Origin of the sequence: Streptomyces sp. NPDC001137 (assembly GCF_040298885.1) — a bacterium.
GTDB lineage: Bacteria > Actinomycetota > Actinomycetes > Streptomycetales > Streptomycetaceae > Streptomyces.
In genome coordinates, this window is record NZ_JBEPBA010000011.1 from 172,149 (window position 1) to 228,449 (window position 56,301).

Below are 56,301 nucleotides of genomic sequence, written 5' to 3' on the forward strand. Positions count from 1 at the left end.
CCGTGTCCAGGGACATGTGCGAGAAGGGGCCGTCGTCGCCGGGCTGGTGCCCGTGGTGGCCGATGATCTTCAGGCGATCGCCCTCCACGCCGAACACCGCCAGCCCGTCCGGGGTGAACCCCGGCATCGACAGGCCCGCCGCGACCCGCAGCACCTCCTCCGTGGACCGCGCCTCGGCCAGCGCCCGGCCCGCGTCCAGCAGGAACGCCTCCCGGGAGCGCCGCCAGTCACCGGTGACGGCACTGCGTCCGGCCGGCGTGCCAGGGGTCGGTTCGGTGACCTCCTGAAGGGTGCCGATCAGCTGGAAGGACTTCTTCTCGGGGTCGAAGGACGGCTTGGAGCGGGAGCGGACCACACGGATCACCCGGCCGTGCTCGTCCATGATCCGGATCCGCACCTCGGCCAGCGTGCCCTCGGTGACGGCGAGCCCGACCACGGCGATGATCTCGTTCCAGTCGACCGGATGGAGCCGGGCCCGGGCCTTGGCCTCCGTCAGGGTGGTCTGCTCGGCGGGCAGCCCCAGCAGCCGAGCCGCCTCGGCGTCGACCGTGACGAGTTCGGTGGCGGTGTCCCAGTGCCACAGACCGGTCGCGAGGGCGGCGAGAACCTCCCCCACGGCGGGCAGAGGCTCACCAGTGCGCATTGCCCCACTTTATGGAGAGGTGATCGAGGAGTGCCACCGATTGGCCACTCTTAATGGTGGGGAGCCGATCTTGGGGTGCCCGGTACCCTGGGGGTTGTTTCACGTGAAACACCCTGAAACACAGCCCCCCGATCCGCGAAGACTGGATGAACGACGATGCATCGGTACAGGTCCCACACCTGCGGCGAGCTCCGCTCCTCTGACGTCGGCACCGACGTCCGGCTGAGTGGCTGGCTGCACAATCGGCGCGACCTGGGCGGCATCCTCTTCATCGATCTGCGCGACCACTACGGCATCACGCAGCTCGTCGCCCGTCCGGGCACCCCGGCCTACGAGGCCCTCGACAAGCTGACCAAGGAGTCGACGGTCCGCGTCGACGGCAAGGTCGTCTCCCGGGGCACCGAGAACGTCAACCCCGACCTGCCGACGGGTGAGGTCGAGGTCGAGGTCGGCGAGGTCGAGCTGCTCGGCGCGGCCGCGCCGCTCCCGTTCACGATCAACACCGAGGACGGGGTCAACGAGGAGCGGCGCCTGGAGTACCGCTTCCTGGACCTGCGCCGCGAGCGCATGCACAAGAACATCATGCTGCGCACGGCCGTGATCTCGGCCATCCGGCACAAGATGACGGCGCTCGGCTTCAACGAGATGGCGACCCCGATCCTGTCGGCGACCTCCCCCGAGGGCGCCCGCGACTTCGTGGTCCCCTCCCGCCTCAACCCGGGCAAGTTCTACGCCCTGCCGCAGGCCCCGCAGCAGTTCAAGCAGCTGCTGATGATCTCCGGCTTCGACCGCTACTTCCAGATCGCGCCCTGCTTCCGTGACGAGGACGCGCGTGCGGACCGTTCGCCGGGCGAGTTCTACCAGCTCGACGTCGAGATGAGCTTCGTCGAGCAGGAGGACGTCTTCCGCCCGATCGAGCAGCTGATGACGGAGCTGTTCGAGGAGTTCGGCGGCGGCCGCCACGTCACCTCGCCCTTCCCGCGGATCCCGTTCCGCGAGGCGATGCTGAAGTACGGCTCCGACAAGCCGGACCTGCGGGCCCAGCTGGAGCTCGTCGACATCACCGACATCTTCGAGGGCTCGGAGTTCAAGGCCTTCGCCGGCAAGCACGTGCGTGCCCTGCCGGTGCCGGACGTCTCCGCGCAGCCGCGGAAGTTCTTCGACCAGCTCGGTGACTTCGCGGTCTCCCAGGGCGCGAAGGGCCTGGCCTGGGTGCGGGTGGCCGAGGACGGTTCGCTGTCCGGCCCGATCGCGAAGTTCCTCACCGAGGAGAACGTCGCCGAGCTGACCAAGCGCCTCTCGCTGGCCGCCGGTCACGCGGTGTTCTTCGGCGCGGGCGAGTTCGACGAGGTCTCCAAGATCATGGGCGCCGTCCGCGTCGAGGCCGCCAAGCGCGCCGGGCACTTCGAGGAGGGCGTCTTCCGGTTCTGCTGGATCGTGGACTTCCCGATGTACGAGAAGGACGAGGAGACCGGCGCGATCGACTTCTCGCACAACCCCTTCTCCATGCCGCAGGGCGGTCTGGAGGCCCTTCAGACCCAGGACCCGCTGGACATCCTCGGCTGGCAGTACGACATCGTCTGCAACGGCGTCGAGCTGTCCTCCGGCGCGATCCGGAACCACGAGCCGGAGATCATGCTCAAGGCCTTCGAGATCGCGGGCTACGACCGCGACACCGTCGAGGAGAAGTTCGCCGGCATGCTGCGCGCCTTCCGCTTCGGCGCCCCGCCGCACGGCGGCATCGCCCCCGGTGTCGACCGCATCGTCATGCTCCTCGCGGACGAGCCCAACATCCGCGAGACCATCGCCTTCCCGCTCAACGGCAACGCCCAGGACCTGATGATGGGCGCGCCGACGGAGCTGGAGGAGGCGCGGCTGAAGGAGCTGCACCTGTCGGTGCGCAAGCCGCAGCCGAAGTAGTAGGCCACAGGCGGATACGAAGGGCTCGAAACCGGCGTCGGTTTCGAGCCCTTTCGCTTGAGCACCGTCAAGCCGTCGGCGAAGAACCTGCTGACGGAACTGGCGACGACGACGGGTGCCGGAGTGCTCTCCTGGCGCCTGGGTGTCGTACGAGCCGTCAGGTGTCGTACGAACCGTCCCAGGGCGAGGAGAAGAACAGGCGGTCCGGGTAGAGCTCGGCCCAGCTGCCCTCCTCGTCCTGACCGGTCACCAGGCCGAACAGCACACCGTCCACGGTGAGTTGGAACGGCCTTATCGCGATGTCCGTGTAGGAGCGCCGGGGCAGGCTGCGCAGCAGTTTCGCCAGGTGTATACGGGCGCGGGTGAGCACCGAGTCGTCGCCGTGCGGGTTGCGCTGCTGCTCGGCCCAGGTGCCGACACACCAGATCTCCGAGTCGCGGTACTCGCCCTCGGCGTCGAAGGTGTGGAGCACCGTGTAGAGACGTTTGTGCTCTTCCCAGCCGTCGTCGGGCCGGAACCCCTGCGGGAAGGCATAGGTGATCGATGCCAGGAACTGCCCCTGTGCATACCGGCCGATGGACTCGGTCCGGTGCTTGGGCACGTAGGCGATCGGAACGATTTCGGGCACTGCCATGGCCGAACAATACGGGGCCCGGAAAGCCGAACGGCTTTCCGAGCCCTGTCTCTCACGGTTCCTACTCGGCCTCGCCCCCGAAGCGCTCCTTGTACGTCTCCAGGTCCTCGTCCGTCAGCTTGGCGAACAGGACCGGCGGGACCGTGAAAGGAGTGCCCGCGGGGACGGCGGTGAGGGACTTCGCCTCGGTCGCCGAGACCCACGTCGCGGTGTCCTGCGGGAGGGAGAAGGCCTGGCGCATGGCGGCCGACGTCGTCGGGATGAACGGCTCCGAGACCACCGCGTAGAGGTGGATCAGGTTCATCGCCGTGCGCAGGGTCAGGGCCGCGCCGTCCTTGTTGGTCTTGATCTCCAGCCAGGGGGCCTTCTCCTCCAGGTAGGAGTTGCCCGCGGACCACAGGGCGCGCAGGGCCGCGGCCGCCTTGCGGAACTGGAGGGAGTCCAGCTGGGACTCGTACTCGGCGAGGAGCTCCGCGATCTGCTCGCCCAGCTTCCGCTCCGCCTCCCCCGGCTCGCCGCCCGCCGGGACCTCCTCGCCGAAGCGCTTCTTGGAGAACGACAGCACGCGGTTGACGAAGTTGCCGAGGGTGTCGGCGAGGTCCTTGTTGACCGTCGCCGTGAAGTGCTCCCAGGTGAAGGACGAGTCGTCCGACTCGGGGGCGTTGGCGATCAGGAAGTAGCGCCAGTAGTCCGCCGGCAGGATGTCCAGGGCCTGGTCGGTGAAGACGCCCCGCTTCTGGGACGTGGAGAACTTGCCGCCGTAGTACGTCAGCCAGTTGAAGGCCTTGACGTAGTCGACCTTCTTCCACGGCTCACGGACGCCGAGCTCGGTGGCCGGGAACATCACCGTGTGGAACGGGACGTTGTCCTTCGCCATGAACTGCGTGTAGCGGACGTCGGTGTCGACGTCGTACCACCAGGACTTCCAGTCGCGGTTCTCCGGGTCCTTGTCGGACCACTCCTTCGTCGAGCCGATGTATTCGATCGGGGCGTCGAACCAGACGTAGAAGACCTTGCCCTCCGCCGCCAGCTCCGGCCAGGTGTCGGCCGGGACCGGGACGCCCCAGTCCAGGTCGCGGGTGATCGCGCGGTCGTGCAGGCCCTCGGTCAGCCACTTGTGGGCGATGGAGGAGGCCAGCTGCGGCCAGTCCTTGTCGTGGCGGGCCACCCACTCGCGGACCTCGCCCTCCAGCTTGGACTGGAGGAGGAAGAGGTGCTTGGTCTCACGGACCTCCAGGTCCGTGGAGCCGGAGATCGCCGAGCGCGGGTTGATCAGGTCGGTCGGGTCGAGGACGCGGGTGCAGTTCTCGCACTGGTCGCCGCGGGCCTTGTCGTAGCCGCAGTGCGGGCACGTGCCCTCGACGTAGCGGTCCGGGAGGAAGCGGCCGTCGGCGGGGCTGTAGACCTGGCGGATCGCCCGCTCCTCGATGAAGCCGTTCTCGTGGAGGCGGCGGGCGAAGTGCTGGGTGATCTCGACGTTCTGCGGGGAGGAGCTGCGGCCGAAGTAGTCGAAGGCGAGCGCGAAGCCGTCGTAGACCGCCTTCTGGGCGTCGTGCGCCTGGGCGCAGAACTCGTCGACCGGGAGGCCCTGCTCCTTGGCCGCCAGCTCGGCGGGGGTGCCGTGCTCGTCCGTCGCGCAGATGTACAGGACGTCGTGGCCGCGCTGGCGGAGGTACCGGGAGTACACGTCCGCCGGGAGCATGGACCCCACCATGTTGCCCAGGTGCTTGATTCCGTTGATGTACGGAAGGGCGCTGGTGATGAGGTGTCGAGCCATCGGGGGCTGCTCCCAGGTCGGATTTCGGGGTTCTTGGTTCTTTGCGAACCTTGAAATCGTAGCCGACATGGGTGGGCCGCCCGCCTCCCGTTTTACGGGGTGGGAAGGGGCGGCCCGGGCGATCTCTCGTTCTTTCGGCGGGGTCTACGGGGCTACGGGCGCCAGTCGATCAGTACGCCGTCGTAGAGCTCGGCGTCCGTGAGCTCCAGGGGCGTGGGGCCCGCGTGGAAGAAGGCCGTGTTGTCGGTCTTCAGTTTGCGGAGGTAGTCGAAGGCCTTGTTGTCGTGGTCGCCGAACGCGACGAAGGAGAAGAAAACCTGGGGGTGGGTCTTCGCGGCCTCGGTGAGGGCCTGGGTGGCGGGGGTCTTCGCGTCCGGGGCGCCGTCCGTCTGGAAGATCACCAGGGCGGGGGTCTTCGCGTCGGGGGTGTTGGCGTCGTAGTGGGCGAGGACCGCTTCCACGGCCGCGTGGTAGCTGGTACGGCCCATGCGGCCGAGGCCGGCGTGGGCGTCGTCGATGGCGGTCTCGGGGGAGGCCGGGGTGAGGTCGGTGGTGCCGTCGACCTCCGTGGAGAAGAAGACGACGTGGACGGAGGCCTTCTCGCTGCCGGCGGGGTCCAGGTGCTCGGCGAGGGCGAGGGTCTGGTCGGCCAGGGCCTGGGCGGAGCCGTCCTTGTAGTACGGGCGCATGCTCGCGGAGCGGTCGAGGACCAGGTAGACCTTGGCGCGGGCGGTGGTGAAGCCGGCCTTTGCGAGGGCGGTGGCGGCTACGGATGCGGCTGCCGCCGCCGGCTCGGGCTCCGCCTCGGCTTCGCCTTCGGCGGAGTGGTTCCCACCCGCACCACCCGTGCTGCTTTCGTCGTCGGCTGCGGGTGGCCCCTGTGGGGTGTCCTCGCCGTCGGCGGCCGCGGGCTCGTCCGCCTCGGTCGCGGCGGGCACGGGCTCGGGGGCCTGCTCCGGCTCCTCGGCCTCCGCGACCGGCTCGGGCTCCGGCTCCGGCTCGGGGGCGGCCTCCGAGGTCTCCTTCGGTGCCGCGATCTGCTCCGGCTCCGCGGCTTCCACAACCGGCGTGGGCTCGGGCCCCGGCTCGGGAGCGGCTTCCACAACCGGCGTGGGCTCGGGCTCCGGCTCGGGAGCGGCTTCCACAACCGGCGTGGGCTCCGGCTCGGGAGCGACCTCCGCGAGCGGCACGGGCTCTGCGACAGGCTCGGGAGCGACCTCCGGCTCGGGCTCCGCCACCGGCTCGGCCTCCGCCACCGCAACCGGCTCGGCCTCCGCCACCGGCTCAGCGGTCTGCTCCGGCTCCTCAGCCTCGACCTCGGCGGCCGGGGCCGGCTCCGTGGCCGGTTCCGGCTGCTCCTCCGGCTCGGGCTGCGTCTTCGCCGTCGGCTCGGACGGCTCGTCGACCGTCGGCTCCGGGGTCACCCGGTCCACCGGCTCCGACGGCTTCGGTACCGTCACGTTGTCGAAGGCCGCCGAGACCAGTTCGTGTTCGTCCTGGTCCTCCTGGGACGACGAGCGCGGCTCCGGGACCTGCGCGGACGGTGTCGGCTGCGGCTCGGGGGAGGGGGCCGGGACCGTTGGTTCCGGAGTGTGCGAAGGGGTGAGGTCCGCACCCTCTGCTTCGGAGGCACGCCCCTTGCGTGACCTGCCGAACGCGTTCCGCAGGAGAGTGAGAATGCCCATTTGCGCAACCCTTCGCGTGAGTTGATACCCGTCAATCCCTGGCCAGGACGGACACGTAAGGTTAGCGGCCCCAGATGGCGATCTTGGGGAGGGTGGGTATGTCTGAGCTCTTCCCGTCCTTACACGCTTCCTGTGATCTCTGCGGGTTGTGAGTCGCGCACACAGGCAGCTGATCGTCCGCGACCCAATGCATGGGCCTCGTACGGCACTTGAGCCGCACCGGGTCGTGCTGGGGGGGGCAGGCGTAAAGGCTCACGTGGGGGCCGCTCACCGGAAGCTCAGGTCGAGATCTTTTCACGTCAGTCTGACGAGATGACCCACGGTACCGCGACACGCGCCCTGCGAAGTGCTCGACCGAGCTTCTCGGTCGAGCACTTCGCTGCTGGGCCCCTGCTGGTGAGAGAGGGGATTCCTCAGCAATTGCGCGCTAGTTGCGCATGACTCACATTGATTCCGGGTGGGTTTTCTCTGCGCGCACCCGGACTCCCTTATACGCCGCTTCCTGCGATCGCAGTCTTTCCGGTCCCGTAGACCTTCACCTTGGCCCAGGGGTGCAGAGTCGCGTAACAGCCGTACTTCGCAACGCAGAGTTCCGCCTTGCGCTTCATCATCGAAGAGCCGGACGACGCAGGAACGCGCGACTTGGTGTCGACTTCCCGCTTGGAGTCCACGTTCACGCTGACGACCGGGTCATAGTCCGAAAAGTCATCGTAGCGCTCACCCCACTCGCGGACCTTCCCACCGCCATAGCGGAACTCGGCGTAGGTGTGGTACCTGAAGATTATGGCGCCCGTGAGGCTCCGGTGGGTGTGAGTGATGTGGGTCATTCTCCACTTGTCGCCGGTGGCGGCCACGGCCGAAGCCGAAGCCGATCCGCTGCCGTCCGCTTCGGTTTCTTCGGGCGTCCAGACCGGTGCCGTGCTCGGCAGGGCGCCGGCCGGAGGCATCACGTCGAGCATGTCTTTGGAGCTGAGCGAGCTGCCATTGATGGCGGACACTCCGCCCTTGACGCCGGGCGTGACGACGGCTTCCTTGATGGTGACCTCTTCCGGCTTGGTGGGGTCCACCACCCTGGCGGCCAGTCCCGGAACGGATTTGATCAGATTGAGGTCGGCTTGGGTGTATGTGCCGTCTCCGACATGTCGCAGCGCCGCGGATATCGCCTCGTCGGACGGCTGGGTTGCGGCACTGGCCGACGCCCCGTTCAACGTGACGAGGAGTGCCGCCGACGCCACCGTTGCACTAATTACTGAAGCAGCTCTACGGCGGGTAACTCCGGTACGCATTACTTTCCCCTCTATGGTTTTTGGCGAGCCCTGAAGGGAGCTGGTCTTTGATGCCCCCGGCTCGTGCGTCAGCGAGCTTATGCATGTGGATCGCCGCAGGTCAACGACTGTTGAGGTTTCCTTGAGGGAGTTGCGGGCGCGACAAATCAGCCCTCAAGGAAGGCTCTTAGATATTCCTCAAATCTGGAACCTGGAATGCGTAAAGTGCATCAGGGGTGCATGGTCGGTGGGCAGGCGGGATGCATGTTTGACCTACAAGGTCGACCAGTTGTGGGCGAACGGGTGCGCGGCCGCCCTCCTGCACAGGGCGGCCGCACCCACCTGCGTTCCGGCCTCAGTGCGGTGACGCGATCGCCCGGGCCGCCGCCACCTCCTGCCGCAGTGGCTCCAGCACGCTGCCCGCCGGCCCGGTGAGGTCCGTACGGACGGGGTAGAGGACCTCGGTGTCCCGCAGGCCCTCCGCCAACTCGGCGAGCTGCATGGTCACTTGGCGGACCTCGGCGGCGGACGGCGTGGCCGCTCCGTGCCGTACCCGCACGGCCGCGGCCGTGGTGGCGTCCACGATCCGCTCCACCGCGACGACCATCGGCCACCAGGCGGATGCGCGGCGGCCGGTGGGCGGCGGTTCGGTCAGGGCGCGCTGGAACTCCGTGCGGATGAGGGACAGATCGCGGTAGAGGCGGCGTCGCATCCGGGCGCGGGCGGCCGGTTCGGTGCCGTCGCCGAAGGCCGACTCGACGTACTCCGCGGTGTTCGCGACGGCGTCCGCGAGCCGGTCGCCGACCCGGGTGTGCCAGCTCTCCGGCCACAGCAGATAGCCGGCGACGAGCGCGATGCCGCAGCCGATGAGGGAGTCGACCAGGCGGGGCAGGAGCAGGGCGGTGCCCTGGTGGTTCAGGATGTCGGAGAGCAGGAGGATCACGGGGGTGATGGCTGCCGTCTGGTAGCCGTAGCCGCGGGGCGTCAGCGCCGGGATCAGTGGGGCGAGGACCAGCATCGCCACCACGTCCCACCAGCCGCGCGGCACCGCCGCCAGCACCGCCGCCGCGATCACCAGTCCCGCGACCGTGCCGAGGGCCCGCAGCAGCGCCCGGGAGAAGACCGAGCCGAAGTCGGGCTTCAGGACGAAGGTGATGGTGAGGGCGACCCAGTACGAGCGCGGCACGGGGACGATCGACACCAGGGCCTGCGCGATGCCGATGCAGAGTGCGAGGCGCAGTCCGTAGCGCCAGGAGTTGGCGGAGAGGGTGACATTGCGGGCGGCACGGGCGGCGCGGATCGACAGGGCCGCCGGGCGGCCGAGGCGGTCGTCGATGCCCCTCGGGTCCACATCGGGCGCGGTGACGACCTCGGCGGCGTGCCGCAGGGCGTGGTCGACGGCGCGGGCGGTCTCCGACGTCGGCACGGGCAGTGTCAGCCCTATCGGTCCGGTGTAGCCGGTCTCCACGGCCTGCGCGAGGTGGCGTACGGCCTCCGGGACCTCCGGCGGGAGGGCGGTGCCGCTCAGCCGGACGGCCGGTGCGGCCTCCACGACCGGGGTGATGGCGTTCAACTGGGCGAGCAGGCGGGTGAGTTCGGGGCTGCGGCCGTGGTGGCGGGCGCGGCGGGCGAGGACGAGGTCGTACGACTGGTTCAGGGACTGGGTGACGGCGTGGCGCGCGGCGTCGTACTCCTGGGTGCCGCAGGCGGACATCAGCGTGGCCACCGTGCGGTAGGTGTCCGCGACCGCAGCCCGCTCCGGCACCCCGGACCGCAGGGGCCAGGCGAGCAGCGCGAGAAGGAGGACCAGCAGCCCGCCGCCGGACATCAGCACGGGCGCGAGCCACCAGTCACCCGGCATCGGCAGTCCCGCGCCGACCACGGAGTTGAGGAGGAGCAGCAGCCCCGACACGGAGGCGACCGCCCCGATCGTCGAGATCATCCCGGAGACCAGCGCGACACCGGTGACCGCGGCGACGGCGACCCAGCCGTGTCCGAACACCAGCGAACCCAGGGTCACCCCGATCGCGCCGAACAGCTGCGGGATCGCGATGTTGAGGATCCGCATGCGGTACGCGTCCGCGGTGTCCCCGATGACACCGGAGAGGGCCCCCATGGAGGCCAGCGCACCGTAGGCGGGCCGGCCGGCCGCGAGACCGATCGCCAGCGGGAGCGCCATCGCGATCGCCGCACGGGCCATGGCAGCCCAGTTCACCGGGGCCTGCTGGGGCCGGAGGTTCCTTACCAGCCAGTCGGGAGGGGTGAGGCCGGCGGGGAACTCTCGGGCCATGCGCCCATTATGAGCACCCCGCTCCGGCTCATCCGCGCTGGTGAAGCGTGATGTCCGCGAGCAGGGCGCGGTGGTCGGTGCCGGGCAGGTTCAGGAAGTGGGCGGTGTTCGCCGAGAAGTCCCGGGAGAGGAGTACGTGGTCGATCTGGGCGCCGAAGGCCGGGGTCGTGCGGGCGGGCCAGCTGGGTGTGCGGGCGTGGCCCGCGAGCCGGGCGGCGTCCTGCATACCGGTGTCGAGGATGCGGCGGAAGGCGGCGTGGTCCTGGGAGGCGTTGAAGTCGCCGGCCAGGACCATGGGCGTACGGGTGGCGGCGGCGGTGTCCCGCAGCCGCCCGAGCTCCCGTTGCCAGAGGCCGACCTGGCCGGGCAGCGGCGGCATGGGGTGGGCCAGCTGGAGCCGTACGGCATGTCCGCGGACATCGGCGACGGCGCCGGGCATGCCCATGGTCCCGGTCACGCCCGCCGTGCCCTTGAGCGGAAAGCGGCTGAGGATGATCGAGCCGTGGCTGCCGCCGGCCGCCACGGCCCGCCGGTACGGGTAGTCGGCGCCGAAGTCCTGCTTCAGCCGGGCCTGACAGGTGTACTCGCACTCCTCCACGAACACGAGGTCCGGCTTGTGGCGCCGGATCTCGGGGACGAGGGAGCCCGTCCCGCGCCCGAACTCGACGTTCGAGGTCAGCACCCTGAACTCGGCGACGGCGGCGCCGCCGGGCTCGTCCGTCTTCCCGTACGGCTCGATGAACCACGCCAGCAGCCCGAGGACGACGAGCGCCCACGCCATCCCGAGGCGCCAGCGGCCGAGCAGCGCGAGGAGCAGGGCCAGTCCGGCGGGGGCGAGCAGCCAGGGCAGGAAGGCGAGGACCTGGGGGACCGGGGTGAAGCCGTCGCTGTCGGCGGCCCGGCAGCCGACGACCACGCTCACCGCGGCCAGCAGCAGCCCCGCGCACCAGGCCGCGAAGCGCCGCCCGGCCCGCCGTACCGGCTCGTCCTCGCTCGCAGCGGTCCACTCGGCAGCCGCAGTGTCCAAGGTCCGGGCCCTCCGCTCAGGAGTGGGATGCCCGAATCATCCCCCGGCGGAGTCGATGCGCGCCAGGAAACTCTCCAGCGCCTCGTTGAACTCCTTCGGTCGCTCCAGGTTCGGCATGTGGGCCGTGCCCTCGATGACGTGGAGCGTCGAGTCGGGGAGCGCCGCGTGCATGGCCTCGGCGTCGGCGACCGGGGTGTAGGTGTCGTCGGCGCCCACGACCACCAGGGCGGGGACCGTGACGGTGGTGAGCAGCTGGCGGTAGTCGGGGCGGGCGGCGCGGGCGCGCAGGGCCGCCGCGGCGGACTCGGGACGGGTCGCCGTCATCATGCGGTGGACATGCGCCTTGACCTCGGCGGAGGCGTACGGCGCGACCATCTTCTCCAGGACTTCGTCGGCGTACCCGCGCATGCCCTCCCGCAGCAGGCGGTCCGCCATGGCGTGCCGCACCTCGACGCCCTCGGGTGTCTCCGGGGCCGGGAAGGTGTCGGCGAGGACCAGGCCGCGGACGCGGCCGGGGAACTGCCGGTGGAAGTCCATGACGATCTGGCCGCCCATGGAGAGACCGGCGAGCACGCACGACTCCACTCCCAGCCCGTCCAGCAGCGCCGCGAGGTCCTGCGCGAACCGCTCGAAGCGCGTGACCTCCGGAGCCGAAGGGGAGGCGCCGTAGCCGCGCAGGTCGGGGGCGATCACCCGGCGGGTGCCGGAGAACGCCTCCAGCTGCGGGTTCCACATCGTGTGGTCGAAGGGGTGGCCATGGACGAGGACCAGCGGGATCGGCATGACTTCGACCCTAGAGCGGCCCAATTACTCAGTGCAATAAAATCTTTGCTCTCGGTGCAATGCCGGCGACGGCAGCAAACAGGGGGGCCTCGTGGACGCGTACCGGCGGATAGCCGACCGCATAGCCGATGACATCGCCGCCGGAAGGCTCCGGCCGGGGGAACGGCTGCCTCCGCAGCGGAAGTTCGCCCGTCGGCACGGCATCGCGGCCTCCACGGCGGAGCGGGCGTACGGCGAGCTGGTGCGGCGGGGGCTGGTCGTCGGCGAGGTCGGCCGGGGCACCTTCGTACGGGCCGCCCGGAGCGGACCCGCCGGGCGCGCACTCGTCGAACCGGCGACCGAGGCCCCGGTGAACATGGAGCTCAACTACCCTTCCGCGCCCGGCCAGTCGGAGCTGCTCGCCCCCGCCCTCGCGCCGATGCTGCGCCCCGACGTCCTCACCGAGGCCCTGCGCCCCGCCCCCGCCGCCGGGACCGCGCAGGCCCGCGAGGCGGTGGCGGCCCTGCTCGCCACCCCCGGCTGGCGCCCGTCCCCGGACCGGCTGCTGTTCACCGGCAACGCCCGCCAGGCCATCGCCGCCGCCCTCGCCTCCCTCGTCCGGCCGGGTGGCCGGGTGGGGGTCGAGGAGCTGACGTATCCGCTGGTCAAGGAGATCGCGGGCCGGCTCGGCATCCGGCTGGTCCCGCTGGCCACGGACGAGGGCGGGCTGCGTCCGGAGGCGGTCGCGGCCGCCCACCGGGCCGCTCCCCTGGCGGCGCTGTACGTCCAGCCGACCCTGCACAACCCCACATCCGTGACGACGGGTGAGGCACGACGGCGCCAACTGGCCGAAGTCGTCGCAGACTTGGACATCCCCGTCGTGGAGGACCGCATCTGGTCCTTCCTCGCCGACCCGGCCGAGGCCGCCGACCCCCTCGCCGCGTACGCCCCCCACCTCACCCATGTCGTCGACGGTCTCTCCAAGCGGGTCGCGCCCGGGCTCACGGCCGGCTTTCTCGTCGTACCCGCGCATCGGGTTCAGGCGGTGGCGGCGGCCGTGCGGTCCGGGGGGTGGAGTGCCGGGCGGTTCGCGCTGGAGGCGGGGGTGCGGTGGATCGGGGACGGGACGGTGGAGCGGCTGGTGGCGGCGAAACGGGAGGACGCGGCACGCAGGCAGCGGCTGGTTGCCGAGCGCCTGGGCGGGTTTCGGGTGCGGTGTGATCCGCTGGGCTATTTTGCCTGGTGGGAGCTGCCTGCGGCGTGGCGGGCGGACACGTTTGCCGCGGCGGCGGCCGCGCACGGGGTCGCCGTCACGCCGGGGACTGCCTTCGTGGTGGACCCCAAGCGGACCCCGGATGCCGTCAGGCTTGGTCTTGCTTCAGCTGCTTTGCCTGATGTGGAGCGGGCTCTGGGGGTGCTTGCCAGTCTGGCGCTGAGGGCTCCGTCGTAGGTGTTGAGATGCGTCTGCGGGTGCTTCGTGGCTGGTCGCGCCGCGCGGCGGAGCCGCTGATCGACCCCGCCCCGCGCCGCCCCTTCGGAGCACTGATCCAAGCGATCAGGGCGACCGTCAGGCCCAGGACGATCAGGAGCCAGCACGCCTCGCGGAGGGTTGCCGTCAGGGCGTCGTAGACGGCGGCCGCGGCCGGCTGCTGGGTCTCGTCGGGGAGGCCAGCGAGGGTGAAGTGGCGGCCGATGGTGACGGCGAGGGCGAGCAGCGCGCCGCCGAGTGCCGTGCCGAGGGCGGTCGCGGTGACCGCGCGGCGGCGGCAGGCGGCGACGGCGATCCCGGTCACGGCGAAGACGACGGCCGCCACCGGCAGCCAGAAACCGGCGACTTCCAGCACGTGGAATCCCTTCCGGAGGCGGTCCAGTTCCTGGGCCGGGAGTACCGAGACCTCGGTGTGCTCGACCGGGATGCGGTTCGCGAACGGGACGTGGTCCACGGCGAGCTGTCGCTTGACCTGGGCGGTGACGGGGGCGAGGTCGACGGTGACGTCGCGGTCGCTCTCGTCGTGCAGGGCGCGCAGCACCGCGTCGTGGACCGCCCGGTTCCCGGAGTCCCAGGCCAGCCGGAAGGCCTCGGTACCGGTGAAGGAGTGCACCGCGTCGTGCACGAAGGGGCGCACGGTGCCCCGCAACGGCCGTACGTCCCCCCGGTCGTCGACCTGCTCCATGATCCCGGCGCCGACGGTGTCCGCGACCGCGTCCCGCACGGCGGGGTCCCCGGCCAGCGGTGCCATCGTCGTGACGTAGCGGCTCGTGTCGGTCAGGTCGTACGCCGCCCAGGCCGCGAGCGTGCCGCACGGCGCGAGCAGACACGCGAGGGCGATCAGTGCCGCCGACAGGGCGTGCCGCACGCGCTCAGGTCGCTTGGGGGCCACCTCTCCAGGCAACGGTCCGGGGGCGGGGTCCGCGAGCGGGGCGCCTCCATACGGGTTCCGTCCGGGTGCGCCGCACCCGGGGGCCGGTCAGCGGATGCGGTTGCCGACGGCGTCCTCCCGTGTGTAGTAGCGGTAGAAGAACACCAGGAAGATGCCCGCCGTGACCACCACGCCCAGGGCCACGGAGCGGTAGACCGACTCTCCGGTCTGGCTGTAGAGGAAGCCGACCGCGGCGCCCGCGAAGCCGGACTTCACCAGTGAGTGCAGTTCACGCTTGAGCAGCGGTGCGAACGTCGCGACGGCGATGCACAGCACGATGAACACGGCCGCCGTGACGAAGCCGAACAGGATGTTCCAGCCGGTGATCTCGCCGCCGCCGCGCCGGTTGGCCGCGGCCCAGAAGCCGTAGACGAGCCCGAGGACGACGGGGATCGCGTACCGCCCGACGGTGTGGACCCGCTCGTCGAACAGGTCGGGTGTGCGAGTGGGCCGGGCCGCGCGGTTCAGCCTGACCTTGCCCATCATTCCGCCGGACGTGGGTGCCGCTTGAGCCATGAGAGCACTCCTCTCTCTCCTCGCCCCTGCCTACCAGAGCACACCTGGAGGCAGGGCCTGGCAAGTCGGTGGGGGGCGGCAGTTGCTCCGTGCTTTCCCGGCCCGGCTGGATCCGCTGGCGCCGGAGCGGGTTCCGCGCCGCGATCGACCGCCGCGTCCGCCTCGTGCGCCGCGGCGCGGGACGCAGGACCGGAGCTTTCGAGGCCTGCGGGTGCTGCTGCTTGCCTTCTACTGGTTTGCCGCGGCGGGTGCTGTGCTGATGGCCCCGGTGGAGGCCCTGGCCGACAAGCTGCTGGAGTGGATGTGGCGCGGCTTCGGCATCCGGCGGCTGGTGCGCGGCCGGGTGTGGCAGGGCGGCTGGCAGAGCGACGCGGGCCGCTTCGTGATCGCCGTGCGGGCGGCCGGCGGACGCGGGCTCTACGAGAACGACAGCTTCCTGCTGACGTTCACCGACCGCCGGGTGCTGCTGCTCAGCTCGCCCCGCTCGCCGGAACGCGAGACCCCGGAGCTCCTCGCGGAGTATCCGCGGCAGGTGCTCGCCCTGCGCAGCGAGCCGCACCCGGCCCGCCACCGCAACCGCCTGGACGTCGCCTTCCCGGACGGCTCCTGGGTCGCGCTCGCGGTCGGCAGCCGGGACCAGGTCGGCGAGGTACGGCAGTCCCTCGCGGCGGGCCGCCCGGCGCCCGGTTTTCGGTCCTGACACCCACCTTTGCACCCGCAGCGGTTACGGTGCTGCCGTAAGTGATCGACGGGGGAAGGGGAGGGAACGATGCCCGGAACCGTGCTGTTGCTCGCCGCGTCCCCGGCGGGCAAGGGGTGCCTGGTGGACGCGGCGTCCGTGCTTCCCGTCCTCGCGGCCGTCCCGCCCGCCGTACTGTCCGGCACGGACACGGCGAACGTCGTCGAGCTCGCCGACCCGCTGGAACCGCAGGCCGTGCTCACCCGGTTGCGGGCCGCCGCGGGGGCCCCGGGCCCGCTCACCGTGTTCGTGACCGGTCAGCTCCAGCTCGACCGGCGACAGCGGCTGCCGCACCTGGCGCTGGCCCGTACGACACCCGCGACGGTGCGCTACACCGGGCTGCCCTGGCACTGGATCCGGGAGGAACTGCGGTTGCGGGCGGTCGGTTCCACCACGCTGTTCCTGGATCTGCATGCGGATGCCGAGGCCTGGGAGTGGCTTCGGGCGAACCCGCTCGACTCGGGGCGCAACAACGCCGTTTACGGCCGTGTGGCACCTCCGCCGTCGCGGCGGGCGGTGGCGGTGCCCGCGTACATGAAGGCCGTGGCGACGATTCTGCGCAGTGGCCGGCGGCCGGCACCGGCGGAGCTCCATCAGCTGGCGCTGGGCCGTGTCGGCGTCGAGGGGCATGCCGACCTCGTGCTGGCGGCGACCGGGGTCGGGGGTGCCGTCCCTGGGGGCTTCGCCCCCAGACCCCCTTATCGGCCTGAACGGCCTCGTCCTCAAACTCCCCCACTCTCGGCTTCGCTCGAGCGGGGGCACCCCCATGACGGGCTGAAAGATGCCGGCCGGCAGCGCAGCAGTGACGTTGATCCCCACTCCGCCATCTCCGCCGCCGTCCAGTCCGGTCGTCACTCCGACGCCGACGCCCTCGCCGCCCGCCACGAGCAGGCCGCCGTGCACGCGCACGGGCCCGGGTCCGAGGAGGCCTTGCACTGGGCCGAAGTGCGGGCGGATCTGGCGATGTTCGCCGGGGATCCCGTACGCAGCTGCCGGACCTGGCTGGGGGTGGCGGCCGCGCGGCTGGCGGCGGGGCAGGCGGCGGACGCGCCGGCCGTGGAGGCGGCCGTGGACCGGGCGCACCACCAGTGGGGACAGGTCCGGGATGCGGCGGCGGCGCGGGAACTCGGGGCGGAGCTCGCCGGGTTGCGCTCGCGGGTGCCGGGGCGCAGACAGGGTGCGCTGGACCATGTGCGGCGCCAGCTGCGGCAGTTGCAGACCCAGGGCTGACCGGGCCCTACACCTCGGCGGTGGCGAACAGCTCCAGGTGCCCGCACTTGGGGCAGCGGTACGCCTCGATCTGCCGCCGGGGCCGGCCCATCCGCCTGGCACCCCCGAAGGGCCCCCGCTCCAAGGCGCCCTCGATCCAGCGCGCGTAACCGTGCGTGCCCTGGCCCTCGTCCTCGATGAAGCCGTCCATCAGGCCGATGGTGCCGCAGTAGGTGCACTTGTAGTTGTTCACGCGGTGAGTGTAGGAGCGCGATCACCACAGGAGACGGGCGAGCTATGTGAGATACGCGAGCGCGCCCGACACGAGTGTCCGTACGCCCGGCGTGATCGTCGACGGATCGGGCGCGAAGTGCGGGCTGTGGTTGCTCGGGACCGCCAGGAACTTCTCCATCAGGTCGGTGCCGGGTGCCGCGTCCCACACGTCGGCCGGGGTGGTCGTGACGAACCAGTAGGAGTACGGGATCGAGCCCTGCGCCAGGTGCGGGAAGTCCTCGCTGCCCATCACCGGGCCGAAGTCCAGCACGGTCCCGGCCCCGAGCACCTCCTCGTGCACGGCGGCGATCCGCCGGTCGGTGACGGCGTCGTTCGTGGTCACCGGGAAGGTCGCGCCGACCGTGACCTCCGGCTCCCGCGGGCAGCCTGCGGCCAGGGCCTCGCCCGCCGCGATGCGCCGGATCGCCGCGATCATCCGCTCGCGCACCTCGTCGGACTGGGTGCGCAGGTTCAGGGCGATGCGCGCCTCGGACGGGATGATGTTGTGCCGGGTGCCCGCCTCGATCCGGCCGACGGTCAGCACGGCGGACTCGCGGGCGGCGATCTCCCGGGCGACGACCGTCTGGAGACGGGTGACGAGGTAGGCGGCGGTGACGACGGGGTCGACGGTCGTCTCGGGGCGGGAGCCGTGGCCGCCGCGGCCGTGCAGGACGATGTCGATGTCCGTCGACGCCGACATGATCAGGCCGGGTGAGTGGGCGTAGAAGCCGACGGGTCCGGGCGCCGCGTGCTGGCCGAGCAGGACGTCCGGGCGCGGGAAGCGCTCGTACAGTCCGTCCGCGATCATCCCCTGCGCGCCCTCGCCGGTCTCCTCGGCGGGCTGGCCCACCACCAGCAGGGTGCCGGACCAGGTGTCGCGCCCGGCGGCCAGCGCGGCGGCCGCGCCCGCCAGCCAGGTCACGTGCAGGTCGTGCCCGCAGGCGTGCATCACGCCGGGCGTGGCGGAGGCGTACGGCAGGCCCGTCTCCTCCTGCACCGGCAGCGCGTCCATGTCGGCGCGCAGGAGGACCGTCGGGCCCTCGCCGTTGCGCAGGACGCCCGCGACCCCGGTGCCGCCGACGCCCTCGGCGGTCTCGTAACCCGCCTTGGTGAGCCGCTCGGCCAGCTTGGCGGCCGTGCGGTGCTCCTGGAGCGACAGCTCGGGGTGGCGGTGCAGGTCCCGGTAGAAGTCCTCCAGGTCGGAGACCGGGAGACCGGCGGTGAGGTCCAGCGCGGTGCGGGCGGCGGCAGACGGCATGGGGGCAGCGTAGGCGGCGCCGGGCTCCGGGAGAACGGAATGCCCCACATGGCGAGGGCCCCGCGAAGGCAGTGCGGCCGCCGACGCGAAGGGGGGGGGGTGCGTCGGCGGCCGCGGTTGGGGGGTTCCCGGTGAAGAGCCTGGCAGGCGGGGAGTTGATAGGCACCCCGGTCCATGGGGGTAATCAATTCCGCGGGCCCGTGGTCTGTGGGACAGGGGCCGGTCAGGCGTACGGGTCGAAGGGGATGCCGCTCGGCTTGGCCTTGTTCAGGTGGTCGGCGAACTTGGAGTCCTGGAGCGGGAAGTTCGCGCTGCCCCAGTCGGAGGCGTTCAGCTTGTCGCGCAGGCCGGACGCCAGGTTGGACCAGCTCAGCAGGTTCTCCTGGTGCCAGGCACCGGTGTCGTTCTCGGGCGTCTCGCCCCACTTGGCGAAGCGGAAGGCATGGGTGGAGGCGCCGTCCTTGTGGTAGACGGCCTCGACGCGCTGCCCGCTCATCGGGACGTCGGCAATGGGGTGGGTGCTGAACCCGCCGTGCGCGGAGGCGGACAGATAGGCCGGGGTGGACGCGCCGTCCTGGACCCAGACGACCATGCACTCCCAGTCGTGGCGGTGCCCTATGCCGGGGGAGGCCTCGTCCTTCTCGAAGTAGCTGGCGTAGATGATCCCGCACCAGCCGTTGTTGCACTTGGACCGCGAGTAGGTGTTGGCGTGGCCGAGGTGGCCGGAGCGGCATTCGCCGGTGATCGGGCCGGTCGGCTTCAGACCGCCGTTGAGGTTGCCGTCCGGGTCGATCGCGGCGGCCTGGTAGCAGCTGTCCGTGTCATAGTCGTAGACCGGCTCGAAGTTCTTCTCGAACGAGGTCGCGTTCTCGGGCAGGTTCTGCAGCACGCCGGCGAAGGCGCTGCCCGGCAGGGCGAGGGCGAGCACGGCGGCGCTGCCGGCGACGGCGGCGGCTCTGGCGAGGCGGTGGTGCCTGGCGCTGCTGGCTGCTGGGGACATGGGGGCTCCAGTCGACGGTCCGTTCGTTGCGGACATGACATCCGGGTGCGGGACGAAGACTGGTGCAGTCGAGAGTTCGATGGAAGGGCTTTCCATCAAACTCGAGGTGGCTTTCCCCCGAACTGAGTGCTGAGCGCTAGCCCCGGTGGTGGACCTGCTGCACCTGGTCGGCCGGCCTCGTGTCGGCCGCCTTGGCGGGGCCCGCGTTGGCTGCCAGGACCAGGGCGGCCACTGCGACGATGGCTGCGCCGAACCCTCGCGCATAACGCTCGGAGATGTGTCGGAGCACGGCAACCTCTCAACAGCGTCTCAACAGTGTTGTATTAAACGTGCTTAAGACGCCGTTTAACGTAGGGGTCGGCGGGGGCCAACGGCAAGAGGTTCAGGGGGAGTTGTCGTGTCGGACCGTGACGATCCGGTGACCATCGGTCGCAGAGTCCAGCAATTGCGGTCCGAACGCGGGCTCACACAACGGCAGTTGGCGGAGCCCGCCTACACCCCCGCGTACATCTCCACCCTGGAGGCCGGCCGGGTCCGCCCCTCCGACGAGGCGCTCAGGCACATCGCCGAACGCCTCGGGATCGCCTACGAGGAGCTGGTCACCGGGCGTCCGGCCCGTCTCGCCACCGATCTGCGCCTGAGACTGACCGAGGCGCAGCGCACGCTCGCGGGCGGCGGGGCCGAGCAGGCGACGGAGCAGTACGCCGCGCTGCTCGCCGAGGCCGAGCGCCACGAACTCCTCGACGTCCAGGCGGTGGCGCTGCTCGGGCTCGGCGAGTGCGCCCTGGACACCGGAGAGCTGGAGGCCGCCCGGCAGTACTTCGAACGCTCCGAGCGCGCACTCGCCGACGTACCGCTGCCCGCCCGGGTGCCCGCCCTGCGCGGTCGTGCCGTCTCCCACTACCTGGCCGGTGAACTCCGTTACGCCGTCTATCTGCTGGAGTCCGCCCTCGACGAGCTCAACCGCGGCGGACTGCACGACCCGGATGCGCTGCTCCTCCTCTACGCCAGTGTCATCGGCCCCTACATGGACATGGGCGCCCAGGCCCGCGCCGCACAGGCCGCCGAGTTCGCGCTCGCTCTCGCCCCGCAGTCCGCGGACCCCGCGCTCGTCGCCCGTATGCACCGCTCGGTGGCCCGCACCCTGCTCGCCGAGGGCCGCATCGCCGAGGCGGACGCCTCCCTCGCCAAGGCCGCCGAGCTGTACCGCACCCTCCAGATCCGCACCGAACTGGCCAACTGCCACTGGATGCGCGGCTACGTGTACGCCCAGAACGGCGAACTCGACCGCGCGGAGAGCGAGTTGAGGAAGGCGCTCGACATGCTGTCCGCGGGGCGCGCCGCCCTCTACAGCAGCCAGGTCGCCGTCGAGCTCGCCGACGTACTGCACCGGCGCGGCAAGTCCGACGAGGCCGCGGCCCTCCTGCACGACGTGCTCTCCGACGATCTCGGCCCCGAGCGCGGGGCCCTGCACTCCGCCGCGGCCCACCGGCTGCTCGGCATCATCGCCGAGGACGCCGGCGACACGGAGGCCGCCGAGGAGCACTACGTCCGTGCCCTGAGCATGCTGGAGCGGGCGGGCGCGGCCGGCGACCTGGCCGACCTGTGCCGGCTGCTCGGCGATCTGCTGCGCCGCACCGGCCGGGTGGAGGCGGCCCTGGACGTGTACCGCACGGGCCTCGGCCACCGTACGGCCCCCGGCACCACCACCCTCGGCCCCGCACCCGCACAGCCACCTCTGTGATCCGTCCGAGGGGCGTCACGCGGACGGCGTTTCGCCCCTCGGGCCAGGGGTAGTCGGGCAGCGCCCCCAGATGCAGGCCCCCACTGCGATCGGAGGAGGCGATGGCCGTGGACGCAGTAAGGGCCATCGACGTGATCGCCGAGGTGGTGCGTGATGCCCGGCCCGGGGAGACACCTGCACGGCTGTGCGCGGTGGCGGAGAAGCTGCTGCCGATCGTCGGTGCGAGCGTGTCGCTGCGCAGCAGCGGAATGCCCATCCGGCTCGCCGCGAGCAACTCCCTGGCCTCCTATCTCGCGGGGGTCCAGACCACCCTCGGTGACGGCCCGTGGCTGCACGCCTACCGGACCGGCGCCCCGGTGCTCGCCTGCGACCTGGCCGGCGGCCGGGACATGCGCCGCTGGCCGCTGTTCGCCCGGCAGGCGACGGCCGTCGGCGTCCGGGCCGTGTACTCGATGCCGCTGGGCAGCGACGACGGCCTGACCGTGGGCACGCTCGACCTCTACCGCGACGGCCCGGGCGACCTGACCGAGGACGAGCTGCGCCGTGCCCAGCTGTTGGCCGCCGTCATGACGCTGGCCCTGACGACCCTGCCGCGGGAGGAGAGCGGCGGCGGCGAGGAGGCCTGGCTGGGCGGTCTGGCCGCCGAGCACGACGAGGTCTACCAGGCCATCGGCATGGTCATGGCGCAGCTCGGCGTGGCCGCCGACGAGGCCTCGGCCCGGCTGCGCGCCCGTGCCTTCGCGCAGGGCCGCGCCGTCCTCGAGGTGGCGCACGACGTCATCTCGCACAGGGAGAGACTGGACGGCGACTGAGCGACTGAGCGACCGCGGGACCCAGGCCCCCGGATCCCGGGATCCCTATGATCATGGCATGGACATACTGGGTTTCTCCCTGCTGACCCTGCTGGTGCTCTTCGGTATCGGCAGCATCGAGAGCCGGATCTCCCGCGCGGACCGCCGGGCTGCCCGGATCGAGCACAAACTCGACCTGATCCTCGGCCACCTGGGGCTCACCGAGCCCGAACCGTGGTCGGACGAGGTGAACGCACTCCTGCGGGACGGCAAGAAGATCCAGGCGATCAAGGTGTACCGGGAGGCGACGGGGGCGGGCCTGAAGGAGACCAAGGAGGCCGTGGAGAAGCTCGGCTAGACCTCCGCCGGGCCCCAGGCGCCGGTCAGACGCGGAGCCGCGGCTGCTTCCTGACATCGGCCAGTCGCTGCGCACCCACCTGGACGAAGGCCTTCGTGGTGTCGGCGGACACCTCGCCCGTGCCGCCGTGAGTGAGGGCGATCGTGTCGTCGCCGACGCGGACCACGGCGACGTCGAGGGTGAGCAGGGTCTGTTCCCCGGTGGCGGTCGCGCCGGTGAACGTGATCCGCAGCCCCTGCCGGTCGTCCCCGACCACCGGCAGTACGGCCTCGTCGACCCGGACGTTCTGGAGCGCGCCGCGCCCGGTCACCGCCGTGAACTTGGCGCAGGTCTTCGGCAAGGTCCGCATCCAGGCCAGCGTCCGGCCCGCGGCGGCGGGCTTCAGCGACAGCACCTGGTAGCGCAGCTGCGTCTGGTCCATGGCGTCGTCGAGCCCGGTCACGGCCCGCGCCCCGGCGGCATCCGCACCGAACAGGTCGTCCGTGTACAGCGCCTCCAGCAGCTTGCGGCATTCGGGCACGTCGGCGTGGGCCTTGAGCACGCCGTCCCGCCAGGTCGCGGCCCCCTGCGTGGGCGCCCACGGCGCACCCAGATCCGTCTGGGTCACCAGCGCGGCCTGAGCCTGCGCCTCGGTGAGGGGCGGCGGTGCGGCGGGCGCCGTGGGGGACGGCTTCGCCCTGTGAACGGCACTGTGCGAAGCGGTCGGCGACGGCTCCTTCGCCCCCGGCTCCGGGCCCACACCCACGATGAGGCCGCACGCACTCACGCTCACCAGCGCCCCCGCGGACATCGCGGCGACGACGAGGACACGGGACGGGATGCGGGTCATCGGACGCCTCCTGGCCACCTCAAGATCGGTCAGGTCTCCAAGGGACCACCGCGCACGACGCCCCACCAGCGCGCCGGGCCGTCCGGGTTACTCAGGTTCGCCGCGCGATGTCCGCCGGAGTCGCCCCCGCGGACCTGCTTTTCTGCTGGGGGTCCGGGGGTTGTCCCCCGGAATGATGCAGTAGCCCCGCGCAAAAACCCCTCGCACCCCCTCCGCCCCTGCGGTACCGTCCTCCCATGCAGCGCGCACAGTCGTTCCTCACGACGACGCCGGAGAGTGTCCCGGCGCGCTGATCCATGGACTGGATGTCAAAGGCCCCGGGGCGAGTGCCCCGGGGTTTCGTCGTGGGTCGCTCGCCCCGTACCAGGAGGAGAGAGACCATGTACGACCACCGTCGGCTCGGCCGTGAGCTGGACCTGTTCGACACCGACCCGCTGATGGGCGCGGGACTGCCGTACTGGCTGCCCGACGGCGCGATCGTGCGGCACGCCCTGGAGGAGTACATCCGCGACCGGGAACGCGCGGCCGGCTACCGGCACGTGTACTCGCCCGTCCTCGGCAAGCGCGAGCTGTACGAGATCTCGGGGCACTGGTCGCACTACAGCGACGACATGTTCCCGCCGATGGACCTGGGCGGCGAACAGGTCGTCATGCGGCCCAGCCTCTGCCCCCATCACGCCCTCATCTACCGGTCCCGGTCGCACAGCTACCGCGAACTGCCGCTCCGTATCGCCGAGTTGGGCGGCATGTACCGCTCCGAGCTGTCCGGGGTGCTCGGCGGCCTGACCCGGGTACGGTCCATCCAGCTCAACGACGCCCATATCTTCTGCACCCTGGAACAGGCCGTGGACGAGGCCCGTGACGCGCTGGAGCTGATCGGCCGCGCCTACGCCGACCTCGGCATCCGCGCGGCCCGCTACCGGCTGTCCCTGCCGGGGGAGGGCGGCAAGTACGTCGCCGACCCGGAGCTGTGGAAACGGGCCACCGGGCTGCTGGAGGAGGTGCTGGCGGGCGCCGGTGTGGCGTACGAGGCGGCTCAGGGCGAGGCCGCCTTCTACGGGCCCAAGATCGACGTCCAGGTCGTCGACTCCGCCGGCCGCGAGGCCACCCTCTCCACCGTCCAGATCGACTTCCACCAGCCCGAACGCTTCGATCTGCACTACATCGGCGCCGACGGCGCCAAACACCGGCCGGTGATGGTCCACCGCAGCATCATCGGCAGCGTGGAGCGGGCGGTGGCGCAGATGATCGAGGAGCACGGCGGGGCCTTCCCGGCCTGGGTCGCGCCCGTCCAGCTCGTGGTGCTGCCGGTGTCGCAGGCTCAGGAGGAGCAGGCCCACGACCTCGTACGGCGGGCCCTGGCACGCGGGCTGCGCGCCGAGGTGGCCGCTCCCGAGCAGGGCAGCCTCGGTGCCCGCATCCGGGCCGCGCGCCTGGTGCCGTACCAGGCGGTGATCGGCGAACGGGAGGCCGGGGGCGACCTGGCGGCCCTGCGGCTGCGGGACGGACGGCGGCCGGGGGCCGTACCGGTGGAACGGCTGCTGGAGGGGATCGGGGAGTGCGTCCGGACCCGTGGCGCCGAACTGTGGGCGGCTGCGTAAGGTCACTGTCGTAGCGCCCGGCGCGCAGCCCGTGTCGTAGCGACCCGTGTCGTCGTAGTGAGAGGAGCCCGGCCGTGACCGGTCAGCCCATCCCGGTGATCATCGACTGCGACACGGGTGTCGACGACGCCCTGGCCCTGCTCTTCGCCGTCCGCCACCCGGGGATCGACCTGCGCGCGGTCACCTGCGTCGCCGGGAACACGGACGTGGACGGTGTCGTCCGCAACACCCTCACCGTGCTGGAACAGGCCGGCGCCCCCGACATCCCCGTCGGCCGCGGAGCCGAGCGCCCGCTGATCGAGCCGGCGCGCTCGGCGCGGCATGTGCACGGCTCCGACGGCATGGGCGACCTCGGCCTGCCCGCGCCCACCCGCACCCCCGCCGACGTGGACGCGGTGACCCTGCTGCGCCGGGAGATCCTCGCCTCGCCGCGCCCGGTCACCCTCGTCCCCACCGCGCCCCTGACCAATATCGCCCTGCTGCTGCGCACCCACCCCGAAGTCACCCGCAACATCGAGCGGATCGTGTTCATGGGGGGCGCGGCGGCCACCGGGAACGCCACGGCGGTCGCCGAGTTCAACGTCTGGCACGATCCGGAGGCGGCCGCCGTCCTGCTCACCGCCGGGGTACCGATCACGATGTACGGCCTGGACGTGTTCACGCAGGTCGTCGTCCCCGGCGCCGATGTGCACCGGTTGCGCGCGAGCACCGATCCCGGCACCCGGTTGGCCGGCGAGCTCCTCGCCCACCGGCCGGCCCACCCGGGCGAGGCCCCCGAGGCGGAGGAGGCCGGCGGCCTCGGGGACGCGGGCGCGGTCTGCACGGTCGTCGACCCCGCGGGCATCACCACCCGCCTGCTCCCCGTCGAGGTCTCCCTCGCCCCCGGCCCGACCCGCGGCCAGACGATAGTGGACCGCCGCCCCCGCCCCGGAGAGTCCGAGATCCACGAGGGAGCCCGTCGACAGCCGCTGGTGGACGTGGCGTTGGAGGTCGACGTGGACCGTTTCGTGAAGCTGTATTTGGAGACAGTGGAGCGTTAGCGCTCCGCTGGGGGCGCGGTCGGCGCCGCCCACCGCTGCTCCACCCGCGCCGCCTTCCAGTACCCCACCGCCGCCACCCACACCACCACGAACAGGCCGACGATGATGTAGCCGACGTTGGCCAGGTCGAGGCCGAAGAGTTCCATCGTGGCGATGAAGAAGGCGACGGCGATGGACAGCCCGGTGATGGTGAGGTTGTAGAACACCTTGCGCACCGGGTTCGAGGAGGCCCACTGGTAGGCGAAGTTCATGAACGTGCCGTCGAGCGTGTCGAACAGGCTCATGCCGGCCGCGAAGAGCAGCGGAAGGCACAGGATCGCGTACCAGGGCAGCCCGGCCGCCGCGCCGGAGCCCGCCATCACCATCAGCGTGACCTCGGTCGCCGTGTCGAAGCCCAGGCCGAAGAGGAAGCCGAGCGGGAACATCTGGCCGGGGCGGGAGATGGACCTGGTCAGGCGGCCGAGGATCCGGTTCATGAAGCCGCGGGAGTCGAGGTGCTGTTCGAGCTCCTTCTCGTCGTACGTCCCCGCCCGCATCGCCCGGAAGACGCGCAGGATGCCCACGAGGGCGACCAGGTTCAGCGCGGCGACGAGATAGAGGAACGTCGCCGAGATCGTCGTACCCATGAAGCCGAGCACCTGGTGGGTGCGGGAGTGCTCGTTCATGACCTTGTCGGCGAGCTGGGTGCCGCCCGCGATCATCGCCGCCAGCACCACGACCACGCTGGAGTGCCCGAGCGCGAACCAGAACCCCACCGACACCGGCCGCTTGCCGTCGGCCATCAGCTTGCGGGTGGTGTTGTCGATGGCGGCGATGTGGTCGGCGTCGAAGGCGTGCCGCATGCCGAGCGTGTACGCGGTGATGCCGAGGCCGAGCCCGAAGGCCTTGTTGCCGACCTCGTAGTGCCCGGGGACGACCAGGAGGAAGAGGATGCCGAACGCGACGACGTGCAGGGCGGCGATCACCGCCATCAGGCCGACCGTCTTCACGGTGTCCTCGCGCCGCCAGCGGAAGGAGACGGGCGCCTCGGATTCGGGCAGGGACGTCCCGGGCAGGGTCATGCGGTCACGCTCCAGCACCTCGTGGATCACCTCGTGAGATGCCGTGGCCGGTCTCCTGGCTTACGGGTCGTACGTCCGCCGCCCGCCTTCCCAGCCGCCTTGGCGGCCAGTGGCTGTCCCTCGCGGGACGTGGGCGACGAACTCCCCGATCACAGTGGCGAGGGCCGCGTCGGCATGGCACCGACTTCCCGAACACCACGGCCCGCCCACCGTAGGGGCGTTGGGCTTCCCCTGCATAGCTGCATACCTGCGCAGGTATGGAAGATCACATGGAGGCGCCTGCGAGGATGGCCGTATGCATCTCGTCCCGGCCGACCGCGCAGACCGCCGCACGATCGACGGCCACCGGGTGTGCGAGGCCATCGAGGCCATCGGCGACGCCGAGCACGTCCGGACCTGGGCCGACCGCTTCTCCCTGCTCGCCGATCCCAAGCGGCTCGCCCTGCTGCTCGCCCTGCACCGCACCGGCCCGCTGGCCGTGTCCGACCTGGCGATCGCGACCGGCATGAACGACCCCGCCGTCTCACAGGCGCTGCGGCTGCTCAGGGCGGCCGGGGTCGTGGCGGGCGAGAAGGAAGGGCGCGTGGTGCGCTACCAGGTCGTCGACGACGACGTACGACTGCTGCTCAGGCACTGTGCCGCGGACGGGAGTTGACCGGTCCGCGGATCCGGCGGCACGAACGCCCCGGAGCGGGGGTCTCCGGGGCGTTCGTATCGGGAGTGGCTATCGGGATGTCCGCCGGCCGGTCGGGCGGGGGCGGATCACCGGTGGGCCGTGCGGCGGCGCCTGGTCACGACGACGATCGCCCCGCCGGCGGCCAGGAGCGCCGTGGCGCCGCCGACGATGAGACCGGAGTCGCTGCCGCCGCCGGTCTCCGCGAGGCCACCGCCGCCGCTCGTGGTGGCCGCGGGAGCGGTGGTCGACGCGGAGGCGACCGGGGTGTCGGGCCCGCTCGGCGTCGACTCGGAGGCGCTCGGAGTCGGGGTGGGGCTCTCCTCGGCCGGCGTGGAGGGCTGCCCGGCCGGCGGGGTCGAGGCGGGCGGGGTGGACGGCGGCTGCGACTCGGTGCTCGTGCAGTCCTTCGTGCCGCCGTTCCAGGAGGCGATGAGCTTGTCCTTGATGACCGGGTGGTCGGGGCCCTTGGGCAGATCGCCGTGTTCGAAGCCGTCCTTCGCGTCCAGCTTGCCGTCGAACTTCACGGCGCCCCGGTAGAGGTCGATCTGCGCGAAGCAGCCCGCGTCGGGCACCGCGATGTCGAGGGAGTCGGTCTGGCCCTGCTTGACCGTCACCGAGTCGAAGTCGACGAAGACCTGCTCGCCGGAGGTGGCGAAGGACGGGCCGTGGGCCAGGTAGGAGGCCAGGGAGGCCGTGCAGGTCGTGGCGTCGCCCGCGGTTCGGACCTTGATGTGGACCTTGCCGTCGTCGGTGGGCTTCAGGGTCTGGTCGTCGACCTTGACCGAGTCGTAGAAGTTGCTGCCGTCCAGCGAGAACTGGCAGCGGTCCGTCTCCGTCTTGGTGCCGGCGCCGGTGCCGGGCCGGTAGCCGTCGGCATGCTTCCAGCCGTCACCGCCGGGCGTGCCGGTGGCCCAGGCCCCCGAGGCCGCGGCGACGGTGGCGGCGCACAGGGCGAGCGAGGCGGCGCCCGTCCCCAGGAGGCGGCGCGCGGTGACACGTCTGGCTATGGACATGCAGATCCCCATCTTGGCGTGTGCAGATCCCGGCGCGGCGGCGCAGGGCAGCACGCCGCGCCCGGCCGCACCGGGGGTGAATGGTCTGAGGAACACCGGGCCCATTGGTCACATGAGCCCCAGTGCGATCACATCGTGGATCTGTTGGCGGAACGCTGTCAACCTGCGGTAACCGACGAGTAGTTCAACCGTCCATTACAATTTCGCCACAGACGGAAGAGGCGGCTCCACTATCACCAAGCCGCCCGGATCTCACCTCACGGTCGGGCTCGGAGCTGCGTTCTGGCCGGTCGCGGACTCACCCGGCAGGAGCGGCGGCTGGGTGGTGCTGTCCACCGGCGGGGTGAGGACGACCTCCGGCTGGCCCGCGACCGGGGGTGGCGGGGTCAGGTCACTGGCGGGCAGCTTCGGCGGGGTCGTCTGCTGGAAGAGGACCTGGTCGAAGTTGACCAGGCCGGTGTCCTCCATGACCGTGATGTGGTCGAGGACCGTCGCGTTGGCCTGGTTGGCCAGCACGCGCACCACCGAGTTCTTGGTCGTCGAGCGGATCTTCGCTATCGCATTGAAGATCGAACCGTGCGTCACGCGCAGGATGTTGGCGAAGTCCGTGTCGAACTGCTTGCCCTGGTCCGCGGCGAGCGTGTTGACGAACCCGACCTGCTGGGGGCTGGCCACGTTGGGGATCGTGATGTTCAGCATCGTGCTGATCTTGCGGCAGCTGGCGTCCAGCGCGGCGTGCCCGTCGATGAGGTGCTTGCTCGCGGTGATCACCGCCTTGCTCTGCCCCTTCTTCAGGCCCATCTGGCCCACGGGGTACTCCCACAGTCCGGCCGCACGCACCTTGACCACGAAGTCCCGGTCGGCCTCCGTCAGCGGCCCCCACTGCGTCTGGGCGATGACTCTCGATCCGTCGCTGGACACGGTGTTGACTCCGAGCATCGCGGGATAGGCGAGCGCGGCCAGGGTCAGACTGAGGGCCCCACCCACGAAGAGAGTTCCCGTCGCGTTCCGCGAAAAGCGCACCGTGCCTCCTGTCCGGTCGGGGGTCCCGCCGATGGATGGCGGGAGGGTCGACGGAGAGGAGTACGGATCAGGTTCCGGCCCGGAACCTTTTGGTTTGGTAAAAACCTGCGGGTGTGAGGCAGGTAACGGAGGCTGGGCCCCGGCCGGTTGACGGAATGTTGACCATTTCACGGGAGAGACCAGACGAACTCCAGACCTAGATTCGCCCCATGCCCCCACAGCCCCGGAAAGCCCCGACGGCCCTTCCCGTCCTCCCCTACCGCAAGCCCACCAAGGGCCGCGACTACTGGGTCTTCGACGACGTCCTTTCAGACGTGGACGCCGTACGGGAACGCTGTCTCGCCAAGGACGACTGGGTCAAGGGTTACCCGTACACCTCGGAGACCTGGCCGGGCCTGCGTACCATGCCGGGGCTGGAGCCCGCCGAACTCGCCCGCGTGGAACGCCTGGTGAAGAAGGCGACCGGCGCGAAGGAACTGTGGGTGCAGGAGGCCCCCGGCGGCGGCACCCTCAACCACAACTGCATCCAGGTCGTCGGCGAGGGCGAGAGCGAGCCGCGCCCGCACGCCGACTCCCGTGCTCTGTGCCGCTACGCGGCCGTGCTCTACCTCAACCCCGGCGTCCCCAAGGACTGCGGAACCGCCTTCTACCGCCAGTCCCTGCCCGGCGGCCGGCTCGGCGGCAACATCGTGCAGGCCCCGCACAACAACCTCGTCGAGGCCCTCGGTACCCGGTTCGTGCCGGGGGACCACTTCGAGGAGGACGTGCGGGTCCCGCACAAGTACAACCGCCTGCTCCTCTACAGCGCCAACCTGGTGCACAGCGCGACGGGCTACTCCGGCACCACGCTGGAGGAGAAGCGCATGACCGCGGTGTTCTTCTGGATGGCGTGAGCCCCCGGGACGTCAGAGGCGTCCCAGGCCACCGCCTCCGAAGGAGCCGCTGGAGCCGGGCAGCCAGCGCCGGCGGTGCTGGTCCTTCCCTGTCTTCGTCCCGGATGGATGGAGTTCGTAGGGCATGAGCCGTTCCTTGCCCTCCGCGTGCGGTACCTCGTCGGGTTCGCGCACCTCGCGCGTCTCCCGGACGGGACCGCCGTCGGGGAGGTGGGGATGCTCGTCCGGATCGGGCCGCGGCAGTTCGCGGTCCCGGACCCTCATGCCGAACTGCACGGCCCAGATCAGTGCGCCGGCGATGATCAGGCCACCGACGAAGGCGGCGATCACGTTGAGTACCTCACTCGACGTGGCCGCAACAACAAACGTCGCAGTACTCATGCCCCCATTATCGCCGAAAGGGAGCGATTGCGGAGTGTTCGGTATTTGCGCAGTTCATGAGCCCTTTCCGGGCTTCTCGTAGGTGCCCGCGGTGGCCGCGGTGCGCGTGGTCGACTACGACCCCGACTGGCCCCGCCAGGCATCCGCCGCGATGGACGCCCTCCGCGCGGCGGCCCCCGGGCTCTTCGTCGCGCTGGAACACATCGGTTCCACCGCCGTGCCGGGCCTCGCGGCCAAGCCCGTCATCGACCTCATGGCCGCCGTACCGGCCCTCGCCGACGTCCGCCCGTACGAGCCGGCGCTCGCCGCGCTCGGCTTCCTCCCCCACGACAACGGCATGACCGACCGGCTTCTGTACGTCCGCACCGAGGCCGGCGTCCGCAGCCACATCCTGCACGTGGTGACGCGGAACAGCTGGCCCACCCGCAACCAGCGCATCCTCAGGGACTACCTGCGCGCCCACCCCGAGGAGGCGGCCCGGTACGCCGGGCTCAAACGGTCCCTCGTGGCGGCCGGGACCCCGGCCCGGGACTACGCGCGTGCGAAGACGGCACTCGTGCAGGAGCTGACCGACCGGGCCCGCGCCGAACGCGGCCTGCCTCCGGAGCCCGTCTGGGAGAAGGGGCCGAAGTGAGCTAGGTCTCCCGCGGGTTACGGATCGCTCAAGCCCTGGTGTCCGCGTGGTGAGCGCCGCACCATGGGCGCATGACACCGGCCCAGAGAGCCATGGACCAGCTGGCCGCGTGGCCCGACCTCAGCCCGTGCGAGGCCGGCTGCGGCACCGGCCGGGCACTGCGCTCCGCACGTGACGAGATCGTGCACTTCCACTCCGAGCGGGACGTGGACCTGCACCTCACCACCCGCGCGATCCAGCGGCTCCACTACGACTTCGCGGAGTCGACCGCCATCCGCCTGGTGCCGGGTTCCCGCTGGGTCACCGTCCATCTCGACTGCGAGGCCGACGTCGACCTGCTGCTCAGCCTGGTCAGCGTCGCCCTCAAGGCCCACTCCGCCCACCCGGGGCACCCGGCGCCGGCCGTCTGCAACTTCCACCGTGTGACGGTGCTGGCGCGCGAGGACGCCGACGGGGACGACGAGGTGGCCGAGGCCGATCAGGCCGGATGAAGCCGAGAGCGGGGACCCTGCACCGGAAGTCCGCACACCGGAAACCCCCTCCACATCTGTCACAGGCATGCCATACGCTGCTCCCAGCAGCCGCGCCCCGCGCGTCACCGCGTGGAGCGGTCATGTCCGGGTGCTGCGCGGCGCACTCATCTCCCCGGTCACACCGGGTTTTCTTGTGGGGGTTACAACACTGTGCGTACGCGCAGCATCTCGACCGCGACAGCGCTCGCGGTCCTCTTCAGCTCGGCGGCGCTGAGCCTCGTCGCGGCGGGCACCGCCTCGGCGGCGACGGCCCATGTCACCTCGCCCGGCGGCATCGTCGCGGACGGCCCCCTGAAGCGGGTGTTCGTCGGCGACAGCACCGCCGGGACCGTCGCGGTCACCGACTACTCCGGTGCCGTCCTCGGTTCGGTGAGCGGCGTCACCGGCGTCAGCGACCTCGCGGTCTCGGACGACGGGGCCACGGTCTACGCGGCCGCTCCGCAGATCCACGAGATCTGGGCCATCGACGCGGCCACCCTCGACGTCAAGACCCGCTACACGGTCTCCACCAACTACGGCCCGCGCCACGTCGCCGTCTCCGGCGGCAAGGTGTGGTTCACCTACGGCGACCAGTGGGACGGCAACCTCGGCTCGGTCGACCCCACGGTGGACCCGGCGAGCGGCACCGACCCGGTGACGCTGACGCAGTTCCCGAGCGGGGGCAGCATCTGGGGCCAGGGCCTGCTGGACACCGACCCGAGCCAGCCGGGCATCCTCGCCGTCGGCGAGACCGGCCTGTCCACGGACTCGATGGCCGTGCTCGACGTGTCGAGCGGCAAGCCCGCACTGATCGCCTACCACAACGGCGACTACACGCTGAACAACGGCATCGGGGACATCGACCTGGTCCCCGGCGGCACCCAGGTGCTGGTCAACGGCAAGGACCGGGACGCCTACGCGGACGGCAAGTTCAAGGCGGCCGGCTCCTACCCGGACGGCCAGCTCGCCGACGTCGCCCCGAACGGCGTGATCGCCCAGGTCAACGGCAGCAAGGTCGTCACGTACCAGCCGAACGCCACGCTGCCGCTGCACACGTACGACCTCGGCACCTCCCGCACGGCCGCCCTCACCTGGGCCCCGGACCTCACCAAGGTCTTCGCGCTCGTCGGCACGGACGTCGAGAGCGGCGGCTACAACCTCAAGGTGCTCGGCGACCCGACGCTGAACAACCCGACCCTCACGCTCAACGCCCCCTCGACGGCGACCCGCGCCAAGCAGCTCACCGTCACCGGCAGGATCTCGGCGTCGGTCGCGCTGCCGGCCGGTGTGCAGCTGCAGGTCACCCGTACCGACCTGGACTCCCCGAACGGCAAGGCGCTGCCCGCCGTCACGGTCAAGGCGGACGGCACGTACTCCTTCAACGACACCCCGCCGGCCGGCGGCACCGTCACCTACAAGGCGACCTACGCGGGCGACGCCGGCCACTCGGCGGTCAGCGCCAGCGACAAGGTGGCCGTCTCCCGGAACGCCACCTCGCTGAGCCTGAACAACAACGGCAAGGTGTACTCGTACGGCGCCGACGTGAAGTTCACCGCGCACCTCGGTACGACGTACAAGAACCGCACGGTCGAGATCTGGGCGAACCCCTACGGCGGCGACAAGCCCAACAAGCTGCTCAAGAGCGGCACGGTCGACTCCAACGGAAACATCTCCGCGATCGTCGACATGACCCGCGACACCGAGGTCAGCGCGGTCTTCAAGGGCGACGCCCGTTACGCACCCAAGACGGTCAAGTCCACGGGCTACGCCAAGGTGAAGGTCTCCACGGCCGTCACCAAGAACTACAAGAAGGCCGCGATCGGCTCGCACACGTACTACTGGTTCCACAAGACGACCTCGCCGCTCGTCACGACGACCATGACGTACTACCCGGGCCGCAAGCAGCGCCTCGAGCTCGAGGTCTACTACGACGGCAAGTGGTACGAGACCGAGGGCAGCCCCGAGTACTTCGCCCTCGGCTCGAACGGCAAGTCCGCGGTGAGCCTGGGCGCCCCGGGCGAGTCCGGCATCAAGGCCCGCGTCCGCGCGGCGTACATCAACGGCTCGTCGGGCGACAACGTCAACTCGAACACGTACAGCGACTGGAAGTACCTGTACTTCACCAACTAGCCGATGGCTGCATGAGGAGCGCCGGGCGGGTGGCGAATGCCATCACCCGGCGCTTTCGGCGTTCACCAGTCCTCGCCGCAGCGGAAGCGCGGTGATCACGACGAAAACGCCGAACACGGTGATGGGCAGCAGTCCGGCCGGCCGCAGAAAAGCCATCGGGTCAGCCAGGACGGCATGCCACGCGCCGTCCCAGTTGCCGGCCAGTACGCGTGAAGCCCGCCTGTTGCCAGGAAGTACGCGTGTGCTCCCGTTCCCCCCAGGAAGCCGATGGCGTACGCGCCCGCCACGCACCGGACCCATACCGGACGATCCCCCCATCGCATGGGGCTCACCCCAACGACAACACGCTGCCCGGTCCTGCCGTTGATCGCGGCTGAGCCGGGCTCTCACGAGCGATAATCCGGGCATGGCCGCACTGACCGACCTGCAGCGTCGCATCCTGACCGACGTGCTTGCCGTGGGCAGTGCCTACCCGCTCGTCCTCACGGGCGACTGCGCCGCGCAGGCGCACGGCCTGGTCGAGCACCTCAGCGAGGACCTCGACGTCGCCACCGAGAACCCCGAGGGCATGGAGCAGATCGGTGCCGCCGTGCGGACGGGGCTGGAGGAACGAGGCTGGCAGGTCAGGGTGGTGGAGACGGATCCTCTCTCCGCACAGCTGATCGTCACCGACCCGGACAGCGGCGACGCGTGCGAGGTGGACGTCCTCAAGGAAGTCATGTGGCGGCCGCCGGTGCAGACCGAGTTCGGCCCGGCCCTCTCCCTCGAGGACGTCGTCGGCACCAGGGTCTGGGCCCTGGCCGACCGTGGCCTTGCCCGCGACCTCATCGACGTACGGGCCGCCGCGGACCGCTGGACCCACCCCGAACTCGAGGAACTCGGCCGCCGCCACGCCCGGGACACCTTCGACCTCGCCGACCTCCAGGCGCGGCTGTCGGGCGCGGAGCTGATGGACGACAGCGAGTTCGCCGCCTACGGGCTCGACGCGGATGCGATCGCGGACCTCCGCCGGTGGGCACAGGTATGGGCCGACGACATCGCGGAACGGCTCCTGGAAGGCGAGCCGCCGGAGGACGAGTGAGCCACCTCGGTCACTCGGTCCGCCGGCTCCGTCTCCGCTTGAAGGGCATCTCGAAGAGTTCCGCGAACACCCATGCCGACAGAAGCGAAGCAGGCAGCCCCACAGCCACCGTGAAAGAGAACGTGGGCAGTCCCGCCGACACGTGGTCCGGGGCGATTTTCCGCACCACGACCATGACGATCGGCAGATGGATGAGATAGAGGCTGTACGAGAAGTTGCCGAGACCGCGCATGGGCCGGGTGGCGAGAAGCCGCAGCAGAAAGGCGGGGCGTCCGGTGGCGATCCCCGCGAGGAACATCGCCATGGCGGGCGCGACGGCGAGATCCACCCAGAAGTAGTGGTGCACCGTCCAGACCGATCCCTTGACGGCCACGAGTGCCATGACCGGAACCACCGCCGAGGCGGCCAGCCAGTGCCAGGGCATCCGCCGGACCTTCTCGCGCGCGACCACGACCCCCGCACCCACCAGACCGGCGACGAACACGGGCACGAGATTCGGGGCCAGCCAGTTGTCCCCTTCCACCGGAGACGCGCCTTCCGCCAGTGCACCGCCCGCGACCACCAGCAGGGTCACACCGCCGACCAGGGCCACCGCCCCCAGCCGCCGCCGGACGAAGAGCAGCAGCGGGAAGAGGAGATAGAGCTCCACCTCCACGGCGATCGACCAGAACGCACCGTTCGGCGTACGGGCCGTGAACAGGTCCTGGAGCATCAGGCCGTACACGGCGACGGTCCTGTAGTCCGGCGGCCCGTGATGCGAGGCACGCACCACGAAATGGGCCACTGCCACGCTCAGTACGAGCGCCGCCCAGTACGGCGGAAGGATCCGCCAGGCACGCCGCCGCAGAAACCGGGCCACGCCACCTTGCTGCCAGCCGTTCCGCGCGGGCGAAAGCGCCAGCGAGAACCCGGACAGCACGAGGAAGAAGACGACGGCGAGCCGCCCGTACATCAGCCAGCCCAGCCACAACGGACCCGAATTCCTGGGAAACCCTGGAAAGGCGAGCAACCAGCAGTGAAAAAGAACCACGTACAGTGCGGCCAGCCCACGAAGCCCGTCGAGCCCCGGCACATGACTGCCTGTGTCTGCTTCCCCCGTACCGTCCAACGGCCGTACCAGGACGGCCACATCAGTGTTCCTGCTGTTGGGACGGATCGCATCCAATAAAATTGTTCGGCCCTTCCTTTCTGCCCGGTCGCGGTCCATGGGCGCGGCACCACCCACAGCGACTCATACGTCGCAGGCTGCAACGGGGTTCAAAGTGAAGGACGGGCGAAGTGCCGCCGCGGGCATGTCGATGTGGCGGTCGTCGTCGGTCGTCGGCGAGGATGCCCCGGTGAACGACCACATAGCGCCCCCCACGGCTGCTCCCGATCCCGCCCTTCCCGCCCTGGACCCGGTCCGTGCGGCAGGTGTCGCCACGATGACCGCCCTCGCCCTCGCCGGACTCGGATGGGTGGTGCGGGCCGGGTGGCAGATCCGGCTCGCGGCGGCGGGGGAGCCCGCCTCCGGGCCGCCGGACCAGGGCGGCGGGGTGCACCGTCCGCTGACCTCGCTGGAGGACTCGTACCACCTCGTCAGCACCGTGTCGGGCTTCGCCGAGCTGGTCTGCGCGCTCACGTTCCTGGTGTGGATGGGCCGCATCCGGCACAACGGGCGCGAGCTGTCCGGTACCAGGCCGCGCTACGCCGGACTGTGGGTGTACCTCGGCTGGGTCGTGCCGGTCGTCAACTTCTGGTTCCCGCGCGGCATCATCGCGGACGCCTACCGGTCCAGCGCCCCCGGCGAGCGGCTGCCCCGCTCTCTGAACGTGTGGTGGGGGCTGTGGCTGGTCAGCATGCTCACCGGAGTCGGCCTCACCTACGCCGACTCGACCGACGAGATCATCGCCCGCGCCTACACGGACGTATGGCAGCTCCTCGCGTGCGACGCGGCGGTCGTCGGTGCGGCCGTGGCCGGCATCTTCCTCGTCCGTGCCGTCACCGCCGCACAGGAGCGGCATCTGAACTGACCCCGGAACAAAAGCAGTTGACCCTGGCCGTCGAGGCCAGGGTCAACGCGAGGGTGAAGGTCAGGTCAGCTGACGCACAGCAGACCGAGCACGCAGATCCCCGACGGGGAGGTCGCCGAGGACGACGACGTGTTGCCCGACTGGGACGTACCCGACGTGCTGGAGGACCCCGACGTTCCGGAGGACCCGGACGTGTTCGACGTGCCCGAACCCGTGCTGCCCGTGGGCGTCGCGGAGGGGGTCTGGGTCGTCGTCGAGCCGCCGGTGACGGGTGTCGTGTCGACGGAGGGGGTGTTCACGGTGCCCGCGGAGCCCTGCTGGGCGGGCTTCGTCGCCGGCGTCGAGTGCGCGGCCGGGGCGTACGGCTGCGTCCGCGCCGAATCCGTGTGGGACGCCGTGACGCCGGAGTGCTGCCGAGCCTTGCCGGTCGTGGCGGAGCGGTCGGGCGTGGCGTCGGGCTTGCGGTGCTTGCCGGTGCCGGACGGCGGGAGCTGGGCGTTCTGGTCCGCGGCCCCGTCCTCCGAGCCCATGCTCGACAGGTCCGTCGCCGTCGACGCCTCGGCGCGGTGGCCGGAACCGCGGTCCATCGAGGCGAGGGTCAGGCCGCCGCCGACGAGCGCCACGGCGGTCGCGACCACGGCCTTGCGCTGGTTCTTCTTCCAGCGGGCCCGCTGCCTGCGCCGGGCGGCCCGCCCCTCCGACAGGGGTATCGCGGGCTCGGTGCCCCGGTCGGCGTCACCGTATGCGTCGGCCCCCGGGGGCTCTTCCGTCTCGGGCCACATCGCCGTCGCGGCGGGCGCCGGGACGGGGCGGTCGTGGGAGGTCACCGGTGCGATGTCGGGGGCGTAGGCACCGCAACCGGGGCACACCAGGGCGCCGTTGAGGTGCCGGCGGCATGAGGAGCAGTAGTCCATCCGCTGTCTTCCTGACCCTTCGCACGGGGAGATGCACCAGAGATGCATGGGGGTTCGAACGGGCTGCAACGGTAACGAGGGTTTCGAAAGACTGTGTGAGGTCTGTGTGCTTCTCCTGCGCGGATTCTCTGCACGTCTCGCACACCGCGGTCGAACGCCCAGGTCAGCGCCGGAACTTCCGGGTGATGCGCGAGTCCGTGGCGCTGATCACAGTCAGCGGGACGGCACTGGGCGGGGAGCTCCGCTCCGGCCCCCGGGGGGAGGGGCCGGTCACGGGTGGGAGGTGCGGGCGCGGCTGCCGTGCTGAGCCCTGGTGGCCTACCGGCGAGTGAACCGCTCGAAGGCGTGGCTGAAGGACCAGGTGTCCTGGGCGATCCCGGAGCAGGAGTTGGAGCCGGCGGTGCCCACGCACCCGCCGTTGTCGCGCTGCAGCGCCCAGAAGGACAGGGTGTTGATGCCCTTGGCCTCGGCCCACTGCTCGACCTTCACCGCGTCCTGGGTGGTGAAGGTCTCCTGCGGCCCGAAGTCGTCGATGCCGGGCATCTCGGTGACCCCGACCATGCGCCAGAGCTGGGATTGCGTCTTCTTGGGGTGGAGCGCGGCGAGTTGGCCGACGAGCCCGGCACCGGCGGTCTCGGTGTCGGCGGCCATGTCATGGGTGGCGCCGTCCCAGTAGTCGAACGTCATGATGTTGACGACGTCCACGCGCGCGTGGTTGTCGACGGCGTTCTTGAGGAGGGCCACGCCGTTCGGCGCGAGCCCGGTGGTCGTCGAGGGCAGGGTGTACGAGAACTGCACGCGCCGCCCGGTGCGTTCGGCCCACCGCTGCACCTGGGCGATGGCCTTGTTGCGACGGTCGATCCCCGCGGTGTTGTTGATGGAGTCGGCCTCGACATCGAGATCGATGCGTGAGATCCCGTACGTCGTGACGAGGCTCTCGTAGACCTTGGCGATGGCGTCGACGCTGGTGCAGCTGTCGGCGAGTTCGGTTCCGGTGGTGTCGGCGCCGTAGCCGCCGAAGGACGGGACGACGTTGCCGCCGCGGGCCTGTATGGCAGCGATGTCGGCGCCGAAGGTCGCCTTCGAGACGGGCTGGGTGGTGTCGCCGTTCCAGTAGGCGGTGCACGAACCGGCGGCATCCGTCTGAAGAAACGCCATGGTCAGGTACTTGTTCCCGGAGGCGGCGGCGAGTTGGGCCGGGCTCTTTCCGGTCCACGCCTCGAAGTACGGCGCGGCGACATGCGCGGGCATGGGCGCCACGGGCCGCGAGGGCGCGGCATCCGCTGCCGACGCCCCGCCTCCCCCGAGCGCGACAAGACCGGCCGACAGGCCGGTCACGGTGATGCAGGACAGCAACGCACGAAGAGCAGGACGCGGTCGTCTCATTGACGCTCCCAGGGAGGGCGGAGAGGAAGAGGGGAGGGGTGTGGGGGCGAACCGACGACCATATTTGGACTAGACCAATTGTCTGTCAAGGTTCTTTACAGTTACCTGACCCTTCTGGGGCCCAAGCTGTCAGGGACGGCCCTGGCTCGGCATGGAGCTGCCTCCGGATCCCAAGCCGGATGAGGAGATTCCGTAGGAAGTTGAAGGGATGACAACCGGATGTCTTGACGTGGTCTCCACGGACCCGTTGGCTTCTTGCTCACCCGGTGGTCCGCTCCTCCACTGCCCGGAAGGCACCTGCAAGTGATGGTTCACACCCCCCGCAGAACCGGCGTACGTCGTTTCGCCGTCGTCCCCGTGCTCGCCTCCGCCTCGGCGCTCCTGCTCTCCTCGTGCGGTGTCATCGACAGCGTCAGCGGGAGCAGCAGTTCCGCGAGTCCCAGGAAGGGCGACGACATCACGGTGGGGCTGTTGCTGCCCGACACCGCCACCGCGCGGTTCGAGAAGTTCGACCACCCCCTCATCAAGGAGCGGGTCGCCTCCCTCACGCACGGAAAGGGCAAGATCCGCTACGCCAACGCCGGTGCGAGCGTGGGCAAGCAGAGCAGGCAGTTCGGGGAGATGATCGACGCCAAGGTCGACGTCATTCTGGTGGACGCCGTGGACGCCGAGGCCATCGCGCCGGATGTGCAGAAGGCCAAGGACGCCGGGATTCCGGTGATCGCCTACGACCGGCTCGCCCAGGGGCCGATCGACGCCTACATCTCGCACGACAACGAGCTCGTCGGCGAGGTGCAGGGCCGTGCCATCACCGACGCGCTCGGCGAGAAGGCCGCCTCCAGCAAGGTCGTCATGATGAACGGCGACCCCGGCGATCCGAACACGGCCCTCGTCAAGGACGGAGCGCTCAGCGAGCTGAAGGGCCGGGTGAACATCGTCAAGTCGTACGACACCGACAAGTGGTCGCCGTTGGTCGCCAAGGCGAACATGACCAAGGCCATCCAGTCCGTCGGGCTCGGCAACATAGCCGCGGTCTACTCGGCCAACGACGGCATGGCGGGCGCCGCCATCGACGCGCTGAAGGCGGCGGGTGCCACCAAGATGCCGCTGGTCACCGGGCAGGACGCCAACCTGGACGCGGTGCAGCGGATCGTCGCCGGCGAGCAGACGATGACGGTGTACAAGTCGTTCCTGCTGGAGGCGACCAACGCCGCGGAGATGGCGGTGGACAAGGTGCGGGGCAAGAACCTCGAGTTCGACGCGCTGACCCAGGACTCGGTCGACAGCCCCACCCAGAAGGCGATCCCGGCGATGCTGGTCCCCGTGGTCGCCCTCACCAAGAACAACATCAAGTCCACGGTGATCAAGGACGGCGTCTACACCGTCAAGGACATCTGCACCGCGAAGTACGCGGCGGACTGTGCGGCCATCGGCCTGAAGTAGTCCGGCCTCACCGCCACACCGCCCGGGACGCAACCTCGCGTCCCGGGCGTCGGTGTCAGCGGCCGTTTCCCTTGGGGGCGCCGCCGGCGCCCTTGGCCGGGGACCGGCGGCGCCCCTGCTGTGCCGGGCGGCCGCGCCGCGCCCGCGGGGCGGAACCCGTACGCGCCGGGCGGCTTTCGGGAGCGGGCGGCGGAGTGAGGACCACGGGCACGCCCGACGGGGCCTGGGCGCCGGTGATCCGGCTCAGTTCCGCCTCGCCGGAGCGGACGCGGGTGGTCCGCGGGGTGATGCCGGCGTCGGCCATCAGACGGGACACCTCGCGGCGCTGGTGGGGCAGGACCAGGGTGACGACGGTGCCGGACTCGCCGGCGCGTGCCGTACGGCCGCCCCGGTGCAGATAGTCCTTGTGGTCGCCGGGCGGGTCGACATTGACGACGAGGTCGAGGTTGTCGACGTGGATGCCGCGGGCCGCCACGTTCGTGGCCACCAGCACGCTGACCTGGCCGTCCTTGAACTGGGCCAGGGTCCGGGTGCGCTGGTTCTGCGACTTGCCGCCGTGCAGCGCCGCCGCGCGCACCCCGACGGCCAGCAGCTTCTTGGCGAGCCGGTCCGCCGCGTGCTTGGTGTCCAGGAACATGATCACCCGCCCGTCCCGGGCGGCGATCTCGGTCGTGGTCGCGTGCTTGTCCTCGTCCTCCACGTGCAGCACGTGATGGTCCATCGTGGTGACGGCGCCCGCGGACGGATCCACGGAGTGCACGACGGGGTCGTGCAGGTAGGTGCGGACGAGGCGGTCCACGTTGCGGTCCAGCGTCGCCGAGAACAGCAGTCGCTGACCGCCCGGGCGCACCTGGTCGAGGAGCGCGGTCACCTGCGGCATGAAGCCCATGTCGGCCATCTGGTCGGCCTCGTCCAAAACCGTGATCGCGACCTGGTCCAGACGGCAGTCGCCACGGTCTATGAGGTCCTTGAGCCGGCCGGGTGTCGCGACGACGACCTCGGCCCCGGAGCGCAGGGCGCCCGCCTGGCGGCCGATCGACAGCCCGCCGACCACGGTGGCGAGCCGCAGCCGCAGCGCGCGGGCGTACGGTGTGAGCGCGTCGGTGACCTGCTGCGCCAGTTCCCTGGTGGGTACGAGGACGAGGGCCAGCGGCTGCCGGGGCTCGGCCCGCTGCCCCGCGGTCCTGGCCAGCAGGGCGAGCCCGAAGGCGAGCGTCTTGCCGGAGCCGGTGCGCCCGCGGCCCAGGACGTCCCGGCCGGCCAGGGAGTTCGGCAGCGTCGCGGCCTGGATCGGGAAGGGGGCGGTCACGCCCTCGGCGCCGAGTGTGGCCAACAGACGCCCGGGCATGCCGAGTTCGGCGAAGTCCTCGACGGGCGGAAGTGCCGGGGTCACCGTGACGGGCAGTGCGAACTCGCCGCCGGACGCGGCAGGCCGGCTCCGGCCCGGACGGGAACGGGCGGATCTCTTGTTCGTGCGAGTGTTCGTACGAGCTGTGCGGTTCATGCGGAAGCCTCCTCGATGCGGCACGTATCGAGGAATGCCTCCCGGCGGACGGACCGTATGAGGATTCGCAAGAAGTAGCCGAAGAAACCGAAGGAACGGACGGGGAATTCGAAGTGAAAGGTGCGGTGAAGAATTGAGCGGAGTGCGGGGAAAACGCAACGAGCCGGGGCCCGCACCCAAAGAGTGCGGGCCCCAGCCACGTGGTACGTACGCGTCAGCGTCAGGCGGGAAGGATGTTCTCGGCCTGCGGGCCCTTCTGGCCCTGCGTCACGTCGAAGGTCACCTTCTGGCCCTCGTGAAGCTCACGGAAGCCCTGGGTGGCGATGTTCGAGTAGTGGGCGAAGACGTCGGCGCCGCCGCCGTCCTGCTCGATGAAGCCGAAACCCTTTTCCGAGTTGAACCACTTCACGGTGCCGGATGCCATACGGAATCTCCCTCAACAAAAAAGAGTGCTCGTCGACGGAAGGTCGAAGAGCACTCAAAAGCCTCTGGTAACCAAAACTGCCATTTGGCACCGTAGCACAGGTGGTGGCCCGATGCTGGGGTATAACCGGGCCATGATCTATCACGTCGTGTCGAGCGCCGAGTGGAACGCCGGTCCCGACCGGCCCTACGCCCCCTCCTCCCTGGCAGAGGACGGTTTCGTCCACTGCTCCCCCGACGAGGCGACGACGCTCAAGGTCGTCGACGCGTTCTACGGCGGCGCGCCCCGGCCGCTGTTCGTGCTGCTGCTCGACGAGGCACGGCTGAGCGCGAAGTGCGTATGGGAGGCGGCGGATCCCGCGCCGCCGCCGGGAGTCGCCGAAGGCACCCTGTTCCCGCATGTGTTCGGACCCCTCGACCGGGAGGCGGTGGAGCGGATCCTGGTGGTCCGGTGGGACGAGGAGGGCCGCGCGACGGGACTTGCGGACGCGCCACCCGACGTACGTCCCTGACCAGCGCATCCGCCCTCCCGCACGACACGAACGGCCCGGGTGCGGAACCCGGGCCGTCCGTTGCGTGCGGGAGGTGTCAGCCGCGGCCGCTCGCCTTCGCGAGAGCCGGGACGAACTTGAGGGCGTCCACGGTGCCGACCCCGGTCGCCAGGTCGTAGCCGTTGACGGCCTTGTAGCCGGTCACGCCCTGGTAGCTGTTGTCGGTGCCGTCGTTGACGTCGACGATGCCGTTGGCCTTGGCGCCTCGGGCGTAGAGGGCGTACAGCGCCTTCTGGATGTTGCCCACTCGGTGGCCGGCCGCCTGGTCGGCGAGGGCGACGATGCCCGAGAAGATCGGGGTGGCCTCGCTGGTGCCGCCGGTGACGTCCCAGCCGACGGCGGTCGGGTCGTAGCTGGAGTAGATCCAGGCGCCGCCGTTGACGGCCGCGGCCATCGAGATGTCCGGGGTGCCGCGGCGGGTGCCGACCTTGCTCTTCACGCCGTCCTGGAAGGACGGGCGGGTGAACACGTGGGACTGGCCGCCACCGCCGGCGCCGAAGTCGTGCTCGGAGGCGTTGTAGACGCTGTCCGGCCTGACGCGGGCGCCCGCGTCGTTCAGGTGCAGCTCGGTGCCGCCGATCGAGGTGACCAGCGGGTCCGAGGAGGGCCAGGAGTTGACGCGCTTCTTGTAGTACGTCTTCCCGTCCAGCTTCAGGTCGGTCGCGCCGCCGTCACCGGAGGCCGCCAGCACGGTCACCTTCTTGCGGTTCGCGTCCTGGAAGGCGTACCGCAGGTTCTTGATGCTGGAGAAGTCGCCGTGGTCGAAGCCGGGGAAGGTGTTCTCCGTGGCGCCGAAGCTCTGGCTGATGACGTCGCCGACACCGTGGTCGATCAGGTGCTTCTCGGCGTCCATCATCTCCGGCAGACCGGTGGTGCCCTCGGTCTCGGAGACGGCCGTCTCCACCAGGACGATCTTGGCGGCGGGTGCCACCGCGTGCGCCAGCTCGACGTCCAGGGTGGTCTCGCCCGCCCAGCCGGTCATGTCGGAGTTCTTGGGGTCGAAGGCGGGGACGTGCCCCCACTTGACCACCTTCACCTTGGTGCTGGGCAGACCGAACTGGTGGCTGTAGACGTCGAGGTCGTGCTGGACGGTCGGGGAACCGTACGAGTCGACGATGACGATGGTGCGGCCCTTGCCCGTGACGCCCTTGCGGTAGAGGGCGTTGAGGTCGTACGCCTTGCGGTACTGGAGCGGGGTGTAGCAGTTGATGTGCCACTTGGTCTGGCACTGCTCACTGCTCAGCGGGCTGCTCACATCGTGGACCAGGGTGTGCCCGGCGACGGCCGGTACCGCCAGGGTGTGCGGTACGGCGGCGGGCGCGGCGGTCCCCGGTGCGGTGACCGCGAGGGCGGCGACGGACGTGGCGGCCGCGACGCCCAGCCCGATACGGGCTATGTGCATGAATCCCCCTGGATTCGGAGTCTTGCGAAGTGGATGCGCGAAACGGGTTCGCGAAGGGCTCGGTCTCACGAGGTGATCCCGAAGTGGTCTTCGCGCATCTCATCGAACGAGTCATGCACAGTTCAAGACCGTTGAATCGACGATTCCGAACCCTTTACCTCCCGATTGACCGGCAACTTTCCTGATTGAGCTTCAACTCTGCCGATTGGCGCTCAGCTCTCCCGTTTGATCCACTCGCTGCCGCCCAGCGGGTAGTCGTAGCCCGGGCGGCCCGCGTCGGCGCTGGTGCGGAACGCGGTGCCGGAGTTGTCGATGTGGACGGTGCCGCGGCGGCTTCCGCTGGACCAGTCCAGGGTGAGGTCCCAGCGGACGTCGTGGGCCTTGGTGTGGGCGACGACGTAGAAGACCTCCGGGTCGGACTCGCTGACCTTGTACGGGAAGTCGCGCTGGCCACCCTTGACGGTGACCGTGGGACTGCCGTTGTCGAGGTCGACGTCGAACGACTTGGTCTCGACGCCGCCGCCGCAGCCGACGCCCATCGAGTAGTCGTTCCAGGCGAGCGGCGCGCCCTTGCTGAGGATGCGGACGTGCAGCGCCTCCAGGACGACGGTCTCCGCGCCGGTGCCCTGAACGGTGAGGGCGACCTCCTGTTCGCCCGAGGAGACCGCCCCGTACGCGGCGGCCCAGCGCGTGGCGGTGTCCTCGCCGGCCGGCGGGCCGACCTGCGCGGGTTCGCTGTCCACGAGGAAGTGCTGGCTGCACGGGTTGTCGTAGACGTAGGGGCGGGTGCCGACGGTGAGCGGGACGGCGCCGGTGGCGGAGCCGCCGGTGGACCGGTCCGAGCCCTTGCCGGACCCGGCCGTCCCGGAGCCGGTGGGGGAGGCGGTCGCCGACGCGGACGGCTTGTCGCCCTTCGCGCTCGGGGACGAGGTGGCCGACGGTGTCCCGGAGTCCGTCGCGCCGCCGGTCGTGGCGCCCGCACCGACCTCCTGCCGGTCCGCTGCGTTGTCCCCGCCGCCGAAGCCCGGATGCACGGTGAGCGCGACGACACCCAGGACGGCGGCCGCGGCGGCGGACGCGATCAGGACGGTACGGCGACGAGTCGGACGGCCGGGCGGCGTGAGCTCGCGGGTGTCGACGACCACCGGCTCATCGGTGTCGGTCCCGCCCTCGCTCTCGCTCTCGTGCTCCCTTTCGCCTTCGCCCCGGCCCTCTTTACCGACGTCGTTCCCGTCGTGCCCGTGCGGGGCCACCGGGCCGGGGCCCACCGGCTCGACGGGCTCCGCCTGTTCCGTCCTGCGTCCTCGTGCCGCGTCCGCCAGGATCCAGCGCCGGTGCAGCTCCACCAGTTCCTGCGGCGTCGCACGGCACACCCTCGCCAGGCGCTCCACCGGTGCGTACTCGATCGGCACCGCGCTGCCGTTGCAGTAGCGGTGCAGCGTCGACGTACTCATGTGCAGCCGCTTGGCCAACGCCCCGTAACTGAGCCCCGAGCGGTCCTTGAGCTCCCGCAACAGCCGCGCGAACGCCTCGGTCTGCGCGGTCTCGCTCGCCTCCGACACCCGTTTCCCCACCCCTCCGTATTCCCCCGTGTTCCAGCCACCCGTTCCAGGAGCACTGCATTCTCCCTGGTCAGAGGGCGTTTTGGCGTTCCGGCGTCCCCAACTGCCCGCCATCCGTGGCAGTTGGGACGGATCGCCTCACAAACTTCGGTCATCCAATCACCACCGCCACCGAACACCGAAGGGGCACAGTCACATGTTCAACTTCCGCACCTCCCGCACCCGTTTCATCGGCGCAGCCTCGACCGTGGTTCTCGCCGCGCTCTCCCTGACCGCGTGCAACAACGGAACGGGCACCCGCGACGAGGGCGCCCCGGTCGCTGCCACCAGGACCGCGACTTCCTCCGCTGGCGCTGCTGCTTCCGGTGGCTCGTCGTCCGGCTCCGGCTCCCACGCCTCCGCGGGGGGCTCCTCTTCCTCCGCGGGCTCGTCGGGCTCGTCGGGCTGGTCCTCGGGCGCCAAGCCCGCCACCGCCGCGCCGGGTTCCGCCAAGCACACCTCCCCGCCGAAGGCGCCCGGCTCCGCCGACAAGCCGGTCACCTGCGAGGGGTCCAACACCAAGACGGTCGCCGCCCCGCTGAACCGCCCCGTGAACCACATGCTGCTCACGGTGACCAACACGGGCAGCAAAACCTGCTTCCTCTACGGCTACCCGGCCGTCCGCTTCGGGGAGGCCCAGTCCGTGCCTCCGGTCATCGGGGACTCGCAGCCCCAGGCCGTCGTCACGCTCCAGCCGGGAGAGTCCGGGTATGCCTCCGTGAACCTGTCCGCCACCGACGACAGCGGCGCGAACGGATACACCGCGAAGTCCCTGACCGTCTACTTCCAGGGCCGCTCCATGAGCGGGAGCGTCGGCAAGAGCGCCCGTCCGGCGCTGCCCGCGAAGGGCGTGTACATCGACGACTCGCTGAAGGTCACCTACTGGCAGCAGTCGATGGACGACGCCGTCGACTGGTGACGCCGTAACGGCGAACGGGCCCAGGTCATCGACCTGGGCCCGCTCGCGTGGCCGGCGCTGCTCGGTGGGGTTACTTGGTGGAGTTACTTGGTGAAGGCCGCGACACCGTTCGGCGTGCCGAGGCCCGTCGGGCCGTCGAAGCCCTTGCCCGCCTTGCACAGGTAGTCGCTGCAGGACCCGTTGGCGCCGTCGGTGACGTCGTTCAGCTTGTCCGGGTGGGCGTAGGGGTACGCGGCCGGAACGTCATCGCCGGGAGCGCCCGCGAGGGCGTACACGCCGGCGATGAACGGCGCGGAGGCGCTGGTGCCGCCGTACACGTTCCAGCCGGCGGCCTGGTAGGTGTCGTAGACGGCGAGTCCGGTGGCCGGGTCGGCGACGGCCGCGACGTCGGCGACGGCGCGCTTGGCGCAGCCGCTGTCCTTCTGCCAGGACGGCTTGGCGTCGAACTGCGAGCAGCCCGAGCCCGCTCCGTCGCCGCCGGCGGACTTGCCCCAGACGGACTCGGACCAGCCGCGGGTGCTGCTGTCCTTCTTGAGCGAGGTGCCGCCGACGGCGGTGACGTACTGCGAGGCGGCCGGGTACTCGACGCCGTAGCCGCTGTCACCGGAGCTGACGGTGATGGCGACGCCCGGGTGCTTGAAGTACTGGTCGTCCGAGGCGGTGTCCGCGGCCTCCTCGCTGCCGCCGTAGCTGTTGGAGACGTACTTGGCGCCCTGCTTGACGGCCTGGTTCACAGCCGCGCCGAGGTCGTCCATGCCTGCGGACTTGGCCTCGACGAGCAGGATGTGGCACTGCGGGCAGGCCGCGCTGACCATGTCGACGTCGAGGGAGATCTCACCGGCCCAACCGGCGTCCGGCGCCGGGTAGTTCGTGCCGCCGTCCTGGTCGATCTTCTTGAAGCAGCCGTTGCCCGTGCTGCACTCCGGGAGGTTGTACTGGGAGCGGTAGGCCGCCAGGTCCTTCTCGGCGTTGGGGTCGTCGTTCGCGTCGACGATCGCGACCGTGGCACCCTTGCCGGCGTCCTTGGGCAGGTTGTAGGCCGCCTGTAGATCGGCCGGTCCGAAGCCCTTCGGGGTGTCGTGGCGGCCGAGCGACTTCTGCGTCCTGAGGTCGGTGCGGACCTCCGCCTGGCACGCCATGTAGCCGGGCCTGCTCGGCTGCGAACAGAGCCGGTGCGTGTGCACCGTGGTGGCGGCGGGCGTCGCGATGGTTGTGTTCGCGAAGGCCGAGGACTGCGCGGCGACGGCCAGGCCGCCGGTGATCAGGGCCGCTGCCGACAGCAGTGCGGGCGCGCCGCGGCGTATCAGGTTCCTTCTGCGGTGAGAACTCAATGAACTGCCCTCCGTGGGGGGATGGGTGGCTCCGTGTCGGCGGCCGGAAGCGCCCACGCCCTGACTTATGCCAGGTGCATGACAAGCGGTTTCCGTTGGGGGTGGCCGAGTGGGGAGCCCTGTTCCGGGCATGGTGTTGACTGCCACCCCGGTCAGTGGTGGCTGCCCATGAGGTTATTGACAGTTTGCCGAAGAGAACAGTGCGGGTTGGTAAAACCTTGGCCTCCAACTCCACTGCGGGGACAGGTACCTTGTGCAGCCATGGAGCTTGAAGACGGAACCATCAACGACCTGATGTCGCTGGGTCTGGCCCGGTACGAGGCACGGGTCTACCTGGCACTCGTCAGGCGTGGTTCCTACACGGCCGCCGAGGTCGCCCGGGAGGCCGACGTGCCGCGCCAACGCGTCTACGACGTGCTGGACGCGCTGATACGGCGGCAGTTGGCCACCTCCCACCCCGGCCGCGTGGCCACGTACTCCGCCGTCACGCCCGAACTGGCCCTGGCCCGGCTGATGGCGCGCCAGCGCGAGTCCGTCGAGCGCCTGGAGCGGGTCTCGCAGGGGCTGGCCGGTGTGCTGCAACCGCTCTTCTCCCAGGGGCGGGAGCACACCGATCCGCTGGACTACATCGAGATCCTGCGCGACCCCAAGGCGATCGCCGAGCGCTTCGCCGACATCCAGCGGCAGGCGCGGCACGAACTTCTCACCTTCTGCAAACCGCCGTTCGTCGCGCCCGCGGACAACGCCGAGGGCATCACGGTGGTCCGCCGGCTCCACCACTCCGGCGGCACCGTCCGGGCGATCTACCTCGACGACGCCCTGGCCGACCCCGAGACGGCGGAGCACGTACGGCGCTTCGCCGCCGCCGGGGAGGAGGCCCGCTTCGCCGCCGAACTGCCGCTGAAGCTCGTCATAGCCGACGCCTCCCTCGTCCTGTGCGACATGCCCGACCCGGTGGCCGGCGCGGGCTCCACCACCACCCTCTTCATCGAGCACCCGGCCCTCGCGGCCTGTCTGCGGCTGGCCTTCCACACCGTGTGGGAGGCCGCCGCGGCCGGGCCGTGATCAGCGCATGCCCGCCGCGTCGAGCAGGGTGGTCACCGTGGGTGCGACGAGCCCCGGCAGTTTGTCCGCCCCGATGCCCGCGCGGGCACTGGCGCCGTCGAAGACCAGGCTGAGCTGACGGGCCAGCAGGTCGGGATCGCTCGCCCCGCCCTTCTCGGCCTCGGTGCGGAAGAAGCCGGTCAGGTTCTCCTTGACCCGGTGGGCGACCCGGCTTGCGGGGTGGCTCTGGTCCTTGAGCTCGATCTGGACGGCCAGATACCGGCAGCCCCGGAACCCGGGCGCGTCCGACTCCGACTCCACCCGCTCGAAGACATGCAGGATCCGCTCCCGGGGCGGACGGTCGTCGTCCGGCGCGGGCAGGAGCGTCGTCACATAGGCGGCCGCGCGCTGCTCCAGGCTCGCCGCCAGCAGTTCGTCCTTGCTCTCGAACAGCTGGTACATGGAGCGCTTCGACACCCCCGCCGCCTTGCACAGGGCGTCCACGCCGATACCGACGCCCTTTCGGTAGGTGAGCGCGGCCGCCGCCTCGAGCAGCCGCTCTCGGGGGCTCTGCTTCGCCTCGGTGGTCATCCTGCGAGGTTAGCTCGATTCCGACGGAATGAAAACTGATCGGTTTCCGGTGGCTTGCGCTTGGAAACCGATCGGTTTACCGTGGCTGGAAACCGATCGGTTTCTCTTTCTCCGGAGGAAGTCATGACCGCATTGAAGGGCGCGAACGTGTTCGTCACCGGCGGCAGCCGTGGCATAGGCAAGGCGCTGGTGGAGGAGCTGTACGAGCGTGGTGCCGGCAAGGTCTACGCCACGGCCCGCGATCCGCGCGGCGTGACGCACCCCGACGCGGTCCCGGTGGCGCTGGAGGTCACCGACCCGGCCTCGGTGGCGGCGGCCGCCGCACAGGCCCAGGACGTCACCGTGCTGATCAACAACGCCGGTGCCGCGGTCGGCGCGTCCTTCCTCGGCTCCCCGGTGGACGACGTACGCCGTGAGTTCGAGACCAACTTCTACGGCCCGCTCCTGGTCGCCCGGTCCTTCGTGCCGGTCATCGAGCGCAACGGCGGCGGCCACATCCTGAACGTGCACTCCGTCCTGTCCTGGCTGGCCCTCGGCGGCTCCTACAGCGCCTCCAAGGCCGCCCTGTGGTCGCAGACCAACTCCCTGCGCCTGGAGCTTCTGCCGCGCGGCATCGGTGTCACCGGACTGCACGTGGGTTACGTGGACACGGACCTCGCGGCGGACGTCGACGCACCCAAGTCCGACCCCCGTGACGTCGCCCGACTCGCTCTCGACGGCGTCGAGACGGACGCGTACGAGGTGCTCGCCGACGACATCTCGCGGCAGGTCAAGGCGGGTCTGGCGGGAGACCTGGCGGGGCTGTACGCCCAGCTGGCGAAGTAAGCCCCTTCACACACGAGGAGCCGGCGAGATGCCCGCCCAGGAGTCACCTCCCACGATCCGCATCCCGGGGACCACCAGCCACACGATCCCCCCTCGCGGCGACCGTGAGGGACGGCTGCGCTACCTCAAGGCGGGCAGCGGTGCGCCCGTGGTCCTGCTGCACACCGTGCGTACGCAGGCCGAGCACTTCCGCCACCTCATCCCGCTGATCGCCAACCGGTACACCGTGTACGCGCTCGACCTGCCGGGGATGGGCCACTCCGAGATCGTGCCCGGGGCGTCGTACGACGAGCCGGCGATGCGCGCGGGCGTCGTGCGGCTGCTGACCGAACTCGACCTGAACGACGTGACGCTGGTCGGGGAGTCCATGGGGGCGGTGCTCGCCCTGACCACGGCGGCCGATCTCCCGGAGCGGGTCCGGCGGGTCGTCGCGGTGAACGCGTACGACTTCCGTGGCGGGATCGCCCGCTCCGGACTCCTCGCCCGTGTGGTGGTCAGCGGGGTCCTCGCGCCCGGAGTGGGTCCGGTGATCGCCGGGGTCGAACCCAGGCCCGCCCTCCGCAAGATCCTTCAGGGCGGCCTCGGCGACAGGACCGCACTGCGCGAGGACTACGTCGACGAACTCCTCCAGGTGGGCACCCGCCCCGGCTACCCGACCGTCGCGCGGGCCGTGTTCCAGGCCCTGCCCAGCCTCATCGCGGCCCGCTCGCGCTATCCGGAGGTCAAAGCGCCCGTCCACCTCGTCTACGGCGAGAACGACTGGTCCCGGCCCTCGGACCGGGAGGCCAACCGGCGGCTGCTGCCGGCCGCCGAGTTCACGCAGGTGCCGAAGGCCGGCCACTTCATCGCCCTGGAACGGCCCGACGTGCCGGCCGACCTGCTGAACGGGGCGGAGTGATCATCGCAGACGACGAAGGACGGCGACGTTTCGGGCCGGGCACCCGGACACGGCCGCCTGACGTACCGGCGGCGCACCGGCGCGCGCAGGCGACGGCTGCCGGTGAACGCCGGTCGCCGGTCGTATCGACCCCAGGGCGGGTGATCCGCTGGTGTGGGCGAAGGGGCCCCGGGTGTTATTGAATGAGCTGTGCGGTCAGGAATCTCGGGGCCCTGTCGCCCGGGTTCTGATACGACCCCGGCGCTGTGCCGGGGCCGGCGAGCGAGCTGAGAGAGCCGCATGGACTCCACCCCCTCCCCTTCGTCCGCGTCGCCGTTCGACATGGTCAGCGGCGCTTTGGCGCGGTACATGCCGGGTGAGGGAGCGGAGGCCGCCGGTGCCGCCGACCAGCAGGACGACAGCGCCGCCGGCCGACGCCAGGACACCGATCCGGCCCCCGGCCGTCCCGAGCAGATCCTCGGCGCGGTCAGCCTGGACCGTGACCTGAGAATCACCCGCTGCAACCTGGACGCCCCCGTCTTCGCGGGCGTGGAGGCCGTGATTGGGAAACCCTTCGTCGACCTTCTGCCTCCCTGGGACGTACCGACGGTCACGCGGCGGCTGCGGCAGGTCCTGGAGACCGGTGAGCCGCATGTCGCCCGGGTGCAGCGCCTGCGCCGCGGCGACGGGTCGGAGCTGGTGGTCTCGATGAGCATCCTGGCCGCCGCGGAGCCCCAGGAGGGTCTGACCGTCTCGCTGATCGCCATGGCCAGGAGGCTGCACCTGTACGCCGCCGAGACCGCGATCGGCACCTCGCTGGACATCGGCGAGACCGCGCAGTCCCTGGCCCAGTCCCTGCTGGCCTGGGGCGAGGTGACCGCCATCGACCTCGACTTCGCCGTATGGACGGGCGAGGTGGTCACGGGGCAGCCGCAGGACCGCATCCGGCTGCGGCGGGCGGCCCTGGTGCCGGACCGGGCGTGGCCCGACGGCTTCCTGACGCCGGGCGACGACCTTCCCGGCGACGCGAGCCGCCTGCTGTCCCAGGCGATACGGCGTGACGACGCAGCGCAGGCCATCGTCATACCCGACCGGGAGTCGATCGAGCGGGTGCTCGGCAGCCCGCGGCTGGTGCGTGCCCTGGTGCCCGGTGACCAGGCGGAGGCCGTGGCGTGCATACCGCTCGTCCTGGACGGCACGCCGCCCGTCGTTCTGGGGGTGGCGGAGGTCTGGCGGCGGGCGGACCGCCCCTTCGAGGACGGCGAGCTGTTCGACCTCCAGGAGCTGGTGGCCAGGACCTCCCACCATGTCGACCTGGCCCGTCAGCACCAGCGCGAGCACACGCAGGTGCTGGCGCTGCAGCGCCGGCTGTTGCCCCGGTCCGCCGGCGACACCATCGAGACCGCCAGCGTCTACCAGCCCGCCACCCCCGACAGCGCGGGCGTCGGCGGGGACTGGGTGAACAGCTTTCCGCTGCCGGACGGCCGTACCGCGCTGGTGGTCGGTGACGTCGTCGGGCACGGTCTGGGAGCCGCGGCGACCATGGGGCAGCTGAGCATGGAGGCCCGCGCGCTGCTGTCCGCGGGGCTGGCGCCCGACGAGGTGCTGGAGCACCTGGACGAGACGGTGTCGCTGCTGGACGACGCGGAGTCGGGGCTCGCGGCCGGTTACAGCGCCCTCGGCTCGACCTGCTGCATCGCCGTGTACGACCCGGTCGGCCACCATGTGGCGCTGGCCAGCGCCGGCCACCTCCCTCCGGTCCTGATGCCCCCGGGCGGACCCGCCGGCCCGGTCGCCGTACGCACGCACCCCGGGCTGGGCGCCGAGTTCGCGCTGCGGGAGCCGTACGAGGTGCACGCGTTCGCCGCGCCCCCGGGCTCGCTGCTCGCCCTCTACACCGACGGCCTGGTGGAGGATCCCGAGCTGTCGATCGACGAGGGCATCGGCAGGCTTGCGGACGCCGTGGCCACGGTGCACCCCTGGGACTCCCTGCAACAGGCCGCGCGGCGCGTGGTCTCCGCGCTGGCGCCCGTGCACCGGCGCGACGACGTGACCCTGCTGCTCGCGCGCATGATCGGCTACCGCAAGGGGGACACCGCGACCTGGCGGCTGCCCGCCCGGGTCGACGCGGCGGCAAGGGCCCGGGCCCTGGTCTCCGCGCTGCTGGGGCAGTGGCGTATCAGGGACGAGACCCAGGACAGGGTGCTGCTGGTGGTCGACGAACTGGTCGCCAACGCGGTCCGCTTCGCCGCCGGACCTGTCACGGTCCGGCTGATCAGGACCGGCCACGGGCTGCTGTGCGAGGTGGGCGACACCGGCAACGGCAGGCCGCGGCTGGGCCGGGGCGGGCTCCTCGACGACGGCGGTCGCGGCCTGCACGTCGTGCACGGACTCACCACCCGGTGGGGGGTGCGCTGGACGGACACCGGCAAGGTGGTCTGGGCGTCGGTCGAGAGGTGACGCGGACGGGCCCTACAGCCACTCGCCTTCCAGGGCGGTGGTCGTCAGGCCCGGGGCCGCCGCGTACAGGACGGCACGACTGCCCGGTTCCTGCCCGGCGTCGCAGGCCCTGCGCATGATGTCGAACACGGCGGCGCCTCCGCGGTTGCCGGTGGTGTAGCTGTCCCGGCTGTAGTCCAGCAGCCCCGACGGCCACCCGTCGGGCATCGTCTGCTCCATGTACTCCAGCACGCGCGTCCCGCCGGGGTGCGCGAGCAGGACGTCGGGGTGCCAGGAGTCGGGGTCGTCCTGGTAGCGCAGGCGCAGCCACTCCCACATCGCGGTGACGGTCTCCTGTACGGCGCGCGGTCCGCGCCGGTCCATCACGAAGTGGGTGCCGTCCTCGCGGGTCTCCAGGCGGTGCAGGTCCTGGGTGCCGGGCAGGGTGTGGTTCCAGGAGGCGTCCAGCCGCAGCGCCGACTCGGGCCGGGGGCGGCCCGTGACCACCGCGGCGACCGCGGTGTCCGCGAACAGCAGCCGGACGATCAGGGACTCCAGGGTGTCGTCGGCGGGCTGGTACGTCGTGCTCAGCGCCTCCGCGATCACGACCAGGACCACCCGGTCGGGGTCCGCGGCCACGAGATCCGCCGCCAGCGCCAGGGAACGGGTCCCGGCGATGCAGGCCCACTGCGTGGCCGGCAGCAGCAGTACGTCGTCCCGGAGCGGGAGCTTGTTGGCGAGGGCGACGTCCAGCCCCGGCAGTGCCGGGGTGGTGGAGTGACTGGTGATCAGACAGTCGACGTCCGAGGTGTCCAGGCCCGCGATCTGCAGGGCCCCGCGCGCCGCACGCTCCCCGCAGGACTGCACGGCCGCCCACGCCGGCGCGGTGCGCTCCTGGACGGTCTGCGGCGCGGGTATCGCCTCCAGGGCGGCTATCACGCGGTCGACGTCCTGCTCGGTGAACCCGTCACCGGCGAGTGCCTCCCGGGCCGGCCCGATGCCCGCAGCCGGCAGACCGCCCCCGTTGCCGGGCGCGACGGCGGCCTCCAACGGCAGCATCCACCCTCGGGATTCGATGCCCGTACTGGCCGCGATGCCGTCGATGCGCGGCGCCCACGCCGCGTCCGGGTGGCGACCGCGCACCTCCGCCACGATCTGGCTGGTCTGCACGGTGTGTTCGCCGTGTATCACGGCAGGCGGGCACAGGTAAGCGGCCATGGTGGCACCTTTCTCCGGGGGAGGGGGCGAGGCGGAACGCCACGAACGCCGAGTCATGGGCCACTTGGGCGCGTTGTGTCCAAGTAAATGGCGTTCCGCTCCACTTCGGGCTTCTTGAGCCGCTTCGAGGATGGACGCCAAATGGGCATTTACGCTGTGATCTGGACAACTTGGCTGGTTATTGGTGTGCGTGAGACGGCGCACATGTAGGGGTATTTGTCCCCTTTGGGTATATACGTCGCGTCAGCAACTCGCCCTGTCACCGGCCAGTTGCTCTTCGATCAGATCGGCGGCGCGGCGGGTGCCGCCCTCGGCGCGGACCTCGGACCACAGCCAGGCCGAGCGCGCGGCGACCTGGGGATCACCGATGAGCTCCATCAGGGCGGTGCGCAGTGCCGCCGCCGTGACGTCCACGGCGTCTACCCGGCGGGCGACGCCCAGTTCGACGAGCCGGTCGGCGTGCAGGGACTGGCCGGGGCCGTTCGGCACCGCGATCATCGGCACACCGGTGCACAGGCCCAGGCTGCTGCTGTCCGTCCCCGTGTGCGCCACCCACACGTCCGCCTGCTCGAGAACGGTCAACGGCGAGGTCCACGGCCGGACTTCGAAGTTACGGGGGACCCGCTCGCCCAGATC

At 70.8% G+C, this 56,301-nt stretch carries 53 protein-coding genes and 1 riboswitch (2 of these 54 running past the window's edge); of the genes, 23 read left to right on the plus strand and 30 right to left on the minus strand.

Annotated features, from left to right (window positions below; genetic code table 11):
• Nucleotides 1–643, minus strand: partial view of a SpoIIE family protein phosphatase gene (locus ABT254_RS23435; RefSeq protein WP_351473267.1) — the beginning only. The gene continues 1,517 nt to the left of window position 1, outside the view; only the first 643 of its 2,160 coding nucleotides appear in the window; the start codon lies at nt 641–643; its stop codon lies off the left edge, out of view.
• A 156-nt stretch (nt 644–799) separates the two neighbouring features.
• On the opposite strand from ABT254_RS23435, the gene aspS reads away from it, so the two are divergent.
• Nucleotides 800–2,563 (plus strand): aspartate--tRNA ligase, encoded by a 1,764-nt coding sequence (gene aspS / locus ABT254_RS23440; RefSeq protein ID WP_351473270.1) that lies wholly within the window; start codon nt 800–802, stop codon nt 2,561–2,563.
• 157 nt (nt 2,564–2,720) lie between these two features.
• Here aspS and ABT254_RS23445 read toward each other — a convergent pair whose 3' ends face one another.
• From ABT254_RS23445 to ABT254_RS23475, 7 genes are all read right to left on the minus strand, one after another.
• Nucleotides 2,721–3,197, minus strand: coding sequence for a hypothetical protein (locus ABT254_RS23445; protein WP_351473272.1), 477 nt, complete (start codon nt 3,195–3,197; stop codon nt 2,721–2,723).
• Between the two features lie 61 nt (nt 3,198–3,258).
• Complete coding sequence (gene metG / locus ABT254_RS23450; RefSeq protein ID WP_351473275.1) at nt 3,259–4,974, minus strand: methionine--tRNA ligase; 1,716 nt, start codon at nt 4,972–4,974, stop codon at nt 3,259–3,261.
• 152 nt (nt 4,975–5,126) lie between these two features.
• Nucleotides 5,127–6,659 (minus strand): VWA domain-containing protein, encoded by a 1,533-nt coding sequence (locus ABT254_RS23455; protein ID WP_351473278.1) that lies wholly within the window; start codon nt 6,657–6,659, stop codon nt 5,127–5,129.
• A 488-nt stretch (nt 6,660–7,147) separates the two neighbouring features.
• Nucleotides 7,148–7,894: a hypothetical protein gene (locus tag ABT254_RS23460; protein ID WP_351473281.1), complete on the minus strand. Its 747-nt coding sequence runs from the start codon at nt 7,892–7,894 to the stop codon at nt 7,148–7,150.
• A gap of 385 nt (nt 7,895–8,279) precedes the next feature.
• A complete protein-coding gene (locus tag ABT254_RS23465; RefSeq protein WP_351473284.1) occupies nt 8,280–10,214 on the minus strand; it encodes an FUSC family protein in 1,935 nt (644 codons plus the stop codon).
• 28 nt (nt 10,215–10,242) lie between these two features.
• On the minus strand, nt 10,243–11,241 hold the full coding sequence (locus ABT254_RS23470) for an endonuclease/exonuclease/phosphatase family protein (protein ID WP_351473286.1): 999 nt from the start codon (nt 11,239–11,241) through the stop codon (nt 10,243–10,245).
• A 36-nt stretch (nt 11,242–11,277) separates the two neighbouring features.
• Nucleotides 11,278–12,024 (minus strand): alpha/beta fold hydrolase, encoded by a 747-nt coding sequence (locus ABT254_RS23475; protein WP_351473289.1) that lies wholly within the window; start codon nt 12,022–12,024, stop codon nt 11,278–11,280.
• A gap of 91 nt (nt 12,025–12,115) precedes the next feature.
• Here ABT254_RS23475 and ABT254_RS23480 point away from each other — a divergent pair, with 91 nt between their 5' ends.
• Complete coding sequence (locus ABT254_RS23480; RefSeq protein WP_351473292.1) at nt 12,116–13,453, plus strand: aminotransferase-like domain-containing protein; 1,338 nt, start codon at nt 12,116–12,118, stop codon at nt 13,451–13,453.
• On the opposite strand, the gene ABT254_RS23485 is transcribed toward ABT254_RS23480, so the two are convergent.
• Both ABT254_RS23485 and ABT254_RS23490 read right to left on the minus strand, forming a co-directional pair.
• Nucleotides 13,365–14,384, minus strand: a complete 1,020-nt coding sequence (locus ABT254_RS23485; RefSeq protein ID WP_351473295.1) for a hypothetical protein — start codon at nt 14,382–14,384, stop codon at nt 13,365–13,367. The two genes, ABT254_RS23480 and ABT254_RS23485, sit on opposite strands and share 89 nt — an antisense overlap.
• Before the next feature lie 87 nt (nt 14,385–14,471).
• Nucleotides 14,472–14,939: a hypothetical protein gene (locus ABT254_RS23490; protein ID WP_351473297.1), complete on the minus strand. Its 468-nt coding sequence runs from the start codon at nt 14,937–14,939 to the stop codon at nt 14,472–14,474.
• A gap of 211 nt (nt 14,940–15,150) precedes the next feature.
• Here ABT254_RS23490 and ABT254_RS23495 point away from each other — a divergent pair, with 211 nt between their 5' ends.
• On the plus strand, nt 15,151–15,639 hold the full coding sequence (locus tag ABT254_RS23495; RefSeq protein WP_351473300.1) for a hypothetical protein: 489 nt from the start codon (nt 15,151–15,153) through the stop codon (nt 15,637–15,639).
• Between the two features lie 69 nt (nt 15,640–15,708).
• Nucleotides 15,709–16,908, plus strand: a complete 1,200-nt coding sequence (locus ABT254_RS23500) for a hypothetical protein (RefSeq protein ID WP_351473303.1) — start codon at nt 15,709–15,711, stop codon at nt 16,906–16,908.
• Between the two features lie 7 nt (nt 16,909–16,915).
• Here ABT254_RS23500 and ABT254_RS23505 read toward each other — a convergent pair whose 3' ends face one another.
• From ABT254_RS23505 to ABT254_RS23520, 4 genes are all read right to left on the minus strand, one after another.
• Complete coding sequence (locus ABT254_RS23505; protein WP_351473306.1) at nt 16,916–17,140, minus strand: hypothetical protein; 225 nt, start codon at nt 17,138–17,140, stop codon at nt 16,916–16,918.
• 42 nt (nt 17,141–17,182) lie between these two features.
• Nucleotides 17,183–18,418 (minus strand): amidohydrolase, encoded by a 1,236-nt coding sequence (locus tag ABT254_RS23510; RefSeq protein WP_351473308.1) that lies wholly within the window; start codon nt 18,416–18,418, stop codon nt 17,183–17,185.
• A gap of 223 nt (nt 18,419–18,641) precedes the next feature.
• The gene (locus ABT254_RS23515; protein ID WP_351473311.1) at nt 18,642–19,418 is read right to left on the minus strand and encodes an NPP1 family protein; all 777 of its coding nucleotides are present in this window, start codon (nt 19,416–19,418) and stop codon (nt 18,642–18,644) included.
• 136 nt (nt 19,419–19,554) lie between these two features.
• Nucleotides 19,555–19,707, minus strand: coding sequence for a hypothetical protein (locus ABT254_RS23520; RefSeq protein ID WP_351473314.1), 153 nt, complete (start codon nt 19,705–19,707; stop codon nt 19,555–19,557).
• A 108-nt stretch (nt 19,708–19,815) separates the two neighbouring features.
• Between ABT254_RS23520 and ABT254_RS23525 the strand changes: the two genes are divergently transcribed.
• The 3 genes from ABT254_RS23525 to ABT254_RS23535 all read left to right on the plus strand — a co-directional run bounded on the left by ABT254_RS23525 (nt 19,816) and on the right by ABT254_RS23535 (nt 22,311).
• Nucleotides 19,816–21,162 carry a helix-turn-helix domain-containing protein gene (locus ABT254_RS23525; protein WP_351473317.1) on the plus strand — a complete coding sequence of 449 codons (1,347 nt, stop codon included), beginning with the start codon at nt 19,816–19,818 and terminating at the stop codon, nt 21,160–21,162.
• Between the two features lie 101 nt (nt 21,163–21,263).
• Nucleotides 21,264–21,974, plus strand: a complete 711-nt coding sequence (locus tag ABT254_RS23530; RefSeq protein WP_450748057.1) for a GAF and ANTAR domain-containing protein — start codon at nt 21,264–21,266, stop codon at nt 21,972–21,974.
• Nucleotides 21,975–22,032: 58 nt separating this feature from the next.
• Complete coding sequence (locus ABT254_RS23535) at nt 22,033–22,311, plus strand: ribosomal protein L7/L12 (protein ID WP_351473322.1); 279 nt, start codon at nt 22,033–22,035, stop codon at nt 22,309–22,311.
• 25 nt (nt 22,312–22,336) lie between these two features.
• Here ABT254_RS23535 and ABT254_RS23540 read toward each other — a convergent pair whose 3' ends face one another.
• On the minus strand, nt 22,337–23,140 hold the full coding sequence (locus tag ABT254_RS23540) for a hypothetical protein (protein WP_351473325.1): 804 nt from the start codon (nt 23,138–23,140) through the stop codon (nt 22,337–22,339).
• 305 nt (nt 23,141–23,445) lie between these two features.
• Here ABT254_RS23540 and thrS point away from each other — a divergent pair, with 305 nt between their 5' ends.
• Entirely contained in the window at nt 23,446–24,741 is a 1,296-nt protein-coding gene (gene thrS / locus ABT254_RS23545; protein ID WP_351473328.1) for a threonine--tRNA ligase, read from the plus strand.
• Nucleotides 24,742–24,815: 74 nt separating this feature from the next.
• A complete protein-coding gene (locus ABT254_RS23550) occupies nt 24,816–25,781 on the plus strand; it encodes a nucleoside hydrolase (RefSeq protein ID WP_351473331.1) in 966 nt (321 codons plus the stop codon).
• On the opposite strand, the gene nicT is transcribed toward ABT254_RS23550, so the two are convergent.
• Nucleotides 25,778–26,842, minus strand: coding sequence for a Nickel transporter NicT (gene nicT, locus ABT254_RS23555; protein WP_351473556.1), 1,065 nt, complete (start codon nt 26,840–26,842; stop codon nt 25,778–25,780). The genes ABT254_RS23550 and nicT overlap by 4 nt on opposite strands.
• 28 nt (nt 26,843–26,870) lie before the next feature.
• Nucleotides 26,871–27,057: riboswitch (cobalamin riboswitch) on the minus strand.
• A gap of 80 nt (nt 27,058–27,137) precedes the next feature.
• Here nicT and ABT254_RS23560 point away from each other — a divergent pair.
• Nucleotides 27,138–27,497 carry an ArsR/SmtB family transcription factor gene (locus ABT254_RS23560; RefSeq protein WP_351473334.1) on the plus strand — a complete coding sequence of 120 codons (360 nt, stop codon included), beginning with the start codon at nt 27,138–27,140 and terminating at the stop codon, nt 27,495–27,497.
• Between the two features lie 107 nt (nt 27,498–27,604).
• On the opposite strand, the gene ABT254_RS23565 is transcribed toward ABT254_RS23560, so the two are convergent.
• Complete coding sequence (locus ABT254_RS23565; protein ID WP_351473337.1) at nt 27,605–28,531, minus strand: LAETG motif-containing sortase-dependent surface protein; 927 nt, start codon at nt 28,529–28,531, stop codon at nt 27,605–27,607.
• 252 nt (nt 28,532–28,783) lie between these two features.
• The gene (locus tag ABT254_RS23570; protein ID WP_351473559.1) at nt 28,784–29,518 is read right to left on the minus strand and encodes a DUF4142 domain-containing protein; all 735 of its coding nucleotides are present in this window, start codon (nt 29,516–29,518) and stop codon (nt 28,784–28,786) included.
• Between the two features lie 245 nt (nt 29,519–29,763).
• Here ABT254_RS23570 and ABT254_RS23575 point away from each other — a divergent pair, with 245 nt between their 5' ends.
• Nucleotides 29,764–30,447 (plus strand): DUF6445 family protein, encoded by a 684-nt coding sequence (locus tag ABT254_RS23575; RefSeq protein ID WP_351473339.1) that lies wholly within the window; start codon nt 29,764–29,766, stop codon nt 30,445–30,447.
• 12 nt (nt 30,448–30,459) lie between these two features.
• Here ABT254_RS23575 and ABT254_RS23580 read toward each other — a convergent pair whose 3' ends face one another.
• Nucleotides 30,460–30,828 (minus strand): DUF6479 family protein, encoded by a 369-nt coding sequence (locus ABT254_RS23580; protein ID WP_351473342.1) that lies wholly within the window; start codon nt 30,826–30,828, stop codon nt 30,460–30,462.
• A gap of 91 nt (nt 30,829–30,919) precedes the next feature.
• Between ABT254_RS23580 and ABT254_RS23585 the strand changes: the two genes are divergently transcribed.
• The 4 genes from ABT254_RS23585 (at nt 30,920) to ABT254_RS23600 (ending at nt 35,185) form a co-directional block, all read left to right on the plus strand.
• Nucleotides 30,920–31,462, plus strand: a complete 543-nt coding sequence (locus ABT254_RS23585; protein WP_351473344.1) for a GrpB family protein — start codon at nt 30,920–30,922, stop codon at nt 31,460–31,462.
• A gap of 71 nt (nt 31,463–31,533) precedes the next feature.
• Nucleotides 31,534–31,953, plus strand: coding sequence for a luciferase domain-containing protein (locus ABT254_RS23590; protein ID WP_351473347.1), 420 nt, complete (start codon nt 31,534–31,536; stop codon nt 31,951–31,953).
• 192 nt (nt 31,954–32,145) lie between these two features.
• Complete coding sequence (locus ABT254_RS23595) at nt 32,146–34,104, plus strand: YncE family protein (RefSeq protein ID WP_351473349.1); 1,959 nt, start codon at nt 32,146–32,148, stop codon at nt 34,102–34,104.
• A 406-nt stretch (nt 34,105–34,510) separates the two neighbouring features.
• On the plus strand, nt 34,511–35,185 hold the full coding sequence (locus tag ABT254_RS23600; protein WP_351473352.1) for a nucleotidyl transferase AbiEii/AbiGii toxin family protein: 675 nt from the start codon (nt 34,511–34,513) through the stop codon (nt 35,183–35,185).
• A 10-nt stretch (nt 35,186–35,195) separates the two neighbouring features.
• Here ABT254_RS23600 and ABT254_RS23605 read toward each other — a convergent pair whose 3' ends face one another.
• Nucleotides 35,196–36,392, minus strand: a complete 1,197-nt coding sequence (locus tag ABT254_RS23605; RefSeq protein ID WP_351473353.1) for an acyltransferase family protein — start codon at nt 36,390–36,392, stop codon at nt 35,196–35,198.
• 55 nt (nt 36,393–36,447) lie between these two features.
• On the opposite strand from ABT254_RS23605, the gene ABT254_RS23610 reads away from it, so the two are divergent.
• Nucleotides 36,448–37,197, plus strand: coding sequence for a DUF4328 domain-containing protein (locus ABT254_RS23610; protein ID WP_450748063.1), 750 nt, complete (start codon nt 36,448–36,450; stop codon nt 37,195–37,197).
• 65 nt (nt 37,198–37,262) lie between these two features.
• Here ABT254_RS23610 and ABT254_RS23615 read toward each other — a convergent pair whose 3' ends face one another.
• Both ABT254_RS23615 and ABT254_RS23620 read right to left on the minus strand, forming a co-directional pair.
• Nucleotides 37,263–38,111: an SCO2400 family protein gene (locus tag ABT254_RS23615; RefSeq protein WP_351473356.1), complete on the minus strand. Its 849-nt coding sequence runs from the start codon at nt 38,109–38,111 to the stop codon at nt 37,263–37,265.
• Between the two features lie 318 nt (nt 38,112–38,429).
• Nucleotides 38,430–39,497: a chitinase gene (locus ABT254_RS23620; protein WP_351473359.1), complete on the minus strand. Its 1,068-nt coding sequence runs from the start codon at nt 39,495–39,497 to the stop codon at nt 38,430–38,432.
• Between the two features lie 306 nt (nt 39,498–39,803).
• On the opposite strand from ABT254_RS23620, the gene ABT254_RS23625 reads away from it, so the two are divergent.
• On the plus strand, nt 39,804–40,940 hold the full coding sequence (locus tag ABT254_RS23625; RefSeq protein ID WP_351473362.1) for a sugar ABC transporter substrate-binding protein: 1,137 nt from the start codon (nt 39,804–39,806) through the stop codon (nt 40,938–40,940).
• Between the two features lie 55 nt (nt 40,941–40,995).
• Here the strand turns inward: ABT254_RS23625 and ABT254_RS23630 are convergent, their stop codons facing one another.
• Together ABT254_RS23630 and ABT254_RS23635 are read right to left on the minus strand one after the other, a co-directional pair.
• On the minus strand, nt 40,996–42,444 hold the full coding sequence (locus ABT254_RS23630; RefSeq protein WP_351473365.1) for a DEAD/DEAH box helicase: 1,449 nt from the start codon (nt 42,442–42,444) through the stop codon (nt 40,996–40,998).
• Nucleotides 42,445–42,664: 220 nt separating this feature from the next.
• Complete coding sequence (locus ABT254_RS23635; RefSeq protein ID WP_351473368.1) at nt 42,665–42,868, minus strand: cold-shock protein; 204 nt, start codon at nt 42,866–42,868, stop codon at nt 42,665–42,667.
• A 133-nt stretch (nt 42,869–43,001) separates the two neighbouring features.
• Here ABT254_RS23635 and ABT254_RS23640 point away from each other — a divergent pair, with 133 nt between their 5' ends.
• Nucleotides 43,002–43,379: a DUF952 domain-containing protein gene (locus ABT254_RS23640; protein ID WP_351473370.1), complete on the plus strand. Its 378-nt coding sequence runs from the start codon at nt 43,002–43,004 to the stop codon at nt 43,377–43,379.
• Nucleotides 43,380–43,455: 76 nt separating this feature from the next.
• Here the strand turns inward: ABT254_RS23640 and ABT254_RS23645 are convergent, their stop codons facing one another.
• Nucleotides 43,456–44,820, minus strand: a complete 1,365-nt coding sequence (locus tag ABT254_RS23645; RefSeq protein ID WP_351473373.1) for a S53 family peptidase — start codon at nt 44,818–44,820, stop codon at nt 43,456–43,458.
• Nucleotides 44,821–45,032: 212 nt separating this feature from the next.
• The gene (locus tag ABT254_RS23650; RefSeq protein WP_351473376.1) at nt 45,033–46,382 is read right to left on the minus strand and encodes a helix-turn-helix domain-containing protein; all 1,350 of its coding nucleotides are present in this window, start codon (nt 46,380–46,382) and stop codon (nt 45,033–45,035) included.
• 196 nt (nt 46,383–46,578) lie between these two features.
• On the opposite strand from ABT254_RS23650, the gene ABT254_RS23655 reads away from it, so the two are divergent.
• Nucleotides 46,579–47,340, plus strand: a complete 762-nt coding sequence (locus ABT254_RS23655; RefSeq protein WP_351473378.1) for a DUF4232 domain-containing protein — start codon at nt 46,579–46,581, stop codon at nt 47,338–47,340.
• 83 nt (nt 47,341–47,423) lie between these two features.
• Here the strand turns inward: ABT254_RS23655 and ABT254_RS23660 are convergent, their stop codons facing one another.
• A complete protein-coding gene (locus ABT254_RS23660) occupies nt 47,424–48,671 on the minus strand; it encodes a S53 family peptidase (RefSeq protein WP_351473381.1) in 1,248 nt (415 codons plus the stop codon).
• 261 nt (nt 48,672–48,932) lie between these two features.
• Between ABT254_RS23660 and ABT254_RS23665 the strand changes: the two genes are divergently transcribed.
• Nucleotides 48,933–49,736: a TrmB family transcriptional regulator gene (locus ABT254_RS23665; protein WP_351473384.1), complete on the plus strand. Its 804-nt coding sequence runs from the start codon at nt 48,933–48,935 to the stop codon at nt 49,734–49,736.
• On the opposite strand, the gene ABT254_RS23670 is transcribed toward ABT254_RS23665, so the two are convergent.
• Entirely contained in the window at nt 49,737–50,306 is a 570-nt protein-coding gene (locus ABT254_RS23670) for a TetR/AcrR family transcriptional regulator (protein ID WP_351473387.1), read from the minus strand.
• A gap of 123 nt (nt 50,307–50,429) precedes the next feature.
• On the opposite strand from ABT254_RS23670, the gene ABT254_RS23675 reads away from it, so the two are divergent.
• The 3 genes from ABT254_RS23675 (at nt 50,430) to ABT254_RS23685 (ending at nt 54,468) form a co-directional block, all read left to right on the plus strand.
• Nucleotides 50,430–51,131, plus strand: coding sequence for an SDR family oxidoreductase (locus ABT254_RS23675; protein ID WP_351473390.1), 702 nt, complete (start codon nt 50,430–50,432; stop codon nt 51,129–51,131).
• Nucleotides 51,132–51,159: 28 nt separating this feature from the next.
• Nucleotides 51,160–52,029, plus strand: a complete 870-nt coding sequence (locus ABT254_RS23680; protein ID WP_351473393.1) for an alpha/beta fold hydrolase — start codon at nt 51,160–51,162, stop codon at nt 52,027–52,029.
• A 279-nt stretch (nt 52,030–52,308) separates the two neighbouring features.
• Nucleotides 52,309–54,468: an ATP-binding SpoIIE family protein phosphatase gene (locus tag ABT254_RS23685; protein WP_351473396.1), complete on the plus strand. Its 2,160-nt coding sequence runs from the start codon at nt 52,309–52,311 to the stop codon at nt 54,466–54,468.
• 12 nt (nt 54,469–54,480) lie between these two features.
• Here the strand turns inward: ABT254_RS23685 and ABT254_RS23690 are convergent, their stop codons facing one another.
• Both ABT254_RS23690 and ABT254_RS23695 read right to left on the minus strand, forming a co-directional pair.
• Complete coding sequence (locus ABT254_RS23690) at nt 54,481–55,665, minus strand: beta-ketoacyl-[acyl-carrier-protein] synthase family protein (RefSeq protein ID WP_351473399.1); 1,185 nt, start codon at nt 55,663–55,665, stop codon at nt 54,481–54,483.
• A 243-nt stretch (nt 55,666–55,908) separates the two neighbouring features.
• Nucleotides 55,909–56,301: the 3' end of a macrolide family glycosyltransferase gene (locus tag ABT254_RS23695; RefSeq protein WP_351473401.1), read on the minus strand. The gene runs 795 nt beyond the window's last position; the window shows 393 of its 1,188 coding nt (coding positions 796–1,188); its start codon lies off the right edge, out of view — the gene reads right to left on this strand; its stop codon occupies nt 55,909–55,911.

Bases quoted from the DNA above. Each gene is read 5' to 3' on its own strand.
- ABT254_RS23540 (WP_351473325.1), bottom strand. From the start codon at position 23,140: ATGACCCGCATCCCGTCCCGTGTCCTCGTCGTCGCCGCGATGTCCGCG.
- ABT254_RS23645 (WP_351473373.1), bottom strand. From the start codon at position 44,820: ATGCACATAGCCCGTATCGGGCTGGGCGTCGCGGCCGCCACGTCCGTC.
- ABT254_RS23530 (WP_450748057.1), top strand. From the start codon at position 21,264: ATGGCCGTGGACGCAGTAAGGGCCATCGACGTGATCGCCGAGGTGGTG.
- ABT254_RS23465 (WP_351473284.1), bottom strand. From the start codon at position 10,214: ATGGCCCGAGAGTTCCCCGCCGGCCTCACCCCTCCCGACTGGCTGGTA.
- ABT254_RS23600 (WP_351473352.1), top strand. From the start codon at position 34,511: ATGGCCGCACTGACCGACCTGCAGCGTCGCATCCTGACCGACGTGCTT.
- thrS (WP_351473328.1), top strand. From the start codon at position 23,446: ATGTCAAAGGCCCCGGGGCGAGTGCCCCGGGGTTTCGTCGTGGGTCGC.
- ABT254_RS23560 (WP_351473334.1), top strand. From the start codon at position 27,138: ATGCATCTCGTCCCGGCCGACCGCGCAGACCGCCGCACGATCGACGGC.
- ABT254_RS23490 (WP_351473297.1), bottom strand. From the start codon at position 14,939: ATGGCTCAAGCGGCACCCACGTCCGGCGGAATGATGGGCAAGGTCAGG.
- ABT254_RS23605 (WP_351473353.1), bottom strand. From the start codon at position 36,392: ATGGACCGCGACCGGGCAGAAAGGAAGGGCCGAACAATTTTATTGGAT.
- metG (WP_351473275.1), bottom strand. From the start codon at position 4,974: ATGGCTCGACACCTCATCACCAGCGCCCTTCCGTACATCAACGGAATC.
- ABT254_RS23510 (WP_351473308.1), bottom strand. From the start codon at position 18,418: ATGCCGTCTGCCGCCGCCCGCACCGCGCTGGACCTCACCGCCGGTCTC.
- ABT254_RS23630 (WP_351473365.1), bottom strand. From the start codon at position 42,444: ATGAACCGCACAGCTCGTACGAACACTCGCACGAACAAGAGATCCGCC.
- aspS (WP_351473270.1), top strand. From the start codon at position 800: ATGCATCGGTACAGGTCCCACACCTGCGGCGAGCTCCGCTCCTCTGAC.
- ABT254_RS23515 (WP_351473311.1), bottom strand. From the start codon at position 19,418: ATGTCCCCAGCAGCCAGCAGCGCCAGGCACCACCGCCTCGCCAGAGCC.
- ABT254_RS23675 (WP_351473390.1), top strand. From the start codon at position 50,430: ATGACCGCATTGAAGGGCGCGAACGTGTTCGTCACCGGCGGCAGCCGT.
- ABT254_RS23500 (WP_351473303.1), top strand. From the start codon at position 15,709: ATGCCCGGAACCGTGCTGTTGCTCGCCGCGTCCCCGGCGGGCAAGGGG.
- ABT254_RS23580 (WP_351473342.1), bottom strand. From the start codon at position 30,828: ATGAGTACTGCGACGTTTGTTGTTGCGGCCACGTCGAGTGAGGTACTC.
- ABT254_RS23445 (WP_351473272.1), bottom strand. From the start codon at position 3,197: ATGGCAGTGCCCGAAATCGTTCCGATCGCCTACGTGCCCAAGCACCGG.
- ABT254_RS23575 (WP_351473339.1), top strand. From the start codon at position 29,764: ATGCCCCCACAGCCCCGGAAAGCCCCGACGGCCCTTCCCGTCCTCCCC.
- ABT254_RS23635 (WP_351473368.1), bottom strand. From the start codon at position 42,868: ATGGCATCCGGCACCGTGAAGTGGTTCAACTCGGAAAAGGGTTTCGGC.
- ABT254_RS23625 (WP_351473362.1), top strand. From the start codon at position 39,804: ATGGTTCACACCCCCCGCAGAACCGGCGTACGTCGTTTCGCCGTCGTC.
- ABT254_RS23655 (WP_351473378.1), top strand. From the start codon at position 46,579: ATGTTCAACTTCCGCACCTCCCGCACCCGTTTCATCGGCGCAGCCTCG.
- ABT254_RS23590 (WP_351473347.1), top strand. From the start codon at position 31,534: ATGACACCGGCCCAGAGAGCCATGGACCAGCTGGCCGCGTGGCCCGAC.
- ABT254_RS23665 (WP_351473384.1), top strand. From the start codon at position 48,933: ATGGAGCTTGAAGACGGAACCATCAACGACCTGATGTCGCTGGGTCTG.
- ABT254_RS23455 (WP_351473278.1), bottom strand. From the start codon at position 6,659: ATGGGCATTCTCACTCTCCTGCGGAACGCGTTCGGCAGGTCACGCAAG.
- ABT254_RS23680 (WP_351473393.1), top strand. From the start codon at position 51,160: ATGCCCGCCCAGGAGTCACCTCCCACGATCCGCATCCCGGGGACCACC.
- ABT254_RS23535 (WP_351473322.1), top strand. From the start codon at position 22,033: ATGGACATACTGGGTTTCTCCCTGCTGACCCTGCTGGTGCTCTTCGGT.
- ABT254_RS23690 (WP_351473399.1), bottom strand. From the start codon at position 55,665: ATGGCCGCTTACCTGTGCCCGCCTGCCGTGATACACGGCGAACACACC.
- ABT254_RS23475 (WP_351473289.1), bottom strand. From the start codon at position 12,024: ATGCCGATCCCGCTGGTCCTCGTCCATGGCCACCCCTTCGACCACACG.
- nicT (WP_351473556.1), bottom strand. From the start codon at position 26,842: ATGACCCTGCCCGGGACGTCCCTGCCCGAATCCGAGGCGCCCGTCTCC.
- ABT254_RS23615 (WP_351473356.1), bottom strand. From the start codon at position 38,111: ATGGACTACTGCTCCTCATGCCGCCGGCACCTCAACGGCGCCCTGGTG.
- ABT254_RS23640 (WP_351473370.1), top strand. From the start codon at position 43,002: ATGATCTATCACGTCGTGTCGAGCGCCGAGTGGAACGCCGGTCCCGAC.
- ABT254_RS23620 (WP_351473359.1), bottom strand. From the start codon at position 39,497: ATGAGACGACCGCGTCCTGCTCTTCGTGCGTTGCTGTCCTGCATCACC.
- ABT254_RS23685 (WP_351473396.1), top strand. From the start codon at position 52,309: ATGGACTCCACCCCCTCCCCTTCGTCCGCGTCGCCGTTCGACATGGTC.
- ABT254_RS23670 (WP_351473387.1), bottom strand. From the start codon at position 50,306: ATGACCACCGAGGCGAAGCAGAGCCCCCGAGAGCGGCTGCTCGAGGCG.
- ABT254_RS23565 (WP_351473337.1), bottom strand. From the start codon at position 28,531: ATGTCCATAGCCAGACGTGTCACCGCGCGCCGCCTCCTGGGGACGGGC.